Source organism: Priestia sp. RMT2NF4 (assembly GCF_047872835.1).
GTDB classification, from domain to species: domain Bacteria; phylum Bacillota; class Bacilli; order Bacillales; family Bacillaceae_H; genus Priestia; species Priestia zanthoxyli.
Window position 1 is genome coordinate 115,344 of the sequence record NZ_JBLQZO010000003.1, and the last position, 57,091, is coordinate 172,434.

The window sequence follows — 57,091 nt, forward strand, 5'->3', positions numbered from 1 at the left end:
GTCTCTGTATTTTCAACATTGATTGTGGCTACACTAGCAGGAGCGTTTATCCCGCTTCTCATGCACAGATTCAAAATTGACCCTGCAGTCGCATCAGGACCATTTATTACAACGATCAATGATCTTATCAGTATTTTAATTTACTTCGGTCTAGCCACAACATTTATGAGTTATTTAAAATAATGAAGGGACTTTGGAATTCGACATGAGTAATCATGTCGGATTTTCATTATCAGTTCATATAGTTGACAGAGAACCTTCAAGCTTTTATGATTAACCTTTAATTTTGAATACTAACGTCTTCGTTTTATAAATAGCGAAGGTAAAAGGAGGGGAATCTAATGGAACAGCACGCGTCCTTTACATCACTTGTTATCGTCATTAGTTTGGCCTTTTTAACGCCTATACTGTTGCATCGGTTTAAACTCAACATTATACCTGTAGTCGTAGCTGAAATTATTATGGGATTAATTATAGGGAAAAGTGGTTTTGACCTTGTGGAGCAGGATATGTGGCTTGAAACACTTTCCACTTTAGGCTTTATCTTTTTGATGTTTTTAAGTGGTTTGGAAATTGATTTTTCTGCTTTTGCTGGAGGAAATTCAAAAGACAAAAAGGCATCAGGAGCGAAGGTGCCAAATGCTTTTTCCATTTCTATACTAGTGTTTGCAGCTATCTTTGCGGTTTCACTATTTTTGTCCTATGTTTTTGTATGGACCGGTTTTATTGATAATGCCTTTTTGATGACGCTTATTATTTCTACCATTTCACTAGGAGTAGTAGTGCCGACTTTAAAAGATGCACAGATTATGAAAAAGCCAATTGGACAAACCATTTTATTGATTGCGGTTATTGCGGACTTAGTCACGATGATTTTACTAGCCGTATTTGCTTCCGTCTATGATAAATCAGGAAATAGCAATACATGGTTGATTTTAATTTTATTTGGAGTAGGAGTGATTTTATACTTCATAGGGAAGCAGTTTAAAAACCGATCGTTTCTTGAGACAATGTCTAAAGGTACAATTCAAATCGACACGCGCGCCGTATTTGCACTCATTATCATTCTAGTGGGCCTTTCGGAGTCAATTGGTGTTGAAAACATTTTAGGCGCTTTTTTAGCGGGATCACTCGTTTCTCTTCTTGCGCCTAATAAAAACTTAGTTCATAAATTAGATTCGTTTGGCTACGGTTTTTTAATTCCTATCTTTTTTGTGATGGTAGGAGTGAAGCTTGACGTTTGGTCATTGTTCAGTGATAAAAAAGTGCTGATTTTAATGCCTTTATTATTCATTGCATTATTAATATCCAAGCTAGTTCCAGCGTTAATCTTAAGAAAATGGTATGATATGAAAACCGTTTTGGCATCGGGTTTTCTTTTAACATCGACTTTATCACTCGTTATTGCGGCAGCAACGGTTGGTGAAAATATTGGTGTGATTGATTCACAAATGTCCGGTGCGCTGATTTTGGTGGCGATTATTACATGTATTATTACACCTATTATCTTTAGAAAGCTGTTTCCAAAGCCAGAAATCAGTGATAGAAAGCTGAAGGTTAATATGCTTGGTGCAAATCAATTTACACTCCCGGTTATTCGAGAAATGGATCTTGATTTATATGATGTGACGATTTATCATCCTACTCAGGACAAAATTGAAAACCGTACGTCGGATTCCATTTTTAATATCGTCGACATCGATGGATATAGTAAGGAAACGTTAAGAAATATGGGGATTTTAGATGCGGATGTATTAGTTGTAACAACAGGGGAAGAAGAAAGAAATAGCGACATTGCTCTATTTGCAAAAGAGTATGGTACAGAACGGGTTATTGCCCGCGTAGAAAGTCCTGCCTTAGATGAAAAGATGAAAGAAAATAACATTGAAGTTTTTTCTGTGCTGTTATCTACAACGGCATTGCTAAAAGCTTTAATCGAATCGCCAAATATTTTAAATATCTTAACGAATCAAGAAACAGCACTTTATCAAATTAATATGCGTAACCCTAAATACGAGGGGGTAGAGCTTCGTAAGTTCCCGTTTACAGGAGATGTGATTTTTGTTCGAATCTTCAGAGGTAAAGATTCTATTGTACCTCATGGCGATACAGAGCTTGAATTTGATGATCGCTTGATTGTAACGGGGTCTCGTTCGTATGTGAATGAATTGCGTATGCTTCTTGAGTATAAAATTAGATAAAGGTATTTAGCTGGATTTAGTTTTCTACCTGATTGAATGAGAGGAAGAGACTGAGACAAAAGTATTTTAGCTCAAGTGAAAAACGAACCACTGATCAACATGTTTGATTAGTGGTTCGTTTTTTTTGTTGTTTTGAAAATAAGTTTCATCTGTTTAGCTCTTTCTAGCAGTTGATTGGAGGGCAAGACGAAGACTCCTGCGGGAAAAGCGGAACAGATGAGACCCCGCAGGAGCGCAAGCGACGAGGAGGCTCATTGGCCGCCCGCGGAAAGCGAAGTCTTGCACGGAAATCAACGGCGGTGTAACAAGCGGGCAGCTCATGTATCCTATTTATGCGTCTTTAGATTGAATTAATTTAGTTATATCTCAACTTCTTTTGTGGTATTTTCCTAAATTATATAAAAAAGTATAGTGCTGCTTTTATTTCTAAAAAGGCTACTGCAAAAAAATAAACAAGTTTTTCCGTGTGCAAGCATACATTTTTAAAAGAACGATAACAAGCAATTGGAGGTATGCTTCATGACTAACTCAAAATCTAAGTCAGAAGAAAATGAGCCGCTAATGTACATTGTCCAGCCAAACGCTACGCAAAACCAGCGTTCTATGCAATATTATTTTAGTTCAAAACAGCAGGACAATAAAGGAATAGAGAAAGAGCATGTGTTAAAAGAAGAGCCCAGCTTTTCTTCCATTCAAGAAGTCAAAGAGCCTGACGTAGAAAAAGTGGAAGAGATTAAGAATGAAAAAAAGGAAGAGCGTTCAATTGTTCCCGTGGATATACCGCAATCAGAGAATAAAAAACCAAATAAAATGTTTCAGTCTATGACAATTAAAGAAAAAGTTGAATTTCTATGCAGCTTCCCGCCTCATATGTCTCAGCCTATTTGCGAAATTATATGTCAAAACCAAAAATATATAGGAACAATTTTAGAATTAAAAGAAGGAAGTTTATACGTAAGCGTTCCTCCTAATAAAGAGAAAACAGTATTGACATTTCATGATATTCAGACCATATCTATCATTAAAATTTAAGTAATTCTAAAAGCTAACAGTGAAGAAGCACGTTAGCTTTTATTTTCATAAGTTTGTGAATGCACGGAGGAATGAAGATGACATGGATTTATCTAACGCTATTTATCTTTGCAACGTTTCGACTTACTCGTCTAATTGTTTTTGATAAAATTACAGCGTTTATTCGTAAACCGTTTCATAAAATCGTAGAAGATCAAGATGAACAAGGAAATACAGTAACTTACCTAGAGATAAAAGGGAAGGGACTGCAAAAGTGGATTGGAGAACTGCTCAGCTGCTATTGGTGTACAGGCATATGGTGTGCGGTAGGGATTTATTTTAGTTATGTAGCGGTCCCGCACATTGCTATTCCTATTATTACGATCTTAGCTATTGCAGGATGTGCAGGAATTATAGAATCTTTTATGAAATAAATGGACGAGTTAAAAGACATATTGAACATCAATATGTCTTTTAATAATTAAGGGAAATTTAGCACAACTTTATTTAAAAAAGGGATACCCTCTTGCCACTCTTCGCTATAAAAAAAGCCTTCTAGAATAAATGAAGTTGTATCAGTGGAGAGCGGAATGACTACTTGAAAAGAGTCAAATAGTAATTTGCCTTTGGGCTTTAATACTGTTTGCTTAATGGGTTTAATCCAATATTCACCGTCATTTTGAATTTTTTCGTTCCATTTTGGATGAGCGTAGCGCCATTCTAAAGAAGAAGAGGGGACACTAGAAGCTTCAATATCTTTTTCATCAATGATCTTCCCGCTTAACATAGCAGAAGCAGTAGGCTTCATTTTTAAGCAAAGTGTTGGAGAGTATAAAGTACTGCTCGTTTGATTTTGAATAATTACGTTGCCGAACATCATCAGCTCGCTTTCATCTTGTTCTGGCAGCAGTATGGAATGTTGGAAGAAACAGAGGATATCGCTTTTTTCGAACCTTTCTATGGGTTTTTCTACAATCTTTTCAATTACTTTCTCCACGATTTTTTCTTCAATAACGGGCTGTTTCCTTGAAGCTTTTTCTCGAAACGCTTCGGCAATAATTTTTTGTTCGGAAAGCTCGTTTCTCAGTAGATCCAGTTCTTTTTCTAATTCTTCAATTTCTACTTCTTTTTCAGATGTAGAAAGCGTCTCAGCGTGTTTCTTTTTCCAAAACGATGTATTTTCTTTTTCTCGCTCTAAAGCTCGTTCATAGCTTTTCAGTTGGTTTTGCACGTTTCGAATTTCTGATTTATAGTGTATGAGCTTTTGTTTTAATTGAGTTAGATCATCTTTAGGGGAAGGGGAGTTACGACTCATCTAGTAGTCTCCTTTCCTGCTGAGCTATAAATTAATCTGGTCGTTAGAGCTGCCCATAGCAGTTTTATTTATATGTATGCAGAAAGCGCGTAAAGGATGAAAAAAGAGGAGAAATATTCTCCTCTGGCTTTTTATCTTGTTAATCAAATTCGTGATGGTCGAAGCCTGACTCTACATCGTCTCCATCAAAATCATCGTGATGTGGTCTTCCAGGGAAAATAGCATCACATTGAGGTGGATATTCAATAGGTGAGCAGCTGCTTGTAGAAATGATTTCAGGGCGAGGGTAGCAGAAGCTTCCTTCTACTTCAACTTTAACATCTTTTTCAATTTGAACACTTAGGCATAACATAAGATCAAAGCTTAATTGCTGTAAGTGACAATCTGATAATCTGAGAGAACCGTCAGTTCCTTCAAAAGATTCAAGGTGGACAACAGGTTCTGTTCCTTCCGGGGCGCATAAATAGAATGTTTGATGTATTTTCCAAGGAATAACGCTAGATTCAACCTCATCGTGTTTGTGATGTCCATTCAATTCAATTAACTTAACTCGGTAAAAGCCGCTAATTGATAATTTTACTTCATGAAGAACAACAACTTCTCCATCTGGTAACACAATTTTTTTAGGTCTGCGACCACCGTGCGGCACAAGCTCAATCACGTTATCAAGTGCGTCTTCATCTGAAGGATCTACAGGGTGACCTTCACTATCTGTTAAAACAATTTCCACTTCTACGTCATGGCCTAAATCTTTAAGTGCTTCTTCTTCAAATAATGAAGTGTCGTTCGTAAAGATTTGTGGTAAAACAACTTGACGTCTAACCCAGTCGTACACTTTAGGTACGCGGATACATAATGATTCAAAAAGTTCTGCCATTTTTAAACCTCCTAATTGTAATTGTCCTTCCTTTACGCTTTTCGTTACTAGGTATCGGACTACTATAGTGTATGAATGACCTGCTTTTATGTTCCTTAGTAAAAGCGGAATTTATCGGAATAAATCCTAGTTGGAGCGAGCATAAAAAATGAAGGAAATAATAAACTCAATTACAGCATATTCATGTTAATAAAAAGTGTTATTCATCTTTAACTGATTTTTTAGAAGCTGTGGGTTATTTATAATGGAGGAGTGAAGGGCATGAGCGAGGAAAAAACAAAACAATATATTGCTTCATTGAAGTCGGAGTTGGCTTTTTATAAAGAAGAATATCAAAAATTCAAGCACCAAGAATTTGAATATGAAGATATGAAGGAAGAGTTATTGGAATTACAGCAAAAGCATGAAGAAGAAAAAAAGAAGCTAGAGGAAAAAATAGATTGGCTTAAAGCATGCGTCAATGAACAAAAATCAAAAACCGAACAGTCTATTGTACAGTACAATCATCAAGCAGAAGGGACAATTCAAGAACTGCAAAATCGGCTGCGTGAAGTGACAGAGCAAAAGGGAGGAGAAAGACCGAGAGTGAGGAAACAAAAAAACAGCACGGATTTATTTTTGTCCCTGCAGCGCAAAATGGACAAATAAGATAGAACGTCTTTCTTTAGTCCTGAATATAATGTTATAGATAGGATGCTGTGAAAAGGAGGGAAACATGATGTATTATCATTATAATTATAATCCTAATCAATACCCTCAGCCCCTGCCTTATCATCCACAACCAATGACAAAACAATCGGTGAAGAAAGGGCATGCCATTCCTAAGCCAGTCCAGTACCCTTCTCCAAAACAAGGTGGTTGCGGCTGCGGTTCAAAATTACCAAAGCGATAAGCAATAGAAGCATTGTCAATCAGACAATGCTTTTTTACATGGAGTGGAGAGAGGTGTAGAGATGCCGGATTTTTTCGATGAATTTGAACGGTTTTTTGAACAGCATATGATGGGAGAACATCGAAAGAGAATGAAAGAAGTAGAAAAAGCAGAAAATCAGATGGAACAGCAAGAGAGGAAACTGCAGCAAAATGTAAAAAGACTTGATGAGCAAGATGCTGAAGATCCGTTTGGACAATGAAATTTAATGTACACAGTTGAAAAGCCCATACAAAATCATTTGAGTGAACATACAGTATAGAGAGTAAAACAGAGGGGGTGTAATATTATGGGCTGCGGATTTGGCTACGGTGGTTGTGGTTACGGTGGTGGCTACGGCGGTGGTTTTGCGTTAATCGTTGTATTATTCATTCTATTAATTATTGTTGGTTGTGTTTGTTTTTACAATTAATCCCTTCTATGAATAAGGCACCGAAAAGTGCGGGTGAAGTTTCACCCGCACTTTATTTTTTTATTAAATGTAAAGGGCACCATCTAGGCACATGGTGCATACGATGAAGTATAAATAAAGGAGGTCATGCAAAGTGGATAATAATATGTTTAAAAATATAGAAAAGAAAACAGGCGTTAATATGAAGGATATTTTTGAACTTGCGAATTCTGTACAAAATGCTAATTTTAAAGATGAGCAAACGGTGCGTAATATTGTGAAGCGAGTAGCGCAAATTGCGAATAAGCCAATTTCAAAACAAAAAGAAGAACAAATTGTTAAGGCGATTGCAAACAATAATCAATCCATTGATTTTGCGACCATCGCTAAAATGCTAAATGAGAAAAAATAATTTAATATTTTTATATAAAGCCCTGAGGTGTCAGGGCTTTTTTCCATTTAGGCAATTTCATTTGTTTGAAATGCGTTAGAATCAAGATCAAACAGTTCGGGATGCTGTTCTAAGTAATTAATTTCTTTAATACGATGAGCGATAGGAGGGTGAGTTGAAGTAGCTTGATTCAACCACATAAAAAAACCTTTTTCCTGTGAGTGCGTATGAACAAATTCTTCCTGATTTACTTTTTTATTTAGACAATGACCAACCGCAAGTATAGTGAGTGCTTGAGTGGCAGCTTTTGCATCACCAATCGCAACGGAAGCTATGCGATCACATGTATATTCACAGGCCCTAGAGTAAGCTTTTCCTAAAAAAGGAACCCAAAGAGCAGGTAGAATAAGTGAGTGGTAGAGTGTGTGCTTACGTTTGATATGAACTAATTCGTGGGCAATGATAAAAGAAAGTTCTTTTTCTTGATTATCTTCAATCATTTCAACAATGTCGGAGTATAAAACGACAAAGTGACGTCCAAAAAAACGTGTAGCAAACGCGTTTAATAAGCCGCCTGATTGAACAATATAAATATCGGGCAGCTCTAAATCCAGCTCTGAAGATAAATGTTTTGCCTGATGATAAGTGTGCGGGAACTGCTTCTCTGTCAATCTAACTCCATTATTGCGAATTTGAGCAATAGAGAAACCGTGTAGCATAAATGTAATGAAAAAACCGATTGCAATGTAGAGAATGCCGACGAGTGAAATAATTAAAAACAAATAGGTTAATAAGCTGATAACCATACACAAAATGAAAAAAATCTTTTCATTTTCATGAATAAGCTTTGCGTTCAATAATGGAACCTCCTAAAATATAGTAATGCAGTACATAACGTAGTGTAACGCATCTACTTATGAATATCTACCTCTTAGTGGAATATTTGGTTAATAATAGAGGTTGAAACGTAACGAAATCAATCCAATCTAAAGAGGAGAAAATTGGATACATGAGCTCCTACGGGGTCTCATCCCTTCCGCTTTTCCCCAAAGAGCCCTCCAATCAACAGCTAGAAGCAACTAAATATATTAACTCTACATGTACATGACAATAAAAAGTACGAACGGTTAATCAATAATTTTGATTAACCGTTCGTACTTCAATTTGACTAAAATACTTTTGTCCCAGCCTTTTTTGCTTTATACTTTTTTTATAAAAGACTTCAGAAATCTTGAAGGATAAGCGGTTTTACCTCTTCTAGTTTGCGGAACAGATAAGTAAAGTGAATTCTGTGCACGCGTCATGGCTACATATAAAAGGCGGCGTTCTTCTTGAAGTGGCACATCATCTCCGCCTCGATAAGCTTCGAGTGCATAATCATGAGGCAATCCTCCGTCTACGCTGCTCAGTACGTATACATGCTTATATTCAAGACCCTTTGCTCGGTGAATGGTGGTTAGCTGAATACTTTCATTAAATTGCTTGCTTAAAGCTTTCATCTCTGTGTTCATGGCAATCATATGATCCACATGATCTAACAGTTCAGGTACGGTTTTGAATTTACGTGCTACAACTTTTAAATCCCGCACGTCATCCGAACCTTTTTCCATCATATTTCCTTCATTTCCGCGTTTTTTGACAAAATCATCGAATCCCATATCCTTAGAAATCGTCTCAAGTGCCAAAGAAGGAGACATTGATTTTAGCGACTTGAATAAAGGAATTACTTTCTTGAGCTTTTTTTGCTGGAACGGTTTTAAATCTTGAAGATATTCAAGCGCATCAATAAATGTACCGTCATGAAGAATACTTGCTGCTTTTAAGTCATTGACTGCTGTTTTCTTTAAAAAGAGTGCGTTCACTAAATCTTGTAGCGAACTTGCGTCATTTGGGTTCACGCTCAAGCGTAGAAATGAAAGTAAACTTCGAACCATTCTTCTTTTATAAAACGAATCCGCATCTTGTTCGATTGAAAATGGCAGGTTTGACTGCGATAAACGTTCAAAGATGGCGCGTGAAGAAGCGTGAGTTCGGTATAAGACCGCGAAGTCAGTTGGAGAAGCTCCTTGCTTAATCTTTTCTTTCATATCCGTTACAATCATTGTTGCTTCTTCTTCTTCGTCGTATGGAAAGAAGAAGGTAGGTCTTAACTCATTATCAAACTGGGCAGCCATTTCTTTTTGTCGGCGCGCTGTATTTCGTGCAATCACTTTATTAGCGGAAGAAACGATGGCGTGAGCTGAACGATAATTTTGGTTTAACGTAATAACAGTTGTATGAGCAAAATCTTTTTCAAAGTTTAAGATGAACGAAGGGTCGCTTCCGCGGAAAGCGTAAATTGATTGATCATCATCTCCTACGACACACAAGTTTTTAGAGTCTTCACTTAGCATTTTCATAATTTTATATTGAACTTTATTGATATCTTGAAATTCGTCAATTAAAAAATAGCGAAATCTTTTTTGATAACGAGTTAGCAAATCGGGATTTTGTTTTAGCATTTCATAACATCCATACAGCATGTCATCAAAATCGAATAGCTGTTTTTGCTTTTTGACTTCTTCATAGCGACGATATAAAAAGTGCACATCTTGTTCCCATTTGTCTTTTGGGCGAACATCTTTCACGCCAACAAGCGTGTTTTTCCAATAGCCGATTTGCTGAAGTGCCTGATCAAACGGGAAATCTTTTTCATCCACGTGGAGCTCTCTTGCTGCTTCTTTCACGATCTGTTCTTTTTGCCAATCCCATTTCAGCAGGCGATCCATTTGCCACGCTTGAGGATTGTGATGAACAATCATACGTAAGAAAATGCTGTGAAAAGTTCCAACTAGCATTTGACGAAGATGTAAGCCGGACATCTTTGGGTATGTAGCCAATCGTTCTTTCATTTCTTTAGCTGATTTAGCCGTGAAAGTCACCAGCATAATGGATTTTGGATCAATTTGTTTTTCTTGTATCATATATGCGGTGCGAGCTGTTAACACACGCGTTTTTCCGCTTCCTGCACCGGCTAGAATAAGAAGAGGTCCTTCTGAATGTGTAACAGCTTTCCATTGGTTCGAATCTAATTCAATACCGCTCTCTTTAAATTCATTTAAATAAGGAGAGTCAGAGTGTTTAGGAACAGGTGGTTTTGAGCGAAAAGCAGGAACACTTGAAAAAGGCGCGGAAGACCTCCATGTCGCTTTCTCTTTTACAGTTGAATTTTTCTCACTAATAGCTCGTCCTTTAGGAATACGAAATCCATTGGTTTCTCTGTATTCAGCCGGAGTTTCTTTTATTTGTTGTACAGCTGTTGTTTCTGATAGTGTGTCTGAACACTCTTCTCTTTCATGAGGAACTTGAGCATGATAAAAGTAAGGAGAATGTTCAATCCCCAGGTATAATTTAACTGGTTCTCCGCAGTGAGCACATGTTATTTCTCCTCGGAGACTAGCTTCATATAAATATTGAAATCGGTCTCTAGCCGTTATAGCAAGATTAAGTATCTGTTTTTGATAAAGTGCACGTTGCAAAAAACATGGCCTCCTTTGTAAAACATGAACAATCAATAGTAAATAAGAGGGAGTTAAAGCAAGAAGCCGCTCTTGTTCTACATCGATATAGATGTGTATATACGCACAGTTTTTATTCTATAATCAAAGTCTATCATATCAAAATCGTCTTTTTTTAAAAAGAGTACGGATATTTTTGGAGGGATACGATGTAAAAAAGGGTATATATTGAGTAAGAGGTCACATATGTTCAAAAAAAGGCGGTATAGATACAAAGTGCTATCTGTTTTGAACAAGTCTAGAAGAGGGCGTAAGTGAGCTGTTTCAATGTCGATACTTCTTGCGAAAAATACTGAGGTCCGGGAGTAGAAGGTATCTTGAAAAAGAGGAGGGTTCATATGGGATATATACTGCCCGTCACACCTTATCAATCTATTCAATATGCAAATCGCCTTCAAAAAAATAATGCTTCTTTTTCAAATCGTATTTGGCCTGTCCAGAAAAAAAGCTTTGACGAAGAGTTTGAATCGCGTTCTCACTCATTGGAATTGACGCCAAGCTCCGTACAAAAGCGAAAAAAGCTTCAAGCAGCAGAGCGTGTATACAGCAAGCTAACAAATAAGGGCCTAGTGATTAATACACGGGTATAATAGAAAAAATCGTGAACGCAGCAGAATGAATGCGCTCACGATTTTTAACAAAGTAATGAACAAGTAAAAAACACCTTAGTAAGATTCAATAAAAAGTGTACGGCCCTGCTGCCATTCAGCATAAAGCACCTGTTTATAATCGGTAAATCCCTGTTTTTTTAACTGTTTCTTTAGCCAGTCTTCATCAAAGCCTGACTGAATTAAGTTTTTCAAAAGCAAACGTCCATCACTGACGAAGGCGATAGATAAAACAGGTTCAGAAGGAGGCAGCTGCAGATCGCTTCTTGTTGGTTTAGCATAATCAGATTTTGGCAGTACGCTTAGCGAGCCATCTGTTTCTAAAATTGCATATTCAACTTCACGAATGGAAAACATGTCTTTTGAACGCAGCATATGAAGAAGCTGATCGATATCTAATCGATTTTTGCTAAGTTCTTTGTACGAAATTTTCCCTTTTCGAATAATGATAGATGGCCGTCCTTCTAAAAACAAGCGCAGGCGAATATTTTTTTGAGTAATAACTTCGGTGACATAAATAAGCGCTCCCCAAAAGATAACAGCAAATAAAATTTTGCCTATGCCTACTTCTGAGTCATATAACGCATTTCCTACTAACTCTCCTAATACAAGAGCAGAGATAAAATCAAAAGTGGTAAGCTGAGTGATCGTCGCTCTGCCTAAAAATTTAGTTAAGATAAACAAGCAGATAAATCCGATAAAGAGTTCTAGTGCAATTCCGATAAGTTCATCCATATTTTCACCTAATTCACATGATTAGGTATTAGTATAAGCAAAGCAAAGGTTCTTATCCTTTAAAAAAGCAAAAACACCAGGTTCAATTCCTAGTGTTTTTTACTTAGTTTCTTTACCATCTCTACATGTGGAATTCCAGCATCCATAAATTCACCTGAAACCGTTACGTAGCCTAGCTTTTTATAAAATCCTTCCGCATGCGTTTGAGCATGCAGCTTAATCTTTTCAATCTCATGCTCTGCTGCGATCTCTTCTAACTTATCCATCAAAAGCTTTCCTACACCATCTTTTCGATAAGAAGAAAGAACGCAGATTCGTTCGGCTTTTCCATAGTCCTCTACCATACGGAAGCGTCCTGCCCCAATTGGTGCAGTTCCTTTGTATACAACTAAATGCAGGGCTTCGGAATCGTATTCATCGATTTCTTGCTCTACATCAACCTGCTGTTCTTCTACAAATACTTTTTGACGTACGAAGTAAGCATCAGAAGGATCTTGTTTGTTCGTTAGTACTTTGATGTTCACGTATCTTATCCCTTTCCAAGACGAAATGTTTCAAACACAGTCCATGTTTCATTTTCAAGCTGGTACATTAAATGAAAGCGATCAACTGTTTCTTCATGAGCGACATCTACAAGCTTCAACTGGCTATACACATCTAAGTGCTCATCATCTGAAAGTCGTTGACCAATTGTAATATGTGGAATAAATGAATACTCAGTTGGCTGTTCGAGATTGCCTTCATGAAGTTTATTGTAAAGTGACGTCAGTTCTGGCTTTTGTTCCACTTTTAAGTAAATAACGTTATTGGCTGGTGAAAATGAGCTTACTTTCGTTACATTTAATGTAAATGGATTTGTTTCTTCGGCAATTTTACGCAAATTAGCCGCAATTTCATCAATTTGGTCTTCTGTAGCTTCAAAGACTTCTTTTAATGTAAGATGAGGCGGAATTAATGAATAGTGAGAATCATAGCGCTTTCGATAAGAATTCGCTACATCTTGCAATTTTTTAGATGGAAAAAGTACAACGCCAAATTTCATAAAAAATCCCTCCAAAGTAAGATCATAAAATATGTATAAAGCGAGCTTATTATAACAAATTTTCAAAAAATATGATATCTTTCTACTTCAACATATATTGAAGCGACCGCTTTACGTCTTTTTGCCAGTATTTCCACGTATGATTTCCGTTAAATTCTTCATAGAAAACAGAATATCCACGCTGCTTCATTTGTTCGTGCAACAAGCGGTTAGGCTCAATAAAGTTCAATATACCGTCTTGTGTTGTTTTGACATCCGTTTCTTCCGTTCCAATAACATGATACAAATCCAGAAGTGAAGGAGAAGCAAATGAGTTGACCGTTTGTAATACAGCATCGTTCACGAAAGGAGAATGCATAATTACTTTCCCGAACGTGTGAGGATACGCAATGGCCGTCAGCAGTGAAACTGTAGCAGCAAGCGAATCACCAATTAGAACACGCGATTTTCCCATTTGATATGTAGGATATGTTTTATCCAAAAATGGCACAAGTTCATGTGCTAAAAAGCGAATGTAAGCATCTACCTGTTTTCCTTCTGGATGATACTTATCGCGTCTGTCTTCCACGCTTTTATATGGAATTCCAACAAAAATAGTACGATCGATTTCTGACTCGTTCATTAAATCATCGATTAAACGAGGTGTACGTCCGTACATAACATAATCTTTTCCGTCTTGGGCGATAAGTAGAGAATACTTATAGAGCGTAGAATAGTTTGACGGCAAATAGACTAGCAACGTGACATCTTCTTGCAGTGCGTCACTATAAAAAGAAATTTCTTCTAACTTCCGCTTACTTTCTGACATGAATAATCGACTCCTATGCATTTGAATGAAAGCGTTACCTTTATTGTAACACATTTTCTAAAAATCGTTCTTTATTTTATTGTAACGAATTTTTTAGCGAATGACGAGAAAGAGGCATGCGTTGCTAAAAAAAGAGGTTAGGACGTAACGAAATGAATTTCATCCAAACATGAACAATCTGGATATATAATCTGGACAGCTTGCTCGGCCGCAGTTGATTTCCGTGCAAGACTCCGCTTTCCGCGGGCGGCCGGTGAGCCTTCTCGTCGCTTGTGCTCCTGCGGGGTCTCACCTGTTCCGCTGTTTCCGCAGGAGTCTTCGACTTGCCCTCCAATCAACTGCTAGAAGGAATGAAACAGATAAAACCTGCGTCCACTTTAACAAAAAAAAACGAATCATCAATCAAACAGTTTGATTGATGATTCGTTTTTTTGTTAATCTAATTTTTTCATCTTTTTAAACATATCTTTTTCTGCTTGAGTGGCTTTTTCTAGCGGTTTTTTCGTATATTCCTCTTCTTTTTCATCAATCGAAACCAATTCTGTGTCATTTTTTACATAACTTCGGATATTGCGAGCACCGAAATAGCCGTTTACATCTTTCAAAATAGGCTTGTTTTCTTTTTGATCATAAAGAGTATATGAATTCTCTTCTTTAACGATAGCATAGTGATTTCCTGCGAGCAGAGCCACAGCTTCTTTTTCGCTTTTTCCAAAAGTAGACATGAGAAACAGAACGATTAAGATGATAAAGAAAAGGGCTGTTGCGCCAATGAAAAATAATAATAAGCCTCTGCTAAATTTACTTTGTTTTTCTTCCACAGTAGACAAACCTCCTGATTCGATAATTTTATTATAGCAAGTAAATGTAATGAGCGCCTAAAGAGATATGTGACGAGTTTATGAACTCAGGCGGATGAACAAAAAAGGTTTTTAGCGGCTCTCATCGAATTTAGTATAAAGAGAGACAACAACTTGAAAAGGAGAGAGAGACATGACAGCGAAAAAAATCCCAACGAGCAAAGAAGTAGCAAAGGCAACATTTAATTTGCTGGAAGAGCGTGGCGTAACAGTTTTGGATATTGCTGAAATTGTGTATGATTTACAGCTTCCTTATCATCCAGCTCTAACCATTCAGGAATGCGCTGAAAGCGTAGAGAGAGTACTGCAAAAGCGAGAAATTCAGCATGCCCTTCTAGTTGGAATCGAACTTGATAAGTTAGCTGAGCAAAATAAATTATCAGAACCTCTTCAAAGTATTGTAGAACAAGACGAAGGGTTGTTTGGCGTTGACGAAACGATTGCTTTAGGTGCCGTTTTAACCTATGGCAGTATCGCTGTTACGACCTTTGGCTATTTAGATAAAGTAAAAGTAGGTATTATTGAAAAGCTGGACTGTAAAAAAGAAAAAGGAGTTAATACCTTTTTAGATGATTTGGTAGCGAGCGTAGCTTCTAGTGCGGCAAGTCGTTTGGCTCACCGTCAGCGTGATGAACAAGAACAGCTGCAAGAAGGCAATCCGGCTACGTAATAAACTTCTTTTAGTATGTATATAAGCTGCGTAAATTAACGCGTTAAAATGATTGAGTCTTTTATTTGAATAACGGAGGCTAGGCACGTAGGAGATACGTGCCTAGCCTCCGTTAATGGAACGACTTATGGCTGTAGTGAAGTAGTCATAAGATAGCTTAAGTTTTCCAGTCCAAGACTTTCATAAAAAGCACGTGCTTTTTCGTTAAATGCCCATACGGTAAGCTGGAGGTCATTTGCTCCTTTTTGTACAGCCCACTGTTTTGTAGCAGAAAAAAGACCTTTTCCTACCCCATAATTTTGAAAGCCTTTTTTTACACCAAAATATTGGATGTATGCTGTGTAGGAAAGCGGAGCTAACGTGGTGGGAGGGTTATATTTTAATTCAACAACAGACGCTCCAATAATTTGATTTCGATATTGAGCTACAAGAATATCAATGGTTGCATAATAAAGGGTAGCTTGATATTGTTCTGGAGATAAAACAGCCATTTGGTTATCAAACATAGAAGGAAGCGCATTTGCGTGGAGTTCTAGTGATTCCCCTAATATTTTATTTACTTCTGTATAATCATCTAGTTTTGCAGTGCGATAGATAATATCCATACACACTTCACCTACTTTTTAAAAGTTGTGCTTTATCATATGTAGCAACTTAGAAAATGTTAAATGAGAATGAAAACCTGAAAATTTTAAGTGAAGAACCGCACTAAACAGAGCATATATTTTATGCTCTGTTTGATGTTGTAGTTGAAGAATATATAAGGGCGAAACATTAAATTCTAGTTTCAGCAATAGCATCGCGTACTTTTTCAAGCGAGTGTTTAGAGGTGTCTTTATTCGCAATCATTACATTAACATACAAAGCATCAATGAGGCTTAGCTGTCCAATTCTCGAGGCGAGAGCTTCAGATCGATATTCGGTTTCTTCTGAACTTGTATAAAGAGAAACGTCAACGTTTTGACTTAATGGAGATTTAGGAAAACCTGTGATCCCGATCGTTTTGGCGCCGTTCGCTTTTGCTGTATTTAAAATGTTCATCGTGTCTTTATTTGTTCCAGAATGAGAAATCACTACCGCTACATCTTGTTTCGTCAATTGAGAAGCGGACATAAGCTGGAAATGGGAATCGATAAATGCAAACGTTTTAATTCCTGTTCGCACAAATTTATGAAAAGCATCCATAGCCACGACTGAAGAGCCTCCCGTGCCATAAAATTGAACTTTATCGGCCTTCATTAAAAGTTTGACGGCTTTTTCAATAGCATTGCCCTCTAGTATTTGTAATGTATTCTCAAGCGTTCGCACGTTGGAGCGAAAGATTTTTTCAGCGATCGTTTTTTCATTATCCGTTTCAGCAATTTCCTCGTGAATCTGCTGAATAGGCGTCATAATTTCAGCAGCCAGCGCTATTTTCATCGCCTGATAGCCCTTGAAGCCAATTCGTTTACAAAAGCGAAAGACTGTTGCATCAGCTACATTTAAATCGTCTGCTACTTCGTTAATGGTACTGTGAATAATTTGTTCCGGCTGTTCTAAAATATAATTTGCAATTTTTTTCTCTTTTTCACTGAATCTAGCATAGTGAGAACGAATTTTTCCTAAACAATTTTGCGTCATAACTGATGTTCCTTTCCACGAATTTAGTAGTAAAAAGAGTATAGCACAAAAATATGTGTGAAAAAAATTTTCTTGTAAACGATTGCAAAATGAAAAATAATTCGTATAATGGAGGTAATGTGAAATTTTTTTTCAAAGGGAGTTTGTAAAATGAAAATTGGATTAATCGGTTTAGGAAAAATGGGATATAATTTATCATTAAATTTAATGGACAATCATCATGAAGTTGTAGCTTATGATGTGAATAAAGAAGCGGTAGAAAAACTTTCAAATGAAGGAGCAGCTGGTGCCTTTACTATTGAAGAGTTAGTCAACGAACTGCCTGCTTCACCTAAAGTTGTATGGGTTATGGTTCCGGCTGGAGAAGTAACGGAAAATGTGATTACAGAACTAAAAGAACTTCTGTCAGAAGGAGATATTGTAATAGATGGAGGAAACTCTAATTATAAAGAATCTGTTCGACGTGCTCAGGATCTTCAGGAAAAAGGTATTTACTTCTTTGATGTAGGGACAAGCGGCGGAATGGAAGGTGCAAGAAACGGAGCGTGTACAATGATTGGCGGAGATGCAGAAGCATTCCGTACAATTGAGCCAATTTTTAGTGATATTTGCGTAGAAAATGGATTTATGTACGCAGGCAAAAGCGGAAGCGGTCACTTTTTAAAAATGGTTCATAATGGTGTAGAATATGGAATGATGCAATCCATTGCTGAAGGATTTGAAGTTCTGGAAAAAAGTCAGTTTGATTTCGACTATGAAGCCGTAGCGCGCGTTTGGAATAACGGATCTGTCGTTCGCTCTTGGTTAATGGAACTAACGGAAAATGCGTTTTCAAAAGATCCTAAACTAGATAGTATTAAAGGAGTCATGCAGTCTTCTGGTGAAGGGAAATGGACCGTAGAGACTGCCCTTGATCTTCAAACGGCAACTCCTGTTATTGCTTTATCGCTAATGATGCGCTATCGTTCATTAGAGGAAGATACATTTACAGGAAAAGTTGTAGCAGCACTTCGAAATGAATTCGGCGGTCACGGTGTTGTAAATAAGTAAAGTAGTAAAGTAGGGGGACAGCAGCATGAGCAAAAAATATGCAATAGGTGTAGATATCGGAACAACGAGTACAAAGTCTGTATTATTTTCAGTAGACGGTACAGTCATTGCTAACCATGGGATTGAGTATCCACTATACTCGCCTACGCCCGCGATGGCTGAGCAAGATCCTGAAGAAATTTTTCAAGCAGTTGTACGTACCATTCAAACGGTTGTAAAAACAAGCGATGTAAAACCTGAGGATATTTTATGCGTTTCATTCAGCTCAGCTATGCACAGTGTTATTGCCGTTGATCAGCAGGGAAAGCCGCTGACAAAATGTATTACGTGGGCCGATAATAGAAGTGCAGAATGGACGGAAAAAATTAAAAATGAATACAACGGCCATGAGATTTATTTACGTACAGGCACGCCTATTCACCCGATGTCGCCACTTTCCAAGCTAACATGGCTTTCTAATGAACAGCCTGAATTAGTGAAGGGAACACATAAGTTTATTTCAATTAAAGAATATGTATTCTTTAAGTTGTTTAACGAATATGTGATCGACTATTCGATTGCATCAGCAACAGGTTTATTTAATCTGAAAAATCTTGCGTGGGATGAAGAAGCATTAAAAGTAGCAGGTGTGACGACAGATCAGCTATCCACTCCTGTTTCAACTATGCACCAAGTGAAAGGGCTAAACACAGAGCTTGCAGTTGAGATGCACTTACTGCCGGATACGCCCTTTATTGTAGGTGCAAGCGATGGCGTATTATCAAACTTAGGTGTAAATGCGATTGAACCAGGCGTTGTTGCAGTAACAATTGGGACAAGCGGAGCTATTCGAGCAGTCACTGACAAGCCAGTAGTCGATCCTAAAGGTCGTATTTTCTGTTATGCGTTGACAGAAGACCACTGGGTAATTGGCGGCCCTGTAAATAACGGAGGCATGATTTTTAGATGGGCTCGTGATCAATTTGGAGCGTCGGAAGTCGAAACAGCTAAACGTCTTGGAAAAGATCCATATGAAGTATTAACGGATATTGCGGCTTTAGTGAAACCTGGAGCAGACGGCTTATTGTTTCATCCATACCTGTCAGGAGAGCGTGCGCCGCTTTGGGATGCAAATGCTAAAGGTTCGTTCTTTGGCCTAGGTTTGCATCATAAAAAAGAACATATGATTCGCGCCGTATTAGAAGGCGTTATTTTTAACTTGTATACGGTATTATTGGCACTTGAAGAGTTAATTGGAGAACCTACTAAAATTCAGGCAACAGGCGGATTTGCACGTTCCGCACTTTGGCGCCAAATGATGGCAGATATTTTTAACCAAGAAGTATCCGTGCCGGAAAGCTTTGAAAGTTCATGTCTAGGAGCAGTTATTCTTGGCTTATATAGCCTTGGCGAAGTCGACTCATTAAACGTTGTTTCTGATATGGTTGGAGCGACTAATCATCATTATCCAATCAAAGAAAACAGTGAAGTATATAAAGAGTTAACGACTATCTATATTCGTTTGGCTCGTTTATTTAAAGAAGAATACGAAAGCATTACGGCTTTTCAAAAAAAATACGTACATTAAGTTCAAAAATCATCGCTTGAAGCTTTCAGGCGATGATTTTTTGTGTGTTAGGTTATCTAACAACCAAAAGAGTTAACACTACACAATATATAAAAGTTCCCTCAAATAATGTTACAATTTGTCCAGTGTATCCCTGTTTCGCATTAAATATAATAAGGAATAACGTTAGTATTTATCACATACTAGAAGGAATCGTCACAAACGCCTTTATATTTCAGAAAATTCAAATAAAATTTGTTTTTTGAAATGAACTTATTTTATGAAAAGGGGTTTTATGGATGAAAACACAAATCGAGCAAGATGGAATTGTGACGCTCACAGATGAGACGCACAATCAGCTGAGCGGAAGCGATCTTTGGAATGAAGATTTACGTCCTACTACGATGAAAGAACATTCTTGGAAAGGAGTTAACTTTGCCACGCTTTGGATTGGGATGTGTCTGTGTATTCCAGCTTACACAATGGCGAGCGGAATGATGACGCTTGGAATGAACTGGTGGCAGGCAATTGGTACAATCTTTTTAGGAAATGTAATTGTTCTTATTCCTATTTTGCTTAATTCTCACGCTGGAACCAAGTTTGGCATTCCTTATCCGGTATTTGCCCGCCTGTGGTTTGGAGATAAAGGAGCACATATCCCAGCACTGGCTAGGGCTATTGTGGCTGCTGGATGGTTTGGAATTAATACATGGATTGGAACGGAAGCAATTGATACACTGCTAAGCGCTTCATTTTCATCTTGGAATGGTTTAGCTGGTCATACAGCCATTGTATTTGCTCTCTTTTGGCTTTTAAATGTAGGAGTGGCGTATAAAGGACCGCAAGCAATTAAAGTGTTAGGAGCGATTGCTGCTCCGGTTATTGGTATTTCAGCTATTATTCTTTTTATATGGGCTTATACAAACTCAGGAGGGTGGGGACCCATTTTATCTACGCCTTCTAAATTTACATCCACCCGAGAATTTCTAGCTGTATTTTTCCCTGCTTTAACCGGAGTCATTGCATTTTGGGCGACGCTCGCTTTGAACATTCCGGATTTTTGTCGATATGCTAGAAGCCAGAAATCCCAAATGGTTGCGCAAACCTTCTCCTTGCCGTTGACGATGAGTGTTTTTTCATTTATTGGAATTGCTGTTACCTCGGCAACCATCGTTATATTCGGAGAAGCTATTTGGGATCCAGTGGCGTTAGTAGCTAAATTCCCTCCGTTTATCATTTTCTTAGGAACAATCGTTATCGTGCTTTCTTCTTTGACGATTAATGTGGGAGCAAATATTGTGGCGCCGGCCCGTGCAATTGAGAATCTGAATCCAAAGAAAATCACGTTTGCGATGGGAGCGCTAGTAACCGGTATCTTTGCTATTTTGCTTCAGCCATGGTACATCATGTCTAATTTCGGGAATTATATCTTTGGATGGCTTGGAACATACGGAGCGCTGCTTGGTCCTATAGACGGCATCGCCATTGCTGACTACTGGCTTGTAAGAAGGAGACAGATGGCATTAAAGGATTTATACGAGGTAAACGGTCGCTATAGTTATTCAACTGGTTTTAATAAAAACGGTATTTATGCATTAGTAATTGGCGTGGCCATACCTGTTTTAGGCTTACTGATTCCTGGACTGCGCTTTTTATGGGATAATGCCTGGACATTTGGTCTATTCATTTCTATCATCGCCTATACGTATCTCATGAGAGGAGATAAAAGTGTATTAGCGCCGGGAGAATATGAAGAAATAACGTTAAAAACAAGCGAAAAACCAATTATCGACAGTCAAACCGCTGATCCCACCATCACTAAATAAATAAGATAAATCCAATCATTAACATGATTGGATTTTTTTATGAGTTGAAACTCTATGGAAGAAAATTGATAAAATTTTTTTGAGTTTTTTTATTGATTTAAGAATTTTTTTTTCATATAATTTAAGTAATAAAAAGATGAAATCGTTTTCTGATTTAATTAATGTAAACGATTTCGATAATTAAAACGTATTTTTAAAAAAACTAACAGGTTTAGAGCTTTTTTGCTACATAAAGAAAGCGTTTACTTAAGGGGAAGGTGGAAAGCAAGATGGATGCATACTTATTAGCTATTACGGTTGTCGCAATTGTTATTGTTATTGTAGGTGTTTCAGTTTTTAAATGGCATGCGTTTATCAGTTTAACGGTTGCGAGTTTGTTTTTAGCAATTGCTTCTGGGTTATCAATGGATAAAATTGTTGCCGCTTACGAAACGGGAGTGGGCGGTGTTTTAGGACACTTAGTAGGAATTTTAGCACTGGGAACAATTTTAGGTAAGCTGATGGCTGATTCAGGCGCTGGCATGCAGGTAGCGGATTATTTTGTAAGAATATTCGGTGTGAAAAGATTGCCGTGGGCAATGCTAGTAGCAGGTTTCATTATTGGTATTCCTGTTTTCTTCGAAGTAGGAATTTTAATCTTACTGCCTTTAGTTATTTCGATTCATAAAACAACAAAACAAAATATATTATTGATTGCTCTGCCAGTTATTGCAGGATTATCAATTGTTCACGGTCTCGTTCCTCCTCATCCGGGAGCGATGGCAGCTATTAGTATTTACGGAGCAAATACGGGGAAAGTGCTTTTATACGCGTTAATCATTTCAATTCCAGCAGCAGTTATCGCTGGACCAGTTTTTGCAAAATGGGTTAACAAACGAGTAATTCCAGAAGGAGAGCCGGATTTAATTCGTATCACGACAACATCTAAAGATCTGCCTGGTACAGGCGTTTCATTCTTTGTTATTTTACTTCCTGTTTTATTAATGGTTTTAGCAGCAATAGTGCCTATTATTAACGGATTGCCAAGCGGCGTAGTGAAGTTTGTAGAATTAATAGGAAGTCCATTAATTGCACTTTTAATTTCTTGTTTTGCAGCGTTTTACCTGCTTGGAAAACGTCAAGGTATGACAAAAGATGTGATTAAAAAACTAACTGAAGAATGTTTGCTTCCTGTAGGATCTATTGTCTTGATTATTGGTGCAGGCGGTGGCTTCAAACAAGTATTAATCGATAGTGGAGTAGGTACAACGATTGGTCAAATGTCTGAACATCTATCTCTATCACCACTTGTACTTGCATTTTTAATTGCTGGATTAATCCGTATCGCTACGGGTTCAGCAACAGTTGCATTAACAACAGCGGCGGGTATTGTTTCACCGATCATTGAGCACATGTCTGGTGTTAATTTAGAACTTCTGGTTATCGTTACGGGCGCGGGTTCACTAATGTTCTCTCACGTTAATGATGCTGGATTCTGGATGGTGAAGGAGTATTTAGGATTAACAGTAAAAGAAACGTTCAAAACATGGACTGTTCTGGAAACGCTTCTATCCTTTATTGCTTTTGCAGGAGCACTTATTCTAAATGCAATAATCTAAAAATAAGACTCTTTTACTCTATGTAAAAGAGTCTTATTTTTTTATGAAAGAAAAGAATTTACTAGAAAAATAATCAAAATATTTTATTTATTCGTTAAATTATGGCAAAATAGAAATAGAAGAACAATAGCTTCTAAGAAGGGAATGACAGAGAGTGAGTAATCAACTAGTATTTTTCACAAACTTTTCAGAAGGAAAATTAGATTCAGACGTTTCTTGGTATTGTCCACCAGCTCAATTTCAAATTGATACGGAAACGAATCGATTAGTGATTAAAACAGACGCTAAAACAGATTTTTGGCAGCGTACTCATTATGGCTTTGAAGCGGACAATGGACACTTTCTTTACCGTGAAGTAGAAGGCGACTTTGAAATCATGACAAAGGTGCATACATATCCAGTTAATCGCTACGATCAAGCAGGTCTCATGATTCGTGTATCAAAAGATACGTGGATCAAAACGTCAGTTGAATACAATCCCGATGGCCCTAACCAATTAGGAGCAGTCGTAACCAACCAGGGCTTCTCAGATTGGTCCAGTCAAAATTTTACTCAAAACAAATCAGCGCTTTATTTTAAAATTCAGCGCAAAAATGATGATTACACCGTTTGTTATTCAAGTGATGGAGATTCCTGGACTCAGCTCCGACTCGCTCACTTATTGCACTCATCCAAAGAACCTGTTCAAGTTGGGATTTACGCTTGTAGTCCTCAAGGAGAAGGATATGAGGCCCAATTTGATTTTATAAAAGTAGAAAAGCTTTAAACGAAAAACACGATTTAGTCACAGCTAAATCGTGTTTTTTATTTAGAGAGTACATTATCTAAAGGCTGTGTGGCAGCAGTGGGTGTCGATTGATTGTGTAAAGCAATTTTTTGTTTGAAATAGCTGATGACAAACCCTGTAATCGCAATGGACATAACAGAGAAAATTCCTTTTGAAAATCCAATTGAATACATGCTCGACAGCACGACGAGGAAATCAAATGAAAAATTCACTTTTCCAGGATCCCAACCGAATTTTCGCTGCGCGAATAACGCTAGAATATTAGCACCCCCAAGAGAAGCTCCGTTCATAAATAAAATGGATAAGCCAAGACCGGCAATTAGTCCGCCCGTAACAGCACCCATCAGGCTGGGAAGTGTAAAAGCAGGAAGCAAGTGATCGAGTGAAGTGAGAAGTGATAGCAAAGACACTGATCCTATAGTTGTGACGGTAAATTTCCATCCCATTTGAAAGAAGGAAAAGAGATAAAAAGGAATATTAATGAGAAAAAAAATCACCGCAAACGACAAAGGAAGGGCATATGACAAGCTAAGAGACAGACCAGCTGTTCCCCCCGTCACTACGTGAGAGTGCCGCAAGATAAGAACACCAATACTTGCAATCGTACATCCAAGAATAATCCATAAAACTTTTTTCATAAATAAACCCCTTTGTTTGTTTTTTCGGAATTTTCATTTTCAATTATCTACTTTAATGATAGGATATTAAATAAAGAAAACACATGTATAAATGAAGGAAATAATACTTGTTCTGTTATCAACTTGAATAAAGATTTTATTTATTATATTCATTTTGAAAGGAAAGGTTTGTATGGATCAAATCGATGCACAATTATTGTCTATTTTGCAAAGAGACGGGCGTATGACGATTAGTGATTTATCAAAAAAGCTGGCTCTTAGCCGTCCAAGCGTATCAGAAAGGCTGCAGCGCCTTCAGGAACGAGGAGTGATACAGCGTTTCAGCGCTACGGTGTCTCCGAAAGCTTTAGGGAGAGATACACAGCTGTTTATTCAAGTAAGCGAATTAAAAAGAAAACCAGAGGAATTTGAAGACTTTATTGAGCAAAATGAAGATGTGCTTGAATGTCATCGCGTAACGGGACCGGTTTCTTATTTTATCAAAGCAGCCGTATCTGGAATGGATGGACTTAGAATGCTCGTGGATGAACTGATTCCTTATGGAAATGTGAATACCTCAATTATTTTAAAGTCGCCTGTAGAAAACAGGATGATTACTCCTATACAAAAACCGACCCCATAAGAGGCCGGTTTTTTGTGTAAGGACATATTAATAAAACCCTTTAATAATATAAAAATGATTTTGCAAAATATCAGGAACTTCTTCTTCTGAAACGTTTCTTTTCGTCTTTTTTCCGCTGTCTGTTACAGTTAGTGTTTCACCAGAGAGGGTAATTCGCCCTGTAGGTGTTGCGATCGTAACAAGGCGTTTGTGTACAAACGGAGAATCAGCTGAAGTTTGATTGAACTCACACATGGGAGTAAAGTCTGTCAGTTTCTTAGGAAGCGTAGACACACGGTACAGCGTTTTCCATACATCATGTTCCCATCGCTGCAAATCATACATATGCTCAGCAACGTTTGTCATACGATAAGAGCCGCTTACATCTCTTACTACTTCGCCATTTAAAGGCATTGGCTTGCGAACAGAATCTCCAAATCCAACGTCTACGATATAAGACTGATTTTTAACCGTCACAAGGTTTGTAGCGTGACTTCCTTCAATGGTCCACGTGCCATCGGGTTTTTTGACGGTAGCTGAAACGTACGAGACTTCATAACCGCTTTCTTTTAACAGCCAGCCAAATAAACCGTTTAATTCGTAGCAAAATCCTCCGCGCAAATTTACAATTACTTTTTGAAAGATCCGTTCTAAATCAATGATAATAGGAGTTTGAGACAAAACGTCTAAGTTCTCAAACGGAACATGAAGCATATGCTTGTTCTGTAAAGCAGCTAAGTTTTCATACGTTGGACTATCCGGTTTCTTAGCTAAAAACCGACTAAAATAATAATTAATATTCATCAAATACACCTCTTAGTGAATCATTTCTCTTTGTCTTTAAGCTTAGCAGAATATTCATGTAACAGCGTTTTTTCAATGGTTTCTTTGGAAGCAAATTCTTTCAATCTCAGCTTTTTGTTCTTTACTGACTTCTCTTAAAGGATTAGTGGCTAGAAAACATAGTGGACAGACAAAATCAAAATAAAATTCAGCGTGTGCTTTCATCCCGTCATGCTCCTTTATGGCATGTTTTTAGTTTATCAAAAGTAAAGACGGTTCTTCCAACTTGGGGACTGTGGAAAAATAGTTGACAAAATTGGATAACTCTTTCTATAATATAGTCAATACATATCACGAGCGATTAGTTCAGTGGGAGAATACATCCTTGACAGGGATGGGGTCGGGGGTTCGAATCCCTCATCGCTCATACCATTGAATTTGTTGCGTTGGCGCTGTTTTTACTAACAGCAAAACCTTCGTAGTGATTCAATCAAGCTTTGACGAAAACACTTCGTTCATTCTAATTCTAGAGTGAAGGAGTGTTTTTTTGTTGACTTCATTTAACTACTTTGATGAAAAACCACGAGTTAATAAACGACAACCCCATAAACGAAAAGACGAAAAGATATTAAAGAAAGATTCCGCAAAAATCGTCTTTGAGAAATTCATTGAGTTTAAAGCCAAACAGAATTTAAGAGCACCGTCTTTAAATAAATTCATTGCATTGTTTAAAAACTTGGAAACGTTCCATGAAACAAGAAGTAAAACAACTTTGCATGTGACGCATATTACAACGGAGTTTATAAGCGATTATGTGTATTGGCTAAAACACGAATATGTAAAATTCGAAAATAACAATAATGTTCCCGAACACGTTAAAACAATTGGGCTAGCAGACGCTTCAATTGCTACTCGTATACGGTCTTTAAAAACATTTATCAATTGGTGTGTGAGAAAAAAGGTGATTCAAAGCAATCCATTTGATAATTGGGAAGGTTTTAAACAGAACAGCAAAGAGATTGATGTTTTAACGAGGAATGAGCTAAATAACTTGCTCAAAGTGGCTAAGTTTTATTCAAATAAATCTTTCAAATACTTTAGAGATACTGTTTTGCTACATTTACTAATTGATGGCATGTTACGTATCACAGAAGCATTACTATTGTCACCAGACGACATTGACCATGTGAACAGAACTATATTGATTCGCTCAGCAAATGCGAAATCACGTAAAAGTCGTATTATTCCTTTGAGTAATAAAACATATCGCTTGCTAAATAAATTGCTAGATGAAAATGAAGCGTTTGAAGGAGATACGGATAATTTAGTTTTCTTGTCACTTTCAGGGCTTATGTTGAACAAAAATAATGTTCTACGCGATTTGAAAAAGTGGGCGAAGGAAGCAGGAATCAAGAAACGATTTTATTTGCATTTAATTCGCCATTCGGTGGCAACAGAATATCTTCGTTCGTCAGGGGACGTTGAATCATTGCGTAAAATTCTGGGACATGCTGATTTACGCACAGTTTTAATTTATAGTCATTTGGCAGATAGCACTGTAAAAGAAAAACATCAAAGTCATGGGTTTTTTGGAAGTGAAAATATGACTCAACGTAAGCGTTCTAATAAAAGAAGAAAGTAGTTTAGAAGAAATTGAGCTTGTGTTAGTATAGAAAAGTTTACAAAATAAAAACGAACGGATTATAGGAGTGCAATCCTACCGCTCGTTTCTCGACAAATCCATGAAGGATTCATGTTTATTTTAGCACATGTTCCTTCATATTGAAAAGGAGTAGGAACATGAATATTAAATCTGAAATCAATGCGTTGCAGAAGCGTCTGCTTGCACGTTTAAACGTTAAAACAGGCAGTACCCTATACATAATCATTCAAGAAGTATCTCGTCAAGCATACGCGAAGCAGTCGCTTGTGGTGTCACAAAGAAATTCTACGTTAGCAGAAAAATGTGGTGTAACTGCATCTACAATCAGCAGAAATCTAAAGAAAATTAAAGAAAAGTGTGCTGATTTATTAACGATTGAGCAAAACCGGAACACTGGCGAGCAATTTGCAGCACTCGTTTTTACATTTATTCCAAAAGAAAATCAAACGGAAGTGTCAAACGGTGAACAAACGGGGCAAGTCAATGGTGGTGCGGAACCAGTCGAAGTGGCTGAAAATCCGTCTAACTCTTTTTCTAAAACAAATTATAATTTTTATCAAAATTATAATAAAAACAATAATGTTAACAGTAAAGAGGTTCAACAAGAAGAAATAATACATAATGCTTATATTCGATATAAAAAACACATAAATAAAAATCTATTCTTCAAGATCCTGACAGAAGTAAAAAACAAAAAAGGCATTCGGAATTTTAAAGCCTATCTAGAGGGCGCACTTTCTAAAATGGTAAATCACATACAATGCAACAATGGCACAAAAGTAATTAAACATCGAGGTTTAAATGATTTCTACGAGGTATTGATGAATTGAATATTAATATTCAAAAATTGTAGATGGGATATAAATTGATTGCACAATAATTGCAGGGGTACAAATATGCAACGTATCAAAAAGTTGTCAATAATTCTTTCTACATGAAATTTTATAGCTAAAGAGATATTTTATTGTCGATTTTCTTTCTTATGAGATAAAATGGAATCATTAAAGGGGGAAAATTATTGAATTTAAAAGATTATATTCCAGAAGCATATATTCCAGCAATTATTACAGCATCGGTCGCTTTAATTGTGGGTGTGGGAGCGCAATTCTTAAATAGTTGGTTAACTGCTAGAAGAGAAAATAAAAAATATCGAAGAGAAATTTATGAAGAATTTATTTCGGAATTTTTTGTAGATATTCTAACTTATGTTAGTGTGAAAACTCAACCTAGGTCAGATCATGATGTGAAACTCGATGTTAAAGACATTTCAACAACTGTAGAGAATATGTTTAAAAAAATTCATTACGGTGATAGACATCTACAATCTTTAAACTTAGCACATAAAACTTCAAGTCACTTAGAAGATTTTAAAGGCGATTCTCAGGAAACATTACAAATCAAGATTTTTTATTTCTTTCTAATATATAGCAAAAAAATCTTCAAGAAGACTAGTTTTAAATTAGATAAGAGTGTGAAATTTCAACTTGATCACAGCATTCGAGAATATGCCTACTGGTACATTTACGCTGAAACAAGAGATTTTCACGAAGCTCCAAATAAATTAAAGAGTTTAACAATGTGTTCAGAACAAATACTTCAAAGGTATTCTTTGAAGTATTTTCGAAAATTAATTATTGGTGATGATTTACAAGCAAACGAGCAATTTTTGAAGAAAATAGATAAAAAAATAGAAAAAGGACTGTCATAACTTTCGATACATATTTCCTTAGTCTATTGAAATTTGGAAAAAGAGGGGAAACTTTTGAAATTTGATTTTAAATTTAACATTAAGTTTGTAATTATTACATTGGTTGTTGCATTAATCGTAGTACCCGTCTTATTTAACTTCTTATTTATGTGGGAAAGTGGTTGGTCTAGAGGTGAAACAAGCGATTGGTTCACCTTATACGGGAATATAATTGGCGGATTAATTGGAGGTTTCTTTACATACTTGGCACTGTTATTAACATTTAAAGAACAAAAGGAAACAAAGAAAAATGAAATGAGACCCAGAATTGATATACCGCATCAAAATTTTGAATTTATAGACTCTGATATATTAGAAGATTACTATGCACCAATAGTTATTGAATTAAATAATATAGGCGGGTCTATAGCAAAAAATATAGAATGTAAACTTTCATTACCAAATTTCGGAGAGGTAGTTGGTGCCATAAGTAAGGAGCAAAAACGCTTGAAAATTAACATGATTGGGCTGGATGCCATTACACCTGGACATACATTCCAAGGAAGAAGCGTTAAAATTCTACCAAATGATGAATCAACAGTACCTTATATTGGAGATATTGAAAAAGAATGTGACCCAGAATTTATAGGCTCATGTATACCAATGATACTAAATTATGAAGCAAAAACAAAATATTTCTTAGAAACTAACGTAAGCACTTTTATAAATTATGTAATGAGAAAAAGAAATTATAGATTTGGAGAGTTTAATAAAGATGAAATATTTGATTTGGATTTAGAAATAAAATATTCATCAATTGAATACGGAGAATTTACGGATTATTTTAGATTGAAGTGGAAATTTACAGGGATTACAATGGGAAAAACAGGAATAAAATTTCAATATAGATTATTAAGCACCTTAGAAAAGTCAGAAAAAATCAAATAACCGCTTATGGAGCCATGAATCTAAAAATAAGCAAAATTTTGTTTTTTATAGCCATATGTCAGATATCACTAAGCAAGTAAATTCTCACTTTACAATGGATAAAATGAAAGATACTCTTCAACATATTAACCAAATGAAGAATAACAGTACTTATGCTGATATTAAAAATAATAAGTTTACGAAGCCATCAATGGAAATTGGGAAAAGTTTAGCTCGAAAGCATCTAGAGTTGGTTGAAGAAATGTTTAAAACATTTTCTCTTAGTAATTTCCATATTAAAGGCGGTATAAAAAAGTCCTTAGACAATGACAAAGCTAAACTACAAAGAGAGTCCTTCAGAAAGTTAGGGCTTATTAAATAATTCAAGCTTGTAAATGAAGGCAGTAATACGATTACTGCCTTTTTGTTTTGAAAACGGAAAAGAAGTAGCCATAAGCTGATCCTATTCAAGTTCATCGAACACAGAATAAAAATCAATTTCTTCACCCATGAAATCATATAATTCTTTTAAACTAGCCCATACATTTAAAATATCTGCGTGATATATAGTGTCATCTTTTACAAATACAGCTACCGAATGTTTATCACTAGTCATAACATCAACTTCTACATTTAACGCTTTCGATAGTAAAGCAGCTGTAAACTGATTAATCCAATGGCAACCATGAACAAATTGATACCATTCCATTGTACCTTCCTTTGGCGAGTGTTTTTTATAATATTTATGATGAAGCAAGCCCCATTGTTCGCGGTATTCGTCATTATCCCATAAGTCATCCCATAAATCATCCATGCTTACATTTTTACCAAAAAGTTTGCAAAGCCATTCATTAGCTAATATATCACTTTCTCTTTGATATAGTTCATCCTTTTCTATAGCTTCATCAATACGCGTATACCAGTAATCGCTTGTTGTATATTCAAATGGAGCGTCTCCTGGCGTCCACATTTTTCGGTTTGGGTTTCCTTTAGAAAATTCGGTCATTGCTTGATTGAGAACTGCTTGAACGTCCTCATCATTCAAATATGGTTTTAATAAATCCCAGTTCTCACGCATGGGATATAATTTCTCCTGTAATTCTACTTCCTCAATTGCATTATTCATTTCTAAAGTTTGTGTCATAGTGAATTTCCTCCAAATTATATGTTTTTGATTATAAAGTCATTATATTGAGAGAAATTCTTATGTAAGGAGAAATGAGAAAACATTTTAAACTAATTATGAACTGTAAGTTTTATCTAATATAAGGTAATATTGAACTATTGCAAAAGGAGGAGCACCGGTGGATAAGATGAAAAAAGAGAAGTTGACATTTAAAACAATGAAGAAGCGCCATTGGGCGGGAGCAATCATAGCAGGTGTAGCATTGGGAAGCATTATTGGAGCGATGATACCAAGTGAAGATGAAACTGCTCAAAAACCAAAAAAAGTAGAACAAAAAGCAGAAAAACCATCTAATGTTGATTGGGAAGTTGAAGTTAAAAAAATTGTGGGTACTGGTAACACTACCCCTACCGAAAATTTTGATAAAATTATGAAAGTAGCTAATTCATACCAGCCTACTGAAAAAGAAATTAAATATTTTACATCATACATAATTCAAGAATACAATGATAAACGTTACATAAGTGATATTAAAAACGATGACTATATGCTTTCAAACATATTTATGTCAGCAGTCGTAGAAAATTATTATGATGATTCAGAACGTAATCCAATAGACGCGTTTGCATTTGATTTCTTTCAAAATAGCAAATACACCTATAGAGGTGTAGATGCTGTTGATAGTGATGCAGTAAAATCAAACGAACATCAAATGGACAAATCCTTAGCACAATTACAATAAGTTTGATGAAGAAGGAGAGCTGAGTGCTCTCTTTTTTTGATTTTTATCAAAATCTTGTTTAGTTTCTTATGAACGCATTTAAATTTAAAATCAAACTTTATTTATTATAAGCTATTAAACTTTTAATATAAGGGAACCAATAAATTAAAGTGATATTCATTTTTAATTTTTACCCGCAAGAGAGAATGAAAGTATTTTCAAAAGAGGAGTGATTTTTTGAATGAATCATGGAAAGAATGGATGGGATTTGTTCCGCTACTTGTTGCAATCACAACTACTTTGTTAGCTTTTTTATTTGGTAAAGCTACTGAAAAACAGAAAAGGTTTTATTCAAAGGTTGATGGAGATTTCAATGCTGTCTTAAGTAAAATGTATAGAGAAGCAATAGATATTACGGAGATTCAAAACTATAATAGTCGAAAAATAAAAAAGTTTATACTAAAATATACTAACGATGAAAACATGTATAAGCTTCATGATGATGAATTAATATATAAATTTCTTGCACTATCAGTACAAGTTAGAAAAGGAACTATAGACGAGGCTGATTTAGCTTTGGCGTTTAAATGGTTAAGTATCGATATTCAACATTTATTTTGGGATACACTAAAAGTGAGTACTAATGATTTTAAGTGGTGGAAGAATAGAAAAACAATTAGTCCTTTAGTAGGCATTCCACTGAATATTTTCTTTATATTCAAGGATGTTTTTGAGTATCTCTGTGGATTATTCATTTTTTTCTTATTCTTTGTGATCATTGATGTAATGGACGGAAATGTAAGTCACTTTATAAAAGATTATGTGCCTGCGATAAAAAGTTTATCAGCTAGCCTTTTTATAATATATGTCCTTGTATTTATAATAAATAACCTTTTTGGTGACAAAAGAGATTTCAAAAAGAAAAAAATAATAAAACAATCTAAATAGTTTTATCTAACTGAGAGACATTGAACAAATTTGTTCAATGTCCTTTTTATTTTATGAAAAAGAATATGCGGTATTACTAATATCTCTCGTTAATTAAACATATCAAACCGTTATTTATTAACATTGTTATACCGTTTATTCACTCTATCACGTTCCGAGATATATAACATATCACGAATCATCTCTGGGGTTTCCACCATTACGTAAACTTGATATTTTGGATTATTTCGATTTCTCATAGTGTGATTCAGGTCATGCCCCATACGGATTAAATCCATTGCTAAAGTTTTTTTGTAAATATTTTTCAATTTTGGTGTTTCTTCAGCTTTGTTTTTTTCTGTGAGTTGCACACCATCGCCAAACGTTTCAGGTTGAGGAGTTTCATAGTGTTCCTCCCAGCTTTTGATGAACTTTGCGTATACTTTATCCATTGCTTGGGGGTTTAAATGAGTGTAGACCCAAAGGTTATCTTTCACAAAAATGTTTTTCTTTTTACCGCCATTCTTAGCAATGAAATATTCACTTTCAGAAGTTCTGACACCAGCAAGCTCGATTATATGAATTGTTTTTTGAAGGTCTTTTTCCATAAAATATGCCCAAAAGTTGCGGAAGATTTGAGCATATGATTTTTCTTCCCATTTAATTGTTTCTCCATTTACGTTCATTTCAAATTTGTGTTTTTCTCCCATTATTATTCCTCCTGTTATGTAACTCATCAGATATTGATTTATGCAAGTAATTTCTCAATTTCTTCACTAGCCAATCGGTCATATATTCTTAGTGGTTCGATTAAGAAGTGGGCGTTTTTTTCATATATTACTTCTACTAACAATGGAATATCTGCGAGCAAGTTAACTTCGTTATCATAAATCAGATAATCCAGAGCTCTCATAAAAAAAACTTCTCTAAACTCTGCTGAATTATAGTTATCTAATAACATGTCTACAGCACTTTCCATCAAAACTCTTCTCACGTTATCAACTCCGCTTTTTATAAGTTTATTTAATTGTATAATAGAAAAATTTTGCCGCCCAGAAATTTTTTACTTCCTTTATCCTTAGTACTATTAAGCTTTACCATATATATAAATAAAAATTGTTGCTTAAAGAAGCAGTGTAATTATTTCTGAGCTGTTAACTCTGTAATTGATTCTTTCATTAAATACATGAAGTACACTTGCTCCATTAATCCGTTTGAATATACCTTCGTTAACTTAACTATAACGTTCTCCATTTTCTCACCTCTCCTAAAATTGGTATTTTACAATATTTTATACCTCTTCCTATTAACTTCTCAATCCGAAATAAGGCTCTGAATACAAACGTAAACAGGTATAAAAGTACGATTTTAACCTTTTTCAAGTGGCTCTCCTTACAATCGATTTAGCTTCAATACAATATATATAAAGACCTTTTAAATCGGAGGAAATTAAACATGCAATATTTATCACAAGTGTTATCAACAGAAGACAAAGAAAGTTTATTTAAAATAAATGGTTTAAAGCTTTGTGTAGCTCCTACAGGCAGTGGAAAGACATACTTAATTGTTGAAGAAATGAAAAACGAATACCAGGCAATGAAAGCTCCATTTGGAATGAAACGCGTATTGTTATTAGTAAATCGATCTGCATTATTGGAACAATATTTGAAGGCGATTGATGAAACATTCATGCAGACGTTTGAAAAAGATGGTTATTATGTTTATCGTAATTCGGTACATGTCTACAGCTATCAAGCTGCTCAACGGAGAATTGACAATTATGAAGAATTTCTAAAAGCGTTTGACTTAATCATCATGGACGAAGCGCATTATTTCTTGCAGGATTCATGGAATGGAAAGACAGACGATGTATTTACTCGAATTATTGAACGTTCTAAAGACATTCCTTGCACTATGTTTACGGCTACACCAGAGGAATTACAGGATTACGTTAAAGTTCGTAAAATTGACATGAAGCCGATTGATTATTCGGATAAGCTTGGATTTAACGAACGAATTAAATGTATCGCCACAAATAAGGATTTTCATGACATTATCAATGGTATTCCATTAACAGAAAAATACATTTTGTTTGTGAATAACAGTTATACCAAAAATAAAATTGCAAATTTGGCAGATGAATTAACTACCGACTCTCGTTGCGTGGGATTTTATCATTCAAAGTGGGACAACCGACACGGTTACTTCAAAATCATAAAAGAAATGAAAGACAAATATCAAAATCTTGTGGAACTTCATAAATTTGATGAAGACGGTGCTGTGGCAAATGCAGCTGTCGATAACGGAGTCGATTTTAAGGACGAAGATTTAAAACATATTATTTTGCTTGATCACTATGATCCTGTAACTATGAAACAAATGATTGGTCGTAAAAGATTCAATATTAACAACGCTGAAGATAAGCTCAAGGTTTGGGTAGTTAATACGGATAGAAAGTTTCTTCAACGTGAAAAGGAACAGGCTCTGGAACAAGTGATGATGTATGACGCATATAAAAATTTAAGTGCTGGTGCGTTCATTGAAGAATATGCGGAACGTTTAAAATATGCTGAATTAGTTACTTCATTAAATAATGAAACTGCTGAGAAATTAAAAGACGATATTGAAAAATATGAAACAGATAAAAATGTTTCATGTATTAAAGTAAAAATGTGTCATGCAGGAGAGAATGTATTTACTGCTATATTAACAGTTAACTTTTGTTTAGTATCAAAATCGTATTACAGATTAAATTATTTGAACCGTTTATTGGATACAAAAGTGCAATTTAACGAAAACAAAGTACAAAATATGGCGCTTCATAAAGTGATGGAACATGTATTGTCAGACATGGGATATCTCAATGTAAGTATTGACCATAAGAATACGTATTACGAACACCTTGTGAAAAAACAAGAAATTGCTGAAAACATCGAATATAAATTAATCCCATTCATTGAAATTCATTTGGGTAAATTAATGAACAAAGTTACGTTTGATGAATTTAGAAGTTGTATGTATGAATCATTCGGTGTAAAAGATGCACGGGGTAAAAAGCCAGGAGTTAAAATCATCAGTCAATTCCTTGAATCGAATGGTTATATGTTATCTAAAAACAGAAAAACGACAAATGGTAAACAAGAAACACTTTATTCCATAAGTAAATAATGTCTCTGCAAGGAACCTCATCAACTGTTCATCTACTATAAAAAGACAAGTAGTAGGTGAGGTTTTGTGCAGAGTAGGATAAATTCGTTTGTACTATGTAATTTAACATCAGAAAGGAAAAACAATATGCATCTGACGAGCGTTAGTGAGACAGATAAGGCGTAAGCTTGTCTTGTGCCAAGGTTGAGCGAGACCCATCGGAGATTAGAGGATGTGTGAACATGTGCTTAATAAATAACGATAGTATCAAAATAATACTAACGTTGATTAATGTTTGTCGTCACAGGCAAGCTGTAACGACTGTGCTAGAAATACTAGCGTATTTCAGACACGCATATCGTTGCTTTCAGCCTCGTTGTTATAACTTACAGAAGCTGACACAAATATTACATTTGTGCTAAATATCGTGAAAATATTAACTTTTCATGCGTTTGGCATATATATACTATGTAGCTATTCTGACAGCATTAAACTAGGAGGAACATTATTATGAAATTTAATACGATATGTAACAGATGCGGTAATCTAGTAACAGGGTCTGCAACTAACTGTCCATGTAAAAAAACATATAGACGTGGGGGAGATAAAACACATCCAAGCAGTACGAGGAGATTTCAAAAACTCCGCAAGTCAATTATCATTCGTGATGAATACCACTGTCAGCGCTGTAAAGCTGTATATGGACAGTTGATTATGGGAGACCTTGAATGTCATCATATCAAAAGTTTTCGTGATTACCCTGAGTTAGCATATGACGAAGCGAACTTAATTACAGTATGTAGACGTTGCAATCTTGACTTAGGCAATAGCAATAAATTGAATTTTAATTGGATAGCTTCAGAACTGAAAGTGCCTACACTATGATTATATTATTTAAGTCAATTAAAGCAGCAGTTATTTTTAATTTAAGGAGAAAGAGTGTATACGAATACAAATCATTTAAAGTGATACATCATTTATAGCCCCCCATCCAAAAAGAAAAAACAAGGACTGTGGATGGACAAAGAGGTGCCCTGTACAAAAAAAAAAATTCCCCAGCATTTAGAATTTTGAGACGAAAGGAAAAAATAATAATGAGCACATTAAAATCAGTACATTTAAGTAATAGAAAGTTATCTAAAATGGCAAGACGAATTAGAGAAGAAGAGGAAGCAAAAGTAATGGGTGTAAAAATAGGAAAGCCTGAGCCAGCAGAATATTTAGATGATGAAGGTAAAAAGCACTTTCAGAACTTTGTTACACATCATGAACATTTATCATTGTCAGACTCTGAAGATTTATCGCAGCTTTGTCAATACTTAGTCTTTCATCGTAAGGCGATGGATGCGATGAGCGAATTGGACATTTTATCTGATGAATATGGAAAACACTTAACACAAGTTATGAAGCTCGATAAATTAGTGAGTGGATATATGGTACAACTTTGCTTAACTTATAAAGAACGATTACGATTAGCAAATGAGCTAGCGAAGTTAAGAATAGAAGAAGAAAAAATGAAAGTAATAAATAAAAAAAATAATCCATGGGAAGGCAATCCGCTTCTTGAGGTGCTTAGAGCAGTGGATGAATAAAGGGCTTTTTTAGTTAAAAGCTCTTTTTGTTGAGACTGACGTGAGATTATAGAGGTATTTTTGTTACCATAAAGAATATAAGGGTAAACTAACAAGTAAGCCAAAATATAGAGTTGAAGACATAATTTAATGGATTAATTAGTAAATAAATAAGAAGATAATAACAGAAATAACAGAAATAACGTGAAAAAAGCATTAGAATTAAGTATAATATTGTAAAGTCACAAATAACGGAGTGAACATTATGGGAAATATTTTGACTCGTTCAGAGTTAGAATATCATTTCGATGCAGTCCTTAATAACAATTATAAAGATATTAAATCTAATAAAAAATATAGTTACGGTCGAAATGCAGTTAAATCTTACATCATTGAGACGCATATCTTTAAAGAAAATCCTCTAAGAGATAGGGTCTTAGCATCGGTTCTTGCTAGAGCAAAAGAAATTGATTCTGAAACGAAATTACATGAAACTAATGAAGAATCATTAATTTATTTAGAAACGGAACAACTTGATTTTTATGTGGATATAGCCGATCCCAGATATATGGTATTTCATTCCGCTGATCCAACCAAACAGTCCGATCCATTCATAAAAAAGTTTTATAGCGCTAATGGTTACGATAGTATCTGGTTACCTGTTCCTCTGCTATTGCAAACTATAGATTTTGGTAAGTTCTGGGGTATGTCTGTTTCTTTTCAGCAAGCTCTTGATGAGCCTGAAAACGATGAAATTGGTGGACCAGAAGAAACTCAAGATGTTTCTCTAAGTGTAAAAAGACATTTCGCCAAAACATTTTTTGAAACCCTTATCAATTCTGATATAAACAACATGCTTGGTATCTCTAAACTTTCTATCTTAAGAGGAGATAGTATTAAGGATTCAAGTACTGACCGTAAATTTATTATAGATGACATAAAATATAACGGCAAACTAACAGCTAAAGGCAATTCATTTTCTAGGCATTCTCGTTTAGTCTATGAGTTAGTGAACCTATATGGTGATGTAATTGATAAGTTTGAGACATATGGAATGTCTTTTGAAGAAGGTTATCTTTCTGGAAATCCTTTTACAATTACTTTTAGTAAAAAAATTGAACCGAAAAAATTAGTGGACTTAATGTTCAATGGCAATCAGCCATTTAGACTTTGGGGTATGGAAGATGAAATAGGGCATAAGCAATACAGAGTCTATGCGGTTGATATGCATAATGGTAATCATGGCAATAAATTAACTTTTGAAATAACTTCAGATTATATTAGGGTATCATTGCCAAAACATGCATGTGCTAATACTTTGCTACGGCTGTTTGCAAACTTAAATCACTACGTTGATGCAATGGCTAAGATGGAGGTTGTAAATTATGAGCTCAAAGTCGACTTATCTAGAACAAGACTTAGTTAATATCTTAGCTAGTATGACTCTTGTTCTTCCAGGTTATCCTCGGCACTTTTTTGAGACAGGGTATAGAATTGAATCGATTGAAAGAGATTTTGATGTCACACAAAATGGAACAGTGCGAGAACTTAAGTTTGATATTATTTTGAATAACCCAGATAAGAACCATTCCTTAACATGCGAATGTAAAAGTGGAGGTACGGAACCAGATCAATTAGAAAGGTATAGTAAATTAAAATCAGATGAATTAGTTATAGTTGGGGGAGTTGCTTCTGATAATCCTTCTTCTCATACACATGATATTACCCTAGTTTTCAATGAGATAAATAGAGAAAAAATCGAAAAAGAGACAGAAGGCTATAACTTTAAACATTTAGCTATTTCTAAAAAACCTACTAAAATTGAATTAACACAGGGAACCTTTGAAGATGATGACCTTCATGAATATTTTAGTGATGCTATTGAGTATCCTGATTTAGTTCATGAAGTTTTTAAAGTTGGTGGACAGACACCTCTTTTTAAATATATCAACCTGGTAGTCTACGAGCTAGTTTCGCTTTCTATTGGAGGACATGAAGAATTTAAAGTATCTGACCTTGCTCCTGGAGTTACATCTTCTGTACCTGGGTTATATCCTGCACAGATTGGAAAACAGATGCGAAAAGACATTGAAAATAAGATAGAAAAAGCTTTAATAGAAGGAAGTAACTATGAGTTACATGAATACTTTACTTGGGATAAAAGCTTAAAAACTGGAAAACTAAGAAAAGTAAAGCCTGGATGTAAAGCCATAAACTACAAGTCGTTTAAGGAACAAGCTCAACAGATGGCAGATAGAATGAGAAAAAAAGATCCTCCACCTGTTATTCATAGAAATAGGAAGAAAAACGAGGTACATCCTGACCAAACAGCCTTAGATTTATTTCCAAAAGAATCATAAAAAACGCTATTTGCTGTGTTAATTAAGAATACGCTTTTTAGTGATTAAATTAACATAAAATTTCATAATGTTCCGAGAACTATTCTCTAGAGATACATAAAGGAATATAAGGTATTTAGCAATAGACTGATTTTTAATATTAACAGTCTAAGGAACCATAGTAGAATATATCGCAAATTTAAAATGGAATTAACTCATTAATTTTAGGGTAGATACATTGATAAGTGAGTTAAAAGTTCTAATGATTATAGTGAAATACAATATGTATAGACATTTTAGTTTTAGTGACAAAAGAAGGAATTAGTGGTAAATTAATAGAAATATAATAGTATATTTAGAATAAGAGGTGGGTTTAAAATGGAAAATAAAGACTATATAACTTATGTTGAGTTATTTTCCAAATTGTATTCTGAAGGGCAAATTGAGATAAAATGGTTAAATCATTCTGCTCAATTTAGAGCTACTGAGGAAGTTGAAGAAGAGATTCAAAAAAGTGTCAATATATCACATGAGGAATTTATTAAAGTGGCTTTCGAGATTGTGAGGATATCTCAAGCTTTAGCAACAGGAATTAACCCAAAAAATTATGATCGAGATAAGATAAAAATTATATCAGAAATCTTTTTGACTCCCGAAAGGTTAGAATTTATAAATGTGCATTGCTACAGTAAGAATAATGTACTTGAAGGTTTTGATTATGATATTCTTACTAAGCGAAGTCAAGAAAAACCCACAGAAGTCCTTGCGTATACAGCATTACTTAATTTCATATCTGCAGATGTTTATGGAGAAAAAGAAAATGATAACTACAATAAATTGACGTTAGAATTATCAAAAAAAGAGATGCTTAAGCTTATTGAAAACCTTAAGGGAATATATAGTAATATGGAATCCCTTGAAAAAAAGGAGGCTAAAATATGATAACTGATTTTTGTCTAGATAATAAGTCGTCTGTTCTTAAACCTGAAAAAAAGATGATAAAAGTTCCTAGTCAGTCACCAGAACCTATAGTTTTCTCCTTGAACTCCTCATGGAATGACGGAAATATAGGGTTAAGAAGCAACTCTTTTGCATATAATGTTTACCACCAGACTGAAAAGAATTGGGTGGTTGAGGTGAAAGGAATAGACTATTTAAAGTCAGTAATTTTTAAACATCCAGAAACCGTGATGGATAAAGAAATTCTTAGTGGTATGCCTACAATTAAAGGTACAAGAATCCCTGTCTCTCTAGTTATATCGTGTCTGAATGATGATATGAGTATTGAAGAAATTTGCGAAGATTATGACCTGTCTGAAGCCCAAGTTAAAGCTTCTCTCTCCTATGTAGAAGATTTATTGAACAGCCCTTTTTTCGAGGAATAAGATGAAATTACTTTTAGATGAAAATATCACTCCAAGAGCAAAAACAATATTTGAACAGCTAGGTTACGATGTAGTAAGTATTCATTCATTAGGGTTACGGGGGCAATCAGATACAGTGGTATTCAAAGCAGCACAAGCTCAGCAGAGGGCATTACTTACAGAAAATGGTAAAGATTTTGTGGTTCAAGTTCCACCTAGAATGCAATCGGTAAACCATGAAGGACTCTTATGGATTAAGTACGCATTTAAAAGATCTCAAGCACAAGTGAATTGTCAGGAAATAGATGATTTTTTAAAACGGGAAAAAAGTATAGCTAACAGTATATGGAAACATGAAGAAAATGGATTAGTAAAAAGGTTTGTAAAAGTTTATCCTTTATGAATAAAAAGGTCTATCCAAGCATGGAAGGCCTTTTTTAGTTGGGGAAAAGATTATCAATTTCAAAATAAATAACTGTCCTTAACAGGAATCTGTAAGAATTTTTTTCGGTAAAACGATATATGAATTAACTCTGATATATATTCTAAGTTGTAATAAATGTAATTATATGTAAAATGTCGATACTGAATATTAATGAGGTACTCAGTGAAGAGACAAAGTTAAGGTTTTAATCCAAATTAGATATGAAAATGTAGAAAAATGGTATGTCGATTACTAGATTTTTGTTTTTCTGTGCATATATTAAAATAGAAATTTTATGATATTTTTAGTCAGCTTACTTTCGTTAATTCGATTGTGGGCTGGCTTTTTGGTTTTTGCATATTCTACAACTATTGATTGCGTAAACTATAACTTTTCCGCATCGTTGCATTTCATACAACTGCAATCTATTTACAATCTTCTTACGACACTCCTACAACCTATATTCCAAAATCTACAACCTTTCTTCACCTATAGCAAAAATTATTGTTATGAAGCACGTTTACTTCAGAAAAAACTTAAATATAATACCAGTATTAAATACTTGAGGCAAACAAATGAAGTATTACGTTTACATACATAAGATTAAAAATACAGATACAGTTTTTTACGTAGGTTCTAATTGGCAGGGTGGCAATCCAAAGCGAGCATACGAACGTATTAAACGACCAAAGAAATGGCTTGAAGAAGTAGCAAAACATAACGGCGAATACGACATAGAAATTATTGCTTATTTTGATAATCATAAAACAGCTTACGATTATGAAATGAAACTCATGGCTCAATATCAGGACGATTATAATTGGTGCTGGTGCAACAGTGAAAGAAAAACAGATGACCTAAAAGCAAAAATACGCAAAGCCACTTTTAGTAGAAAATTAATTGCAATAAAGGAAAATGAGAACACTGTTTATGATTCAATACGATATGCAAGTGAATTATTAAATATCAAACGTCCAACCATCCACCATTATTTGAAAACTGGTAAACAACATTCTACAGGTTATTGTTTTAAATATTTTAGTTAAAAAATACTTGAAGTATTTTGGTCAAATAGAGTATGATTAATTCAATAGAATGTACGAAATGTTGTTACGTCAGCCTTGTAGGATTATCGTGAACTCAATTTTCGCCCTTGTTCACTTACAGTAATTGACAGGGATGGGGTCGGGGGTTCGAATCCCTCATCGCTCATACCAAAGCCGTTTTCTTATTAATAAGAGAGCGGCTTTTTCACTTTCTTCATTGGTTTAGGAAGAATGCCACATTGTAAATCGTAATCATTACGTTTATAATAATTAAAACTAAATAAGTAAAACTATGATTTGTTTTAAAGTTGAAGGGTGGAGTGACCATGAATGAAAAGATGATGGAGGTTTTTGCAAGAGATATAATTGCTTCTCTTCCTTTTAACAAGCGAATGCTATATCAATTCATTGAGGGAGTCGAAGATCGTTTAGCGCAAAAAGCTGAGACGAAAAAACAGTTTTTAACACTCCTTAAACAGCAGTCTCCTCACCACCAAGCAGCTGAACGTTTTGGGATGAGCATTTACGAAACGGTTGCTTTAATGCACGAGATTGAAGACGAAATTAGTGAAAAGCTAGAAAAGAAATTAGATAAATACAAGTGGATAGATTGTACGGATTATGCTACATATTCAAAACAAACTATTAACAGTGCGCGCTATTATCTTATTATTTCTTAGTTAGTTTACTGATTTTGTATATTGTAGGTGTATGAACTGAAAATAAGTTGGACTTTAAAAATGAGTGTATATTCAAAAGCGGCTGATGTGATTTGAAATTTTGAGCGCGTATAGAAGAATTAAAGTATAATGAAACATAGTGCATCAGGTCATGATAAAGATAATCACTAATTTAAAATAAATGAGGGTACAAAATGAATCAAAGAAGTTTTAGTCAATACGGTCTTAGTGACAAGGTAGCTAAGGCACTTTCTAGCCTGCAATACAATCATCCTACGGAAGTACAAAGCAAGGTGCTTCCCATCGCGCTAGAAGAAAGAGATGTTGTCGTGAAGTCTCAAACAGGAAGTGGAAAAACGGCTTCCTTTGGCATTCCACTGTGTGAATTAGTTAATTGGGAAGAAAATAAGCCCCAGGCCTTAGTGTTAACGCCTACACGAGAGCTGGCTGCACAGGTAAAAGAAGATATTACCAATATCGGCCGTTTTAAGAGAATTAAAGCAGCAGCTGTCTATGGAAAATCACCATTTGCCAAGCAAAAAGTAGAATTAAAGCAAAAAACACATATTGTCGTGGGAACGCCTGGACGAGTGCTTGATCATATAGAAAAAGAAACGCTTGCATTAGAGAAAATTCGTTATTTGGTTATTGATGAAGCAGACGAAATGCTAAATATGGGTTTTATTGATCAAGTGGAAGCAATTATTCAACATCTTCCTAGTGAGCGTGTAACGATGCTTTTCTCGGCTACGCTTCCTGAAGATATTGAAGAGCTGTCTCGCAAATATATGAAGAAGCCGGTTGATGTTGAAATCAAAGCGAACGGATTAACAACAAGCACGATTGACCATTCTGTTATAACAGTACAAAATGAACGTAAATTTGAACTGCTGAAAGACGTAACTACAGTAGAAAATCCAGACAGCTGCATCATTTTTTGCCGCACGCAAGAGCAGGTAAATACGCTGTTAGATGATTTAGATGATCTTGGATATCCTTGTGATAAAATTCATGGGGCAATGGTGCAAGAAGACCGTTTTGAGGTTATGAATGATTTCAAAAAAGGGAAATTCCGCTATTTAGTAGCAACAGATGTAGCTGCGAGAGGAATTGATATTGATAATATCACGCACGTTATTAACTATGACCTTCCGTTGGAAAAAGAAAGCTACGTTCACCGTACGGGAAGAACGGGACGTGCCGGTAAAAAAGGGAAGGCTATCACATTTGTAACGCCTTATGAAGAGAGAATGCTATCGGAAATTGAAGAATATATTGGTTTTTCGATTCCAGTATCTACTCCTCCTTCTAAAGAAGAAGTACAGCAGGCAGCATTCGCTTTTAATGAAAAAATTAATGAGCGTCCAGAAGTTAAAAAAGATAAAAGCGAGTCATTAAATAAAGACATTATGAAGCTGTACTTTAACGGCGGAAAGAAAAAGAAAATTCGAGCGGTCGATTTTGTAGGAACAATCGCAAAATTAGACGGAGTAACCGCAGACGATATTGGAATTATTACCATTCAAGAAAATGTCTCGTATGTAGAGATTCTGAATGGAAAAGGTCCCAAAGTGTTGCAAGCAATGAAAAACAAAACAATTAAAGGAAAGAAATTAAAAGTTCATAAAGCGATTAAATAATAAAGGAAAGTCCATCTTTTTAAAGATGGGCTTTATTTATACAGCCAATAAAGGAGTTGAAAGTATGAAGTACATAAAAGAAGCGTGTGTAGAAGGGTATGAGCAGGCAAAAAAAGCCGAAAAGCTAGGAGCAGACCGCATTGAATTATGTGACAATCTCAGTCAAGGAGGCACTACGCCAAGTTACGGCACCATTCAACATGCAAGTGAACATCTTGATACAGATATCAACGTGATTATTCGCCCAAGAAGCGGGAACTTTGTATATTCGGAAGCAGAATTTCAAATTATGAAAAAAGACGTTAAAGCATGTAAAGACCTTGGAGTAAACGGAGTAGTATTCGGCATATTAACAGAAAAAAATGAAATCGATCACGGACGCAATAAAGAATTAATAGCAGAAGCTCGTCCTTTAAGCGTTACGTTTCATATGGCATTTGATGAGATTAAAGATAAATACAAAGCCATTGATATACTTAGTGAAATGGGAGCAGACCGCATTTTGACCAAAGGTGGGAAAGGGTCTGCTTTGCAAAACTTGCAGGTGATCCGAGAACTGATCACATACGCCAATGACCGTCTTATTATTTTGCCCGGCGGAGGAATTCATGAAGGCAACGCAGATCGGGTTATAAAAGACACACAGGCGACTGAATTACACGGAACAAAAATTGTAGGAGATTTATCGGATTAAATAAAAGAGGCTGGGACAAAAGTATGTTAGTCAAAGTGAAAAACGAACCACTAATCAACATGTTTGATTGGTGGTTCGTTTTTTTGTGATGGTAAATATAGTTTTATGTGTTTCGTTCCTTCTAGCAGGTGATTGGAGGGCAAGGCGAAGACTCCTGCGGGAACAGCGGAATAGATGAGACCCCGCAGGAGCACAAGCGACGAGGAGGCTCAGCGCCCGCCCGCGGAAAGCGAAGCCTTGCACGGAAATCAACTGCGGTGTAATAAGCAGTCCAGCTCATCTATCTCCCTTGTTCATCTTTAGGTTGGATTCATTTCGTTATGTCTCAACCTCTTTTATTTTGATGTGTTTTCTTTTGCTGCTAAGCCGCTCGTCATTTTGGTACGCTGAAAGAAAAACGAACCTACGACGAGTACAGCAATTAAAATAGTTAAAAAGAACTGTGAACGCAATGAATCAATAAATGCCATGGCAATAAAGATACTAGTGATGGCAAGGATTGTAGCGTAAGTTAAGTAAGGAAACAACCACATTTTAATTTTTAATGCTTCAGGGTTTTCTTTTTCATATTTTTTTCTCATTTTAATTTGTGAAAATGCAATAACGAGGTACACAAGAAGGGCTACGCCGCCTGATGCATTCACTAAGAACAAAAAGATTTTATCTGGCGAAATATAGTTAAAGATGACGCTGATGTACGAAATAACTGTACATGCTAATATCGCGCTAACCGGTACGCCTTTTTTATTTAATTTTGAAAAGCTTTTTGGCGCATTACCATTTTGAGACATGGAAAACAGCATACGAGAGCTTGTATACAAACCAGAATTCAGACAAGAAAGGACAGCTGTTAAAATAATAAAGTTCATAATTTGAGCGGCGGCCGGTATGTTTACTAATTCAAGAATAGAGACAAATGGGCTTTTCATTAGGCTTGATGAATTCCACGGAAGAACGGTTACTAAAATAAAAATAGATCCTAAATAGAAAAATAAAATACGATAAATAACGGTATTGGTCGCAATGGTAATGGCTTTTTCAGGTTGAGAAGATTCACCTGCCGCGGTTGCAACAATTTCTGTTCCCATAAAGGAGAACATGACAAGGGCGATTCCTAAAAATACAGAGCTAATTCCATTCGGTAAAAAGCCGCCTTTATGCAAAAGATTGGAAGTGCCGGGAGAATCAATTCCTGGAATGAATCCACAAATAATAGCAATACCTAAAAGTAAAAAAAGAACGATACTGACAACTTTAATGAGAGAAAACCAATATTCAAATTCTCCGAAAGATTTAACAGAGTACAGATTGGTCATCGTTAATAAAAAAGTAAGAGCCAGGCTGACTCCCCAAGACGGTAAAGACGGGAACCAGTATTGAATAATATTTGCACCTGCAATGGCTTCAACAGCAATAACGATAACCCAGAAAAACCAGTAGAGCCAGCCAATTGTGTAGCCGGCCCAAGGGCCTAATGCCTCTTTTGCATAAGTGGAAAACGAACCGCTGGAAGGATTTGCAGTAGACATTTCTCCAAGCATTCGCATGACTAAAATAACGAGTAAACCAGCAAATGCGTACGAAAAAATAGAGCCGGGTCCAGCGGTGTTAATGAGTGATCCGCTTCCAATAAACAATCCAGCGCCAATAATTCCTCCAAGAGAAATCATGGTGATATGCCGGATCTTTAACTCTTTTTTTAACTGTGGCTGTGGATGGCTGTTCATTTGTAACCTCCTATATAACCTGAATTTTTAGTTAATACGGAGAATTATAGTATGTTATAAGGTGCAAGGACAGGATGTTGTTAGAAGTTCTTTCATATAAAAAAACGGATATGAATGGTTGCATTCATATCCGGCTTACTCTGACACAGACATTCATTATGCGTAGAAAGTACCTGATTAGCGCCTTTTTTCTTTATTATAATAAGCAATGCAGATGAATTTTTTATGAATGGTAGCTGAAAATAAGCTGAATGATTGTTTTAGATACGTTAATCAAAAGAGATGTACATCCGATTAAAGGATAATATGGAATGATATTCAAACTCTCCGTAAAGCGCTAAATGCGGGTTTTCCTTTCTGAAAACGGGTATATATAGTAGTAAGAAGTTCATTCTTTTACTAAGTATAAAAGAAAGATGTGCGATAGAAACAGGAGGTTATAAATAATGAAACATGTTGAAGTAGTAGAAAACGGAGCGAATATTAACGAAGCAGTTAATCAATTTGCAGATAAAGGTTTTGAGAAAAATGAAGTATACGTGTTTACCTATGACAAGGAAAATTCTAAAAATTTAACTGAAGTAACGGACACAAATATTATTCGACTGTCTGAAGAAGGTCCTTTACATTCAGCAGCGAGTTTATTTTTAACAAGAGAAGATGAGCTTCGAACAAAAATGGCTTCGCTAGGCTTATCAAAAGACGAAACTAAAAAATATGAAGAAGAGTTAAAGAAAGGCAGTGCGATTGTAGTGGCTGCTACGGGAGAAAGAAAAGACGTTTAATTAGGGCAAAAGTAGTTTAGTTAAAGTAAGATCCGAACGCGGTTGATTCTCTATCAAGAATCAGCCGCGTTCGGATTTTTTTGTGGGGACGGTGTAACAAGTGATCTATACGAGCTCCTTTATTCCATTTGTTTGTCTTTAAATTCACTCGATTTCGTTATGTCTCACACTCTTTTTTGTTTTTTCCAATATATGATTGATAAAACTAATGGTATTAGTTAAAATAAAAACTAATACCATTAGTTTTTATTTTGATAATAGGGGATGAGGAAATGAGAATAGTTCGTGAGAAAATGTTGTATCAATTGACGTTTTTGCCTCGATTTTTTCCAGTGAATTGTTATTTAGTCGAAGAGAAAGACAGTCTTACGTTAATTGATGCGGCTCTTCCTTACAGCGCGTCAGGTATTTTGAAAGCTGCAGATCAAATTGGAAAACCGATTACTCGAATTGTTTTTACTCATACTCATGAAGATCACATCGGAGCGATTGATAATTTGAAGAAAAGTTTGCCGAATGCTTCTGTTTATATGTCGCAAAGAGATTATCGATTATTTTCAGGAGACTTTGCACTCAATTCTGAAGAACCTCAAAACCCAATCCGTGGAGGAATACCAAAACTAGGAAAGATTTCAACTAAAATTGATCATTTCATCGAAGTAGAGTCTTATATAGGCTCACTTGCTCCTATTTTTACACCTGGACATACACCTGGGTCTATGTCTTTTTTAGACCAGAGAACAAACGCATTAATTGCGGGAGATTCTTTCCAAGTGCGGGGAGGAGTTGCCGTATCAGGTCAGTTAAAACCGCTGTTTCCGTTTCCTGCCTTTGGAACGTGGAGCAAAGAGCTAGCGCTTAAAAGTGCAGAAAAGCTATATGAATTAAACCCGTCACTTCTTGCTGTTGGACACGGAAGAATGCTTTCTCAACCGCTAAAAATGATGGAAAAAGCAATACAACAAGCAAAAGTAAAAATAGAAAAGAGGAGATGAAGGCATGTCGCCACGACAAGGACTAGATTTTAAAAAGGTTATTCAAACAGGTGAAAATTTGGCCAATCGTGAAGGGTTTTATGCTGTTACAATTGCTTCATTAGCCAAAGAATTAGATGTTCGCCCTCCGTCTTTGTATAATCATATAAAAGGGTTAGAAGAGCTGCGCAAAGAACTGGCTTTAAGCGGACTGCAGCAGCTACACTATCTTCTAAAAAGTGCTGTTGAACATGCTTCTGCAGAAGACGCTGTTTATCAGCTAAGTAAAGCGTACGTTTCATTTGTAAGAAAGTCTCCCGGAATATACGAAGCAACGGCAACGGTGGCACCAACGATACAGGATGAAGAAGTACAAAAAGCATCTGATAACATCGTATTTTTAGTGCTGGAGGTGTTAAAACCGTATCATCTTCCGGAAAGTGAAGCCCTTCATGCTGTTAGAAGTCTCCGCAGCATTTTACATGGATTTTCTTCTTTGGAGCAAAAAGGGGGATTTGGCATGCCGTTGAGTACTGATGAGACACTAGATTTTTTAATTCGTACGTTTGTATTGGGGCTACACCGGTATGAACAGACCCCATAAATTTCATTAATGCCACTAAGCCTAACGCTTTAATGGAAATTGAAAAAAAACAGAAAGAATGATAGATTACAAATAAAGACATTTATTCCTATTGTTTTAGGGTTGTTACTGATGAAGCAGGCAAAACCTAAGCTGCAAGGACAGAAAAGGTAGTTTCTGTTTGTTGCTGTTTAGGTATTTTTTGCTTTTGTTTAAAATAACCAGCTCTTTTAATTTATTTTATAAAGAGGAAATCTTCTGAGAATGGAGAGAAACAAACATGCTTAATTCAAGAATGATCGTCATATTAAGAGAACTAATGTCCGTACAGTCTACATTATCAACCGTTACGAGCGAATATTTAGCAACAGTAAATCAGGTATCTTCTCGAACTATTCGAACGGATATAAAACAGTTAGATGACATGTTGTCTCAGTACGGGGCCAAAATTAAATCAGCTCGAGGGACGGGATATGAACTTAGCGTTTTAGATGAAAAACAATTTCATCAGCTATTAAAAGAACTTTCGGCTAATCAATTATTTGATTCAACTTCTATTCCAACCGTTCCTGATGACCGCGTGCATTATTTAATTAAAAGACTGCTGCTAGCAGACGAATATTTGAAGCTCGAAGATTTAGCAGACGAGTTATATATTAGCAAGTCAACGGTTCAAAACGATTTAAGAGATGTTAAAAAACAGCTGTGTAAGTATGATATTCTTTTAGAAAAACGTCCTAACTATGGCTTGAAAGCTAAAGGGGACGAAATGAAAATGAGATTTTGTATGTCTGAGTACATATTTAACCGAAAAGATAAAGAAGTAGATATGGTATACAATGAAATATCCATCCTGCCCCAAGAATCAATCTTAACGATTAAAGCCCACATTTTAAATCAAATAAAACGATACAATATTATGGTTTCAGATATTGGATTAAATAATTTAATCATTCATTTAGCAATAGCTTGTAAGCGAATACAAGAAGAAAATTTTATCTCTTTGTATTCAGAAGACTTGCTTGAAATTATGGAGCATAAAGAATATGAAGTAGCAGCTGAAATTGTGAGGGAAATTGAAAAGGCATTCAAGATTCGTTTTCCGAAATCAGAAACAGCGTATATCGCCATTCATTTGCTAGGTACAAAAATGCTCAACAGTAGCAATCATGAAGACAAAGAAGTGAAGCAGTTTATTGCCGCAGATATTTATGAATTAACAGCGGCTATATTAGAAGCAATTGAAAAAGAGCTTCATTTAGGAATTAGTGAAGATTCAGAACTGATTCTTGGCATGAGTTTGCATTTGAAACCGGCTATCAACCGCTATAAATATGGAATGAATCTGCGAAACCCGATGCTTGAAGGAATTAAGAGTCATTACCCTCTTGCTTTTGAAGCTGGAATTATTGCCGGGAAGGTTTTAAAAAATCGCCTTGAAATTGACATGCATGAAACGGAAATTGGCTATTTAGCTTTACATATTGGAGGGGCCATTGAACGTCGGAAAATTATCAATCAGCCTAAGCGCTGTTTGATTGTATGCGCATCGGGAGTAGGGAGTGCCAAGCTATTATCATATAAGCTGCAGGCTACGTTCGGATTAAATCTTACTATTTTAGGAACAACTCAGTATTATAAGCTTCACCAAATGTCGCTGCACTCTTTAGATTTTATTGTTAGTACCATTCCAATTCCAGAGGATCTTCCTGTTCCTGTAGTACAAGTAAGTACAATTCTAGGAAACAATGATTTTAAAAAAATTGAATGTTTAATGAAGAATAAACCGCAGTCTTCGTTAGAATACACGAAAAAAGAATTAGTATATTTACAGCAAGAATTTCAAACAAGAGAAGAAGTGCTTCATTTTTTAGGAGAGAAATTAACTCATCTAGGACTAGTTCCTTTTCAATTTATAGAATCTGTTTTTGAAAGAGAAGCTGCATCCCCAACAAGTTTTGGCAATCTCGTTGCGATTCCGCATCCTATGGTTCCTCAAACGGATACGACGTTTTGGGCCATTTGCACGTTAAAAAAACCGATTATGTGGGAAGGAAATCTTGTGCAATTTATTTGTCTTTTAAGTGTAAAAGCGAATAATCAAGGCGATTTGCAGAAGATGTACAGTTTGTTGGTTCGCGTTGTGGATGACAAGCAGGTCGTGCAGCGCTTAGTAAAGTGCAAGGATTATGAGGAGTTTATAGAGGTATTTATGAAAAATATTAGATAAAAGAAGTCCAAGAGAGGGGCTTCTTCTTTTATCTGAATGTTCAAACATAATTTTTCCGTTACTAACGGAAAAAGGTTGTGTATAAATGTAAGCGCTTTTATTTTAAGATAAAACTATCAACAAAACAGATAGCAAAATAAAAAAACGGGGGAATGACAGATGAATATTCTATTATGTTGTGCAGCTGGAATGTCTACAAGTTTACTAGTAACAAAAATGGAAAAAAGTGCTCAGGACCAAAGCACGGAGTATAAAATTTGGGCAGTTCCTGGTGACTCTGTTCGCAACCATATTGATCAAGCAGATGTACTGTTATTAGGACCTCAAGTGCGCTACTTGCTGCCGCAGCTTAAGAAGCTAGGTGAAGAAAAAGGAGTGCCAGTTGACGTTATAAATCCTGTTCACTACGGAACGTGTAATGGAGAACAAGTGTTAAAATTTGCAGCTCAACTAGTTTCAAAATAGGAGTGTGGACTACATGAGCAAATTTAATAGTATGCTTGAAAGCAAAGTAATGCCTATCGCCGGAAAAATGGCAGGTCAACGCCATTTACAAGCACTTCGAGACGGTATTGTTCTAACAATGCCGCTCATTATTATCGGTTCCGTATTTTTAATACTATCGAATTTACCGATACCAGGTTACAACGACTTTATGGCAGGGATTTTCGGAAAAGAATGGGCCACAAAAATGGCGTATCCAGTTGGAGCTACATTCGATATTATGGCGCTGCTTGCTTGTTTCGGAATAGCCTATCGATTAGCTGAAAAATATGGAGTAGACGCTTTGTCCGCAGGTGCTATTTCACTTGCTGCCTTTTTACTTGCTACTCCGTATAAAGTGTCGTTTCTCCCAAGCGGCGCTAAAGAAGCTATTTTAGTAGACGGCGGAATTCCAACCGCTTTAATGGGAAGTAAAGGACTTTTCGTAGCAATGATTGTCGCGATTCTCTCTACGGAAATTTACAGATGGTTTATTCAAAAAGATATTGTCATCAAGATGCCTGATGGAGTTCCACCCGCTGTTGGAAAATCGTTTGCCGCTCTTATTCCTGGCTTCACGGTAATAGCATTTATTTGGATTTTACGTTTGTTAGTAGAACAAACGCATTTTGGAAGTCTGCATAATATCGTTGGAGAATTGCTTGGAAAGCCTTTAGGTGTGTTAGGCGGCAGTTTAGGCGGTACGCTAGTTGCCGAGCTTGTTATTATGCTCATGTGGTCTTGTGGACTTCATGGAGCGAATATTGTCGGTGGAATTATGGCTCCAATTTGGTATGGAGCTATGGATGAAAACAGAATTGCATTTGCTAACCATGAAGCATTACCCAATATTTTCACACAGCAGTTCTTTGACATTTGGATTAATATCGGAGGCAGCGGAGCGACACTAGCTCTAGTCGTTGCCATGATTTTAAAAGCGCGCAGTCAACAAATGAAGCAGCTTGGTAAATTAGGAATAGGGCCAGCTCTTTTTAATATCAATGAGCCGATTATCTTTGGACTTCCGATGGTCATGAATCCAATGATGCTTATTCCGTTTATTATTACCCCTCTTGTGACGGTAGTAGCAACCTATATTGCCATGTCGACAGGACTGGTAGCAAAACCAGCAGGTATTGCGGTTCCTTGGACCATGCCTCCGATTATTTCTGGCTATTTGGCCACAGGAGGAAAATTATCGGGTGCAGTTATGCAAGCTATTAACATCGGCATTTCTGTTTGCATTTATTATCCTTTCTTTAGAATGTGGGATAAACAAAAATTCACTGAAGAACATGGTATACAGCCTGCAGTTGAAGGGGTACCAAGTGATACACAGAAAGATATTGTGTGAGGAGGGATAAAGAATGGAAAGCGTTCAAGAATATATTTTTAAATTAATCTTACACGGTGGAAACGGCAGAAGTTCAGCAATGGAAGCGATAGCGGCTGCCAAAAAGGGAGATTTTTCAGAAGCGCGTGAAAAGCTTACACAAGCTCGGGAAGAATTAAATGCTGCTCATCATATCCAAACGTCGTTAATTCAAGGAGAAATTAGAGGGGATAGCACAGAAATTTCTCTGCTCATGATTCATGCTCAAGATCATTTAATGAATGCGATGACGGTAAAAGAAATGGCTACTGAATTTGTAGATTTATATGAAGCAATCAAAATTTCTGGGGGGATTACATTATGACAAAAGGTATTAAAATTGTAACGATTGGCGGAGGTTCAAGCTATACGCCTGAACTAATAGAAGGGTTTATTAAACGATATGATGAACTTCCAGTTCGAGAACTGTGGCTAGTAGACGTGGAAGAAGGAAAAGAAAAATTAGAGATTGTTGGAAATTTAGCGAAGAGAATGGTGAAAAAATCAGGTTTGCCAATCGAGGTTCATTTAACGTTAAATCGAAGAGAAGCACTAAAAGATGCGGATTTCGTAACAACTCAATTTCGCGTTGGCTTGTTAGATGCACGAGCGAAAGATGAAAGAATCCCGCTTAAATACGGGGTGCTCGGTCAAGAAACAAACGGACCGGGAGGATTATTTAAAGGACTTCGCACCATTCCCGTTATTTTAGATATCTGCCGTGACATTGAAGAGTTATGTCCAGAAGCTTGGCTGATTAACTTCACAAATCCTGCTGGCATGGTAACAGAAGCTGTGCTTCGCTATAGTAACATTAAAAAGATTGTAGGACTTTGTAATGTGCCAATCGGAATGGAAATGGGGATTGCTAAGTTGCTTGATGTAGACCACTCTCGCATTCGAATTGATTTTGCTGGTTTAAATCACATGGTCTACGGATTAGATGTATATGTAGATGGTGTAAGTGTCAAAGATCAAGTTATTGATTTATTGAGTGATCCAACTAACAGCAGCTTTGTGAAAAATGTAGCAGGACTTGGATGGGAGCCAGAATTCACAAAAGCGCTAAATGCGTTAACGTGTCCATATCACATGTACTATTACAAAACGCGTGAAATGGTAGAAAAAGAGCTTGTTAATTATGAAAAAGGTGAAACCAGAGCAGAAGTCGTGAAACAGTTGGAAAAAGAGCTGTTTGAACTGTACAAAGATCCTAACCTAGACATTAAACCGCCTCAATTAGAACAGCGCGGAGGTGCTTATTATAGTGATGCAGCGGTTCGATTGATTACATCCATTTATACGGATAAAGGCGATATTCAACCTGTAAACACAGTGAACAATGGCGCTATTGCAAGCATTCCAGCTGATTCTGCTGTAGAAGTAAGCTGTATCATTACAAAAGATGGTCCAAAGCCAATTTCAGTCGGCGATCTTCCCGTACCTGTCCGCGGTCTTGTTCAAACCATTAAGTCATTTGAGCGGATTGCAGTTGAAGCAGCAGTGAAAGGAGATTATGACAAAGCTATTTTAGCATTAACCATTAATCCTCTTGTTGCTTCTGATAAACTAGCTAAACAAATTGTCGATGAGATGTTAGAAGCTCATAAAGATTACTTGCCTCAATTTTTTAAAACGGTTCAAGCTTAAAGTCAAGCTGTTCGAATACAGTACGTATTCGAACAGCTTTTTCTGTTTATACAGCTAGATTTCTGACACCATCAATGTAACAATATAAAATAGAAACAGACAGCAAAGGGTGGCTAGAAATGATTCATTTATTAATTATGATGGTAGAACGAGTCGGAGTTATTGTCATCTTAGGCTTTTTGCTGGCACATACAAAAGTTTTTCGGCAATTTCTCCGTAAACAGCAAGGTTATAAAGGAAAAGCTGTACTTATTTTTATTTTTTCTCTTTTTAGCATTATTAGTAACTACACGGGAATTGAAATTCAAGGAACGATTATTCGAAATGAAGATTTATTATTAAAAGTAGATCCATCAAGCTCCATTGCAAATACGCGGATTATGGGTGTGGAAATGGGCGGTCTGCTTGGCGGTCCTTTTGTTGGTTTAGGAGTAGGACTACTTGCCGGCGTTCATCGCTTTATGTTAGGTGGGAGTACGGCGTTTAGCTGCGCTGTTTCATCCGTTTTGGCAGGAGTGTTAACTGGATATATCGGTTATGCCTACCGGAAAAAACATCGAACGATTACACCGCGCTTTGCTGCACTTGTAGGCATAGCGATGGAAACGCTTCAGATGCTGATTATTTTATTATTTGCTAAACCGTTTGATTCGGCATGGACGCTAGTGAGTATTATTGCTATTCCAATGATTATTGTAAATGGTACGGGAAGCTATATTTTCTTATCTATTATTCAGTCCATTTTACGGCAAGAGGAACAAATGAGAGCGCTTCAGACACACAAAGTATTATTAATCGCGGATCAAACTCTTCCGCATTTTCGGCAGGGTCTCACTAGTGAATCATGTGAAAATGTTGCAAATATTATTCATCGCTTCACAGGTACGGACGCTGTTTCGTTAACGGATACGCACAAAATTTTAGCTCATGTGGGAGAAGGAATTGATCACCATGTTCCTTCGCACAGTTTAATTACCGGGCTGTCTCACGAAGTGCTGAAGACGGGGAAAATTATGAAAGCAAAATCCAGAGAACAAATTGATTGTCAGCATAAAGACTGCCCGCTTCATGCCGCAATTGTAATGCCGCTTACTTCTCACGGTACTACCATTGGAACACTAAAAATGTACTTTAAAGATGCGAGCGGGTTAAGCCGGGTGGAGGAAGAGCTGGCAGAAGGATTGGCCAAACTTTTTTCAACTCAGCTAGAGCTCGGCGAAGCAGAGCTTCGAAGTAAATTGCTAAAAGATGCGGAGATTAAAGCTTTACAGGCACAGGTGAATCCTCACTTTTTATTTAATGCCATTAATACGATATCGGCGCTTTGCAGACAGGACGTAGAAAAAGCTAGAAAACTGCTACTGCAACTAAGCGTTTATTTTCGTTCTAATTTGCAAGGTGCAAGGCAGCTGTTGATTCCGTTATCAAAAGAGCTTGATCATGTTCACGCGTACTTATCGCTTGAACAAGCCAGATTCCCTAATA

The 57,091-nt window shown here is 36.0% G+C and carries 64 protein-coding genes, 1 tRNA gene and 1 pseudogene (2 of these 66 only partly in view); 48 read left to right on the forward strand and 18 right to left on the reverse strand.

Features of this window, described 5'->3' with window-relative positions:
- From mgtE to ACMX9J_RS14125, 5 genes are all read left to right on the forward strand, one after another.
- A protein-coding gene (gene mgtE, locus ACMX9J_RS14105) for a magnesium transporter (RefSeq protein WP_416225865.1) crosses the window boundary here: on the forward strand, positions 1-183 show its end. The gene continues 1,194 nt to the left of window position 1, outside the view; only the last 183 of its 1,377 coding nucleotides appear in the window; its start codon lies off the left edge, out of view; its stop codon occupies positions 181-183.
- Between the two features lie 158 nt (positions 184-341).
- A complete protein-coding gene (locus tag ACMX9J_RS14110) occupies positions 342-2,201 on the forward strand; it encodes a monovalent cation:proton antiporter family protein (protein WP_416225866.1) in 1,860 nt (619 codons plus the stop codon).
- A 170-nt stretch (positions 2,202-2,371) separates the two neighbouring features.
- The gene (locus ACMX9J_RS14115) at positions 2,372-2,506 is read left to right on the forward strand and encodes a hypothetical protein (RefSeq protein WP_255219837.1); all 135 of its coding nucleotides are present in this window, start codon (positions 2,372-2,374) and stop codon (positions 2,504-2,506) included.
- Positions 2,507-2,720: 214 nt separating this feature from the next.
- Entirely contained in the window at positions 2,721-3,233 is a 513-nt protein-coding gene (locus ACMX9J_RS14120) for a CotO family spore coat protein (RefSeq protein WP_034267633.1), read from the forward strand.
- 77 nt (positions 3,234-3,310) lie between these two features.
- A complete protein-coding gene (locus ACMX9J_RS14125) occupies positions 3,311-3,646 on the forward strand; it encodes a DUF1360 domain-containing protein (protein ID WP_416225867.1) in 336 nt (111 codons plus the stop codon).
- Positions 3,647-3,693: 47 nt separating this feature from the next.
- Here the strand turns inward: ACMX9J_RS14125 and ACMX9J_RS14130 are convergent, their stop codons facing one another.
- Positions 3,694-4,527: a hypothetical protein gene (locus tag ACMX9J_RS14130; protein WP_033578058.1), complete on the reverse strand. Its 834-nt coding sequence runs from the start codon at positions 4,525-4,527 to the stop codon at positions 3,694-3,696.
- Positions 4,528-4,666: 139 nt separating this feature from the next.
- Positions 4,667-5,404, reverse strand: a complete 738-nt coding sequence (locus ACMX9J_RS14135) for a hypothetical protein (RefSeq protein WP_028412344.1) — start codon at positions 5,402-5,404, stop codon at positions 4,667-4,669.
- A 261-nt stretch (positions 5,405-5,665) separates the two neighbouring features.
- On the opposite strand from ACMX9J_RS14135, the gene ACMX9J_RS14140 reads away from it, so the two are divergent.
- The 5 genes from ACMX9J_RS14140 to ACMX9J_RS14160 all read left to right on the forward strand — a co-directional run bounded on the left by ACMX9J_RS14140 (position 5,666) and on the right by ACMX9J_RS14160 (position 7,138).
- Positions 5,666-6,052: a hypothetical protein gene (locus ACMX9J_RS14140; RefSeq protein ID WP_416225868.1), complete on the forward strand. Its 387-nt coding sequence runs from the start codon at positions 5,666-5,668 to the stop codon at positions 6,050-6,052.
- 67 nt (positions 6,053-6,119) lie between these two features.
- Positions 6,120-6,296 (forward strand): hypothetical protein, encoded by a 177-nt coding sequence (locus tag ACMX9J_RS14145; protein ID WP_167387307.1) that lies wholly within the window; start codon positions 6,120-6,122, stop codon positions 6,294-6,296.
- Between the two features lie 61 nt (positions 6,297-6,357).
- Positions 6,358-6,537 carry a hypothetical protein gene (locus tag ACMX9J_RS14150; protein WP_014461555.1) on the forward strand — a complete coding sequence of 60 codons (180 nt, stop codon included), beginning with the start codon at positions 6,358-6,360 and terminating at the stop codon, positions 6,535-6,537.
- Between the two features lie 87 nt (positions 6,538-6,624).
- The gene (locus ACMX9J_RS14155; RefSeq protein WP_013055448.1) at positions 6,625-6,747 is read left to right on the forward strand and encodes a YjcZ family sporulation protein; all 123 of its coding nucleotides are present in this window, start codon (positions 6,625-6,627) and stop codon (positions 6,745-6,747) included.
- Positions 6,748-6,880: 133 nt separating this feature from the next.
- On the forward strand, positions 6,881-7,138 hold the full coding sequence (locus ACMX9J_RS14160) for a stage VI sporulation protein F (protein ID WP_013055449.1): 258 nt from the start codon (positions 6,881-6,883) through the stop codon (positions 7,136-7,138).
- Between the two features lie 47 nt (positions 7,139-7,185).
- Here ACMX9J_RS14160 and ACMX9J_RS14165 read toward each other — a convergent pair whose 3' ends face one another.
- Together ACMX9J_RS14165 and ACMX9J_RS14170 are read right to left on the reverse strand one after the other, a co-directional pair.
- The gene (locus tag ACMX9J_RS14165) at positions 7,186-7,974 is read right to left on the reverse strand and encodes a M48 family metallopeptidase (protein ID WP_230624603.1); all 789 of its coding nucleotides are present in this window, start codon (positions 7,972-7,974) and stop codon (positions 7,186-7,188) included.
- Positions 7,975-8,316: 342 nt separating this feature from the next.
- A complete protein-coding gene (locus ACMX9J_RS14170; protein WP_416225869.1) occupies positions 8,317-10,635 on the reverse strand; it encodes an ATP-dependent helicase in 2,319 nt (772 codons plus the stop codon).
- Between the two features lie 377 nt (positions 10,636-11,012).
- On the opposite strand from ACMX9J_RS14170, the gene ACMX9J_RS14175 reads away from it, so the two are divergent.
- Positions 11,013-11,264, forward strand: coding sequence for a hypothetical protein (locus ACMX9J_RS14175; RefSeq protein ID WP_033578061.1), 252 nt, complete (start codon positions 11,013-11,015; stop codon positions 11,262-11,264).
- A gap of 75 nt (positions 11,265-11,339) precedes the next feature.
- On the opposite strand, the gene ACMX9J_RS14180 is transcribed toward ACMX9J_RS14175, so the two are convergent.
- The 6 genes from ACMX9J_RS14180 to ACMX9J_RS14205 all read right to left on the reverse strand — a co-directional run bounded on the left by ACMX9J_RS14180 (position 11,340) and on the right by ACMX9J_RS14205 (position 14,688).
- Positions 11,340-12,017, reverse strand: a complete 678-nt coding sequence (locus ACMX9J_RS14180; RefSeq protein WP_033578062.1) for a DUF421 domain-containing protein — start codon at positions 12,015-12,017, stop codon at positions 11,340-11,342.
- 89 nt (positions 12,018-12,106) lie between these two features.
- Positions 12,107-12,541, reverse strand: coding sequence for a GNAT family N-acetyltransferase (locus tag ACMX9J_RS14185; protein ID WP_033578063.1), 435 nt, complete (start codon positions 12,539-12,541; stop codon positions 12,107-12,109).
- 5 nt (positions 12,542-12,546) lie between these two features.
- The gene (locus tag ACMX9J_RS14190; protein WP_013055455.1) at positions 12,547-13,059 is read right to left on the reverse strand and encodes a YjcG family protein; all 513 of its coding nucleotides are present in this window, start codon (positions 13,057-13,059) and stop codon (positions 12,547-12,549) included.
- A gap of 82 nt (positions 13,060-13,141) precedes the next feature.
- A complete protein-coding gene (locus ACMX9J_RS14195; protein ID WP_028412337.1) occupies positions 13,142-13,867 on the reverse strand; it encodes an alpha/beta hydrolase in 726 nt (241 codons plus the stop codon).
- Between the two features lie 137 nt (positions 13,868-14,004).
- Positions 14,005-14,205: a hypothetical protein gene (locus ACMX9J_RS14200; RefSeq protein WP_376184781.1), complete on the reverse strand. Its 201-nt coding sequence runs from the start codon at positions 14,203-14,205 to the stop codon at positions 14,005-14,007.
- Positions 14,206-14,301: 96 nt separating this feature from the next.
- Entirely contained in the window at positions 14,302-14,688 is a 387-nt protein-coding gene (locus ACMX9J_RS14205) for a hypothetical protein (RefSeq protein WP_028412336.1), read from the reverse strand.
- A 172-nt stretch (positions 14,689-14,860) separates the two neighbouring features.
- Here ACMX9J_RS14205 and ACMX9J_RS14210 point away from each other — a divergent pair, with 172 nt between their 5' ends.
- Positions 14,861-15,397, forward strand: coding sequence for a phosphatidylglycerophosphatase A (locus ACMX9J_RS14210; protein ID WP_028412335.1), 537 nt, complete (start codon positions 14,861-14,863; stop codon positions 15,395-15,397).
- 125 nt (positions 15,398-15,522) lie between these two features.
- Here the strand turns inward: ACMX9J_RS14210 and ACMX9J_RS14215 are convergent, their stop codons facing one another.
- Together ACMX9J_RS14215 and ACMX9J_RS14220 are read right to left on the reverse strand one after the other, a co-directional pair.
- Positions 15,523-16,002 carry a GNAT family N-acetyltransferase gene (locus ACMX9J_RS14215; protein WP_028412334.1) on the reverse strand — a complete coding sequence of 160 codons (480 nt, stop codon included), beginning with the start codon at positions 16,000-16,002 and terminating at the stop codon, positions 15,523-15,525.
- A gap of 169 nt (positions 16,003-16,171) precedes the next feature.
- Positions 16,172-17,017 carry a MurR/RpiR family transcriptional regulator gene (locus tag ACMX9J_RS14220; protein ID WP_014461544.1) on the reverse strand — a complete coding sequence of 282 codons (846 nt, stop codon included), beginning with the start codon at positions 17,015-17,017 and terminating at the stop codon, positions 16,172-16,174.
- Between the two features lie 150 nt (positions 17,018-17,167).
- Between ACMX9J_RS14220 and gnd the strand changes: the two genes are divergently transcribed.
- The 5 genes from gnd (at position 17,168) to ACMX9J_RS14245 (ending at position 23,803) form a co-directional block, all read left to right on the forward strand.
- Entirely contained in the window at positions 17,168-18,067 is a 900-nt protein-coding gene (gene gnd, locus ACMX9J_RS14225) for a phosphogluconate dehydrogenase (NAD(+)-dependent, decarboxylating) (RefSeq protein WP_034269374.1), read from the forward strand.
- 25 nt (positions 18,068-18,092) lie between these two features.
- Complete coding sequence (gntK, locus tag ACMX9J_RS14230) at positions 18,093-19,634, forward strand: gluconokinase (protein WP_028412332.1); 1,542 nt, start codon at positions 18,093-18,095, stop codon at positions 19,632-19,634.
- A 278-nt stretch (positions 19,635-19,912) separates the two neighbouring features.
- On the forward strand, positions 19,913-21,439 hold the full coding sequence (locus ACMX9J_RS14235) for an NCS1 family nucleobase:cation symporter-1 (protein ID WP_416225870.1): 1,527 nt from the start codon (positions 19,913-19,915) through the stop codon (positions 21,437-21,439).
- Between the two features lie 269 nt (positions 21,440-21,708).
- The gene (locus ACMX9J_RS14240) at positions 21,709-23,037 is read left to right on the forward strand and encodes a gluconate:H+ symporter (protein ID WP_034269380.1); all 1,329 of its coding nucleotides are present in this window, start codon (positions 21,709-21,711) and stop codon (positions 23,035-23,037) included.
- Positions 23,038-23,191: 154 nt separating this feature from the next.
- Entirely contained in the window at positions 23,192-23,803 is a 612-nt protein-coding gene (locus tag ACMX9J_RS14245; protein ID WP_028412329.1) for a DUF1349 domain-containing protein, read from the forward strand.
- A 38-nt stretch (positions 23,804-23,841) separates the two neighbouring features.
- Here ACMX9J_RS14245 and ACMX9J_RS14250 read toward each other — a convergent pair whose 3' ends face one another.
- Positions 23,842-24,462 (reverse strand): YitT family protein, encoded by a 621-nt coding sequence (locus tag ACMX9J_RS14250; protein ID WP_033578070.1) that lies wholly within the window; start codon positions 24,460-24,462, stop codon positions 23,842-23,844.
- A gap of 172 nt (positions 24,463-24,634) precedes the next feature.
- Here ACMX9J_RS14250 and ACMX9J_RS14255 point away from each other — a divergent pair, with 172 nt between their 5' ends.
- Positions 24,635-25,084 carry an Lrp/AsnC family transcriptional regulator gene (locus tag ACMX9J_RS14255; RefSeq protein ID WP_034269385.1) on the forward strand — a complete coding sequence of 150 codons (450 nt, stop codon included), beginning with the start codon at positions 24,635-24,637 and terminating at the stop codon, positions 25,082-25,084.
- 27 nt (positions 25,085-25,111) lie between these two features.
- On the opposite strand, the gene ACMX9J_RS14260 is transcribed toward ACMX9J_RS14255, so the two are convergent.
- Positions 25,112-25,867, reverse strand: coding sequence for an arylamine N-acetyltransferase family protein (locus tag ACMX9J_RS14260; protein WP_416225871.1), 756 nt, complete (start codon positions 25,865-25,867; stop codon positions 25,112-25,114).
- Between the two features lie 334 nt (positions 25,868-26,201).
- On the opposite strand from ACMX9J_RS14260, the gene ACMX9J_RS14265 reads away from it, so the two are divergent.
- The 6 genes and pseudogenes from ACMX9J_RS14265 to ACMX9J_RS14290 form a co-directional block, all read left to right on the forward strand.
- A tRNA-Val gene (locus tag ACMX9J_RS14265) sits at positions 26,202-26,273 on the forward strand.
- A gap of 123 nt (positions 26,274-26,396) precedes the next feature.
- Positions 26,397-27,488, forward strand: a complete 1,092-nt coding sequence (locus ACMX9J_RS14270; protein ID WP_416225872.1) for a tyrosine-type recombinase/integrase — start codon at positions 26,397-26,399, stop codon at positions 27,486-27,488.
- A 158-nt stretch (positions 27,489-27,646) separates the two neighbouring features.
- The gene (locus tag ACMX9J_RS14275; protein WP_416225873.1) at positions 27,647-28,339 is read left to right on the forward strand and encodes a hypothetical protein; all 693 of its coding nucleotides are present in this window, start codon (positions 27,647-27,649) and stop codon (positions 28,337-28,339) included.
- 188 nt (positions 28,340-28,527) lie between these two features.
- Positions 28,528-29,217 carry a hypothetical protein gene (locus ACMX9J_RS14280; RefSeq protein ID WP_416225874.1) on the forward strand — a complete coding sequence of 230 codons (690 nt, stop codon included), beginning with the start codon at positions 28,528-28,530 and terminating at the stop codon, positions 29,215-29,217.
- A 54-nt stretch (positions 29,218-29,271) separates the two neighbouring features.
- A complete protein-coding gene (locus tag ACMX9J_RS14285) occupies positions 29,272-30,144 on the forward strand; it encodes a hypothetical protein (protein WP_416225875.1) in 873 nt (290 codons plus the stop codon).
- A 43-nt stretch (positions 30,145-30,187) separates the two neighbouring features.
- Positions 30,188-30,505 (forward strand): annotated as a pseudogene (locus ACMX9J_RS14290) (AbiV family abortive infection protein); the annotation flags it as partial.
- A gap of 81 nt (positions 30,506-30,586) precedes the next feature.
- On the opposite strand, the gene ACMX9J_RS14295 reads toward ACMX9J_RS14290, so the two are convergent.
- Positions 30,587-31,267 carry a hypothetical protein gene (locus tag ACMX9J_RS14295; RefSeq protein WP_416225876.1) on the reverse strand — a complete coding sequence of 227 codons (681 nt, stop codon included), beginning with the start codon at positions 31,265-31,267 and terminating at the stop codon, positions 30,587-30,589.
- A gap of 160 nt (positions 31,268-31,427) precedes the next feature.
- On the opposite strand from ACMX9J_RS14295, the gene ACMX9J_RS14300 reads away from it, so the two are divergent.
- The gene (locus ACMX9J_RS14300; RefSeq protein ID WP_416225877.1) at positions 31,428-31,991 is read left to right on the forward strand and encodes a hypothetical protein; all 564 of its coding nucleotides are present in this window, start codon (positions 31,428-31,430) and stop codon (positions 31,989-31,991) included.
- A gap of 216 nt (positions 31,992-32,207) precedes the next feature.
- Positions 32,208-32,918 carry a hypothetical protein gene (locus ACMX9J_RS14305; protein ID WP_416225878.1) on the forward strand — a complete coding sequence of 237 codons (711 nt, stop codon included), beginning with the start codon at positions 32,208-32,210 and terminating at the stop codon, positions 32,916-32,918.
- 110 nt (positions 32,919-33,028) lie between these two features.
- On the opposite strand, the gene ACMX9J_RS14310 is transcribed toward ACMX9J_RS14305, so the two are convergent.
- Positions 33,029-33,607: a hypothetical protein gene (locus ACMX9J_RS14310; protein WP_416226061.1), complete on the reverse strand. Its 579-nt coding sequence runs from the start codon at positions 33,605-33,607 to the stop codon at positions 33,029-33,031.
- A 38-nt stretch (positions 33,608-33,645) separates the two neighbouring features.
- Positions 33,646-33,891, reverse strand: coding sequence for a hypothetical protein (locus ACMX9J_RS14315; RefSeq protein ID WP_416225879.1), 246 nt, complete (start codon positions 33,889-33,891; stop codon positions 33,646-33,648).
- Positions 33,892-34,352: 461 nt separating this feature from the next.
- Here ACMX9J_RS14315 and ACMX9J_RS14320 point away from each other — a divergent pair, with 461 nt between their 5' ends.
- From ACMX9J_RS14320 to ACMX9J_RS14380, 13 genes are all read left to right on the forward strand, one after another.
- Positions 34,353-36,065 (forward strand): DEAD/DEAH box helicase, encoded by a 1,713-nt coding sequence (locus tag ACMX9J_RS14320; RefSeq protein WP_416225880.1) that lies wholly within the window; start codon positions 34,353-34,355, stop codon positions 36,063-36,065.
- Between the two features lie 489 nt (positions 36,066-36,554).
- Positions 36,555-36,929: an HNH endonuclease gene (locus ACMX9J_RS14325; RefSeq protein ID WP_416225881.1), complete on the forward strand. Its 375-nt coding sequence runs from the start codon at positions 36,555-36,557 to the stop codon at positions 36,927-36,929.
- Positions 36,930-37,138: 209 nt separating this feature from the next.
- Positions 37,139-37,636 carry a hypothetical protein gene (locus tag ACMX9J_RS14330; RefSeq protein ID WP_416225882.1) on the forward strand — a complete coding sequence of 166 codons (498 nt, stop codon included), beginning with the start codon at positions 37,139-37,141 and terminating at the stop codon, positions 37,634-37,636.
- A 244-nt stretch (positions 37,637-37,880) separates the two neighbouring features.
- A complete protein-coding gene (locus ACMX9J_RS14335; protein WP_416225883.1) occupies positions 37,881-39,041 on the forward strand; it encodes a hypothetical protein in 1,161 nt (386 codons plus the stop codon).
- The gene (locus tag ACMX9J_RS14340; RefSeq protein ID WP_416225884.1) at positions 39,001-39,975 is read left to right on the forward strand and encodes a hypothetical protein; all 975 of its coding nucleotides are present in this window, start codon (positions 39,001-39,003) and stop codon (positions 39,973-39,975) included. Before ACMX9J_RS14335 ends, ACMX9J_RS14340 begins: the two co-directional genes overlap by 41 nt.
- A gap of 357 nt (positions 39,976-40,332) precedes the next feature.
- The gene (locus tag ACMX9J_RS14345; RefSeq protein WP_416225885.1) at positions 40,333-40,896 is read left to right on the forward strand and encodes a hypothetical protein; all 564 of its coding nucleotides are present in this window, start codon (positions 40,333-40,335) and stop codon (positions 40,894-40,896) included.
- Positions 40,893-41,339: a DUF433 domain-containing protein gene (locus ACMX9J_RS14350; protein ID WP_416225886.1), complete on the forward strand. Its 447-nt coding sequence runs from the start codon at positions 40,893-40,895 to the stop codon at positions 41,337-41,339. Before ACMX9J_RS14345 ends, ACMX9J_RS14350 begins: the two co-directional genes overlap by 4 nt.
- Before the next feature lies 1 nt (position 41,340).
- Entirely contained in the window at positions 41,341-41,721 is a 381-nt protein-coding gene (locus tag ACMX9J_RS14355) for a DUF5615 family PIN-like protein (protein WP_416225887.1), read from the forward strand.
- A gap of 596 nt (positions 41,722-42,317) precedes the next feature.
- Complete coding sequence (locus ACMX9J_RS14360) at positions 42,318-42,788, forward strand: NUMOD1 domain-containing DNA-binding protein (RefSeq protein ID WP_416225888.1); 471 nt, start codon at positions 42,318-42,320, stop codon at positions 42,786-42,788.
- A 326-nt stretch (positions 42,789-43,114) separates the two neighbouring features.
- Positions 43,115-43,468, forward strand: a complete 354-nt coding sequence (locus ACMX9J_RS14365) for a hypothetical protein (protein ID WP_034269391.1) — start codon at positions 43,115-43,117, stop codon at positions 43,466-43,468.
- Positions 43,469-43,662: 194 nt separating this feature from the next.
- Positions 43,663-45,108, forward strand: a complete 1,446-nt coding sequence (locus ACMX9J_RS14370; RefSeq protein ID WP_034269394.1) for a DEAD/DEAH box helicase — start codon at positions 43,663-43,665, stop codon at positions 45,106-45,108.
- Positions 45,109-45,172: 64 nt separating this feature from the next.
- Positions 45,173-45,802 (forward strand): copper homeostasis protein CutC, encoded by a 630-nt coding sequence (locus tag ACMX9J_RS14375; protein ID WP_416225889.1) that lies wholly within the window; start codon positions 45,173-45,175, stop codon positions 45,800-45,802.
- Positions 45,803-45,930: 128 nt separating this feature from the next.
- Positions 45,931-46,065 carry a hypothetical protein gene (locus ACMX9J_RS14380; protein ID WP_260506497.1) on the forward strand — a complete coding sequence of 45 codons (135 nt, stop codon included), beginning with the start codon at positions 45,931-45,933 and terminating at the stop codon, positions 46,063-46,065.
- Between the two features lie 72 nt (positions 46,066-46,137).
- Here the strand turns inward: ACMX9J_RS14380 and ACMX9J_RS14385 are convergent, their stop codons facing one another.
- A complete protein-coding gene (locus tag ACMX9J_RS14385; protein WP_416225890.1) occupies positions 46,138-47,529 on the reverse strand; it encodes an amino acid permease in 1,392 nt (463 codons plus the stop codon).
- A gap of 446 nt (positions 47,530-47,975) precedes the next feature.
- Between ACMX9J_RS14385 and ACMX9J_RS14390 the strand changes: the two genes are divergently transcribed.
- From ACMX9J_RS14390 to ACMX9J_RS14430, 9 genes are all read left to right on the forward strand, one after another.
- Positions 47,976-48,314 carry a general stress protein gene (locus tag ACMX9J_RS14390; RefSeq protein ID WP_028412322.1) on the forward strand — a complete coding sequence of 113 codons (339 nt, stop codon included), beginning with the start codon at positions 47,976-47,978 and terminating at the stop codon, positions 48,312-48,314.
- 272 nt (positions 48,315-48,586) lie between these two features.
- Complete coding sequence (locus tag ACMX9J_RS14395) at positions 48,587-49,309, forward strand: MBL fold metallo-hydrolase (protein WP_416225891.1); 723 nt, start codon at positions 48,587-48,589, stop codon at positions 49,307-49,309.
- 4 nt (positions 49,310-49,313) lie between these two features.
- Positions 49,314-49,892 carry a TetR/AcrR family transcriptional regulator gene (locus ACMX9J_RS14400; protein ID WP_047751634.1) on the forward strand — a complete coding sequence of 193 codons (579 nt, stop codon included), beginning with the start codon at positions 49,314-49,316 and terminating at the stop codon, positions 49,890-49,892.
- Between the two features lie 259 nt (positions 49,893-50,151).
- Complete coding sequence (locus tag ACMX9J_RS14405; protein WP_367032990.1) at positions 50,152-52,101, forward strand: BglG family transcription antiterminator; 1,950 nt, start codon at positions 50,152-50,154, stop codon at positions 52,099-52,101.
- 159 nt (positions 52,102-52,260) lie between these two features.
- On the forward strand, positions 52,261-52,566 hold the full coding sequence (locus tag ACMX9J_RS14410; protein WP_028412318.1) for a PTS sugar transporter subunit IIB: 306 nt from the start codon (positions 52,261-52,263) through the stop codon (positions 52,564-52,566).
- A gap of 13 nt (positions 52,567-52,579) precedes the next feature.
- Complete coding sequence (celB, locus tag ACMX9J_RS14415; RefSeq protein ID WP_028412317.1) at positions 52,580-53,938, forward strand: PTS cellobiose transporter subunit IIC; 1,359 nt, start codon at positions 52,580-52,582, stop codon at positions 53,936-53,938.
- A 13-nt stretch (positions 53,939-53,951) separates the two neighbouring features.
- Entirely contained in the window at positions 53,952-54,281 is a 330-nt protein-coding gene (locus tag ACMX9J_RS14420; RefSeq protein ID WP_176344642.1) for a PTS lactose/cellobiose transporter subunit IIA, read from the forward strand.
- Complete coding sequence (locus ACMX9J_RS14425) at positions 54,278-55,606, forward strand: 6-phospho-beta-glucosidase (RefSeq protein WP_416225892.1); 1,329 nt, start codon at positions 54,278-54,280, stop codon at positions 55,604-55,606. The genes ACMX9J_RS14420 and ACMX9J_RS14425 overlap by 4 nt, the downstream gene beginning before the upstream one ends.
- A gap of 119 nt (positions 55,607-55,725) precedes the next feature.
- On the forward strand, positions 55,726-57,091 hold the 5' portion of the coding sequence (locus tag ACMX9J_RS14430) for a sensor histidine kinase (RefSeq protein WP_047751631.1). 386 nt of this gene lie beyond the right edge of the window; 1,366 of the gene's 1,752 nt are visible here — the first part of the coding sequence; its start codon is at positions 55,726-55,728; its stop codon lies off the right edge, out of view.

Bases quoted from the DNA above. Each gene is read 5' to 3' on its own strand.
- ACMX9J_RS14110 (WP_416225866.1), top strand. From the start codon at position 342: ATGGAACAGCACGCGTCCTTTACATCACTTGTTATCGTCATTAGTTTG.
- ACMX9J_RS14120 (WP_034267633.1), top strand. From the start codon at position 2,721: ATGACTAACTCAAAATCTAAGTCAGAAGAAAATGAGCCGCTAATGTAC.
- ACMX9J_RS14125 (WP_416225867.1), top strand. From the start codon at position 3,311: ATGACATGGATTTATCTAACGCTATTTATCTTTGCAACGTTTCGACTT.
- ACMX9J_RS14130 (WP_033578058.1), bottom strand. From the start codon at position 4,527: ATGAGTCGTAACTCCCCTTCCCCTAAAGATGATCTAACTCAATTAAAA.
- ACMX9J_RS14135 (WP_028412344.1), bottom strand. From the start codon at position 5,404: ATGGCAGAACTTTTTGAATCATTATGTATCCGCGTACCTAAAGTGTAC.
- ACMX9J_RS14140 (WP_416225868.1), top strand. From the start codon at position 5,666: ATGAGCGAGGAAAAAACAAAACAATATATTGCTTCATTGAAGTCGGAG.
- ACMX9J_RS14145 (WP_167387307.1), top strand. From the start codon at position 6,120: ATGATGTATTATCATTATAATTATAATCCTAATCAATACCCTCAGCCC.
- ACMX9J_RS14150 (WP_014461555.1), top strand. From the start codon at position 6,358: ATGCCGGATTTTTTCGATGAATTTGAACGGTTTTTTGAACAGCATATG.
- ACMX9J_RS14155 (WP_013055448.1), top strand. From the start codon at position 6,625: ATGGGCTGCGGATTTGGCTACGGTGGTTGTGGTTACGGTGGTGGCTAC.
- ACMX9J_RS14175 (WP_033578061.1), top strand. From the start codon at position 11,013: ATGGGATATATACTGCCCGTCACACCTTATCAATCTATTCAATATGCA.
- ACMX9J_RS14180 (WP_033578062.1), bottom strand. From the start codon at position 12,017: ATGGATGAACTTATCGGAATTGCACTAGAACTCTTTATCGGATTTATC.
- ACMX9J_RS14190 (WP_013055455.1), bottom strand. From the start codon at position 13,059: ATGAAATTTGGCGTTGTACTTTTTCCATCTAAAAAATTGCAAGATGTA.
- ACMX9J_RS14195 (WP_028412337.1), bottom strand. From the start codon at position 13,867: ATGTCAGAAAGTAAGCGGAAGTTAGAAGAAATTTCTTTTTATAGTGAC.
- ACMX9J_RS14210 (WP_028412335.1), top strand. From the start codon at position 14,861: ATGACAGCGAAAAAAATCCCAACGAGCAAAGAAGTAGCAAAGGCAACA.
- ACMX9J_RS14215 (WP_028412334.1), bottom strand. From the start codon at position 16,002: ATGGATATTATCTATCGCACTGCAAAACTAGATGATTATACAGAAGTA.
- ACMX9J_RS14220 (WP_014461544.1), bottom strand. From the start codon at position 17,017: ATGACGCAAAATTGTTTAGGAAAAATTCGTTCTCACTATGCTAGATTC.
- gnd (WP_034269374.1), top strand. From the start codon at position 17,168: ATGAAAATTGGATTAATCGGTTTAGGAAAAATGGGATATAATTTATCA.
- gntK (WP_028412332.1), top strand. From the start codon at position 18,093: ATGAGCAAAAAATATGCAATAGGTGTAGATATCGGAACAACGAGTACA.
- ACMX9J_RS14235 (WP_416225870.1), top strand. From the start codon at position 19,913: ATGAAAACACAAATCGAGCAAGATGGAATTGTGACGCTCACAGATGAG.
- ACMX9J_RS14240 (WP_034269380.1), top strand. From the start codon at position 21,709: ATGGATGCATACTTATTAGCTATTACGGTTGTCGCAATTGTTATTGTT.
- ACMX9J_RS14250 (WP_033578070.1), bottom strand. From the start codon at position 24,462: ATGAAAAAAGTTTTATGGATTATTCTTGGATGTACGATTGCAAGTATT.
- ACMX9J_RS14255 (WP_034269385.1), top strand. From the start codon at position 24,635: ATGGATCAAATCGATGCACAATTATTGTCTATTTTGCAAAGAGACGGG.
- ACMX9J_RS14260 (WP_416225871.1), bottom strand. From the start codon at position 25,867: ATGAATATTAATTATTATTTTAGTCGGTTTTTAGCTAAGAAACCGGAT.
- ACMX9J_RS14275 (WP_416225873.1), top strand. From the start codon at position 27,647: ATGAATATTAAATCTGAAATCAATGCGTTGCAGAAGCGTCTGCTTGCA.
- ACMX9J_RS14295 (WP_416225876.1), bottom strand. From the start codon at position 31,267: ATGACACAAACTTTAGAAATGAATAATGCAATTGAGGAAGTAGAATTA.
- ACMX9J_RS14310 (WP_416226061.1), bottom strand. From the start codon at position 33,607: ATGGGAGAAAAACACAAATTTGAAATGAACGTAAATGGAGAAACAATT.
- ACMX9J_RS14320 (WP_416225880.1), top strand. From the start codon at position 34,353: ATGCAATATTTATCACAAGTGTTATCAACAGAAGACAAAGAAAGTTTA.
- ACMX9J_RS14325 (WP_416225881.1), top strand. From the start codon at position 36,555: ATGAAATTTAATACGATATGTAACAGATGCGGTAATCTAGTAACAGGG.
- ACMX9J_RS14330 (WP_416225882.1), top strand. From the start codon at position 37,139: ATGAGCACATTAAAATCAGTACATTTAAGTAATAGAAAGTTATCTAAA.
- ACMX9J_RS14335 (WP_416225883.1), top strand. From the start codon at position 37,881: ATGGGAAATATTTTGACTCGTTCAGAGTTAGAATATCATTTCGATGCA.
- ACMX9J_RS14340 (WP_416225884.1), top strand. From the start codon at position 39,001: ATGAGCTCAAAGTCGACTTATCTAGAACAAGACTTAGTTAATATCTTA.
- ACMX9J_RS14345 (WP_416225885.1), top strand. From the start codon at position 40,333: ATGGAAAATAAAGACTATATAACTTATGTTGAGTTATTTTCCAAATTG.
- ACMX9J_RS14350 (WP_416225886.1), top strand. From the start codon at position 40,893: ATGATAACTGATTTTTGTCTAGATAATAAGTCGTCTGTTCTTAAACCT.
- ACMX9J_RS14355 (WP_416225887.1), top strand. From the start codon at position 41,341: ATGAAATTACTTTTAGATGAAAATATCACTCCAAGAGCAAAAACAATA.
- ACMX9J_RS14360 (WP_416225888.1), top strand. From the start codon at position 42,318: ATGAAGTATTACGTTTACATACATAAGATTAAAAATACAGATACAGTT.
- ACMX9J_RS14365 (WP_034269391.1), top strand. From the start codon at position 43,115: ATGAATGAAAAGATGATGGAGGTTTTTGCAAGAGATATAATTGCTTCT.
- ACMX9J_RS14370 (WP_034269394.1), top strand. From the start codon at position 43,663: ATGAATCAAAGAAGTTTTAGTCAATACGGTCTTAGTGACAAGGTAGCT.
- ACMX9J_RS14375 (WP_416225889.1), top strand. From the start codon at position 45,173: ATGAAGTACATAAAAGAAGCGTGTGTAGAAGGGTATGAGCAGGCAAAA.
- ACMX9J_RS14385 (WP_416225890.1), bottom strand. From the start codon at position 47,529: ATGAACAGCCATCCACAGCCACAGTTAAAAAAAGAGTTAAAGATCCGG.
- ACMX9J_RS14390 (WP_028412322.1), top strand. From the start codon at position 47,976: ATGAAACATGTTGAAGTAGTAGAAAACGGAGCGAATATTAACGAAGCA.
- ACMX9J_RS14395 (WP_416225891.1), top strand. From the start codon at position 48,587: ATGAGAATAGTTCGTGAGAAAATGTTGTATCAATTGACGTTTTTGCCT.
- ACMX9J_RS14400 (WP_047751634.1), top strand. From the start codon at position 49,314: ATGTCGCCACGACAAGGACTAGATTTTAAAAAGGTTATTCAAACAGGT.
- ACMX9J_RS14405 (WP_367032990.1), top strand. From the start codon at position 50,152: ATGCTTAATTCAAGAATGATCGTCATATTAAGAGAACTAATGTCCGTA.
- ACMX9J_RS14410 (WP_028412318.1), top strand. From the start codon at position 52,261: ATGAATATTCTATTATGTTGTGCAGCTGGAATGTCTACAAGTTTACTA.
- celB (WP_028412317.1), top strand. From the start codon at position 52,580: ATGAGCAAATTTAATAGTATGCTTGAAAGCAAAGTAATGCCTATCGCC.
- ACMX9J_RS14420 (WP_176344642.1), top strand. From the start codon at position 53,952: ATGGAAAGCGTTCAAGAATATATTTTTAAATTAATCTTACACGGTGGA.
- ACMX9J_RS14425 (WP_416225892.1), top strand. From the start codon at position 54,278: ATGACAAAAGGTATTAAAATTGTAACGATTGGCGGAGGTTCAAGCTAT.